Genomic DNA, 54,920 nt, shown 5'->3' with positions numbered 1-54,920 from the left:
CGAAGGCCGTTGAACACCTCCCGCAGGTCATGCTCCCGCTGCCCGGCATCCTCGCGTTGCAGCAGCAGGTACGGTGCAACCAGCAACCATTCCTCGTCGCTCACGTCAGATGGATACGGCTTGCGGCAAATGCTCATCCCACCTTGGATGAAGCAGCAAACCTCTCAAGTCCATAACAGCCTCTAGCGGCAGCGCGCTATGGATCCGCAACCGGCGGCGGGCGAGTATAGCCGCTCAGAGATTGCGGTCTAGCGGCAGCTCAATGGCGCCTGGACCAAATGCGCTCGGAAGTATAGCCGCTCAGAGATTGCGGTCTAGCGGCAGCATGCCAAGGCACGCTTCATCGCGCAGGCGGAGTATAGCCGCTCAGAGATTGCGGTCTAGCGGCAGCCCTCTGAAGCGTGAGCCGACGTGGCGCGTGAGTATAGCCGCTCAGAGATTGCGGTCTAGCGGCAGCAGAAAATGACGACCAGCGCATGGGAGGCATAGTATAGCCGCTCAGAGATTGCGGTCCAACTGCAGACTGCCTTCTCCGGACACAGTAAACGCAATAATTTGCAGAATACAACTGCCGCCCCACAGCGCGCCCCTCCCGCAGAAGAACGATCAGGACCATCGCATTCATCGAAACGTGACAAAAAAAGGGGCAGACACCCCCGGTGTCCGCCCCCTACATTATCCGCTCGAAAGCCGATCAGATATGGATCGGCTTGCCCTGCACCGCCATGGCGGCTTCCTTGAGCGCCTCGGCATGGGTCGGGTGTGCGTGGCAGGTGTACGCGATGTCCTCGGACGTCGCGCCGAATTCCATCGCCTGGGCGGCCTGGGCGATCATCGTGCCGGCGAGCGACGAGATGATCCACACACCCAGCACGCGGTCGGTCTTGGCGTCGGCGATGACCTTCACGAAGCCGTCGGTGTCGCGGTTGGTCTTGGCACGGCTGTTCGCCATGAAGGGGAACTTGCCGACCTTGACCTCGCCGCGCGCCTTGGCGGCTTCTTCCGACAGGCCGACACCGGCGATTTCGGGCATGGTGTAGACGACGCTGGGGATGACGTCGTGGTTCACGATGCCGGTCTGGCCCGCGATGTTCTCGGCCACCGCAACGCCTTCGTCCTCGGCCTTGTGCGCGAGCATCAGGCCCGGCGCCACGTCGCCGATCGCCCAGACGCCGTCGACATTGGTCGCGAAGTCATGATCGATCTCGACCTGGCCACGCCCATTGAGCTTCACGCCCGCCGCTTCGAGGTTCAGCCCGTCAGTGTTCGGCTTGCGGCCGATCGCGACCAGTACGGCGTCGGCCGACAGCGTTTCCGCCGCGCCGCCAGCCGCCGGTTCGACCGACACGGTCGCGCGGTCGCCCTCGACGGTGACGCCGGTCACCTTGGTCGAGGTCTTCAGCTCCATGCCCTGCTTCTTGAACAGCTTGGCCGATTCCTTGCGGACCTCGCCGTCGAAGCCGGGGAGAATCTGATCGAGATATTCGACGACCGTGACCTTGGCCCCCAGACGACGCCAGACCGAGCCCAGCTCCAGCCCGATCACGCCGCCGCCGATGACGACCAGATGCTCCGGCACCTTGGGCAGTGCCAGCGCGCCGGTCGAGTCGACCACGACCTTCTGGTCGATAGTGACGCCCGGCAGCGGGGTCACGACCGAGCCGGTCGCGATCACGATGTCGCGCGCGGTGACGGTCTGGTCGCCGACCGTGACCGTGCTCGAATCCTGGAACGCGGCCTTGCCCTTCAGCCAGGTGACCTTGTTCTTCTTGAACAGATATTCGATGCCGCCGGTCAGCTCGCCGACCGCCTTGGCCTTTTCGGCGTGCATCTGGTCGAGGTTGAGCTTCGCGCCCGCGATCTCGACGCCGAACTTGGCGAAGGTGCCGTGGCTCGCTTCCTCGAACAGTTCGGAGGCGTGCAGCAGCGCCTTGGACGGGATGCAGCCGACATTGAGGCAGGTGCCGCCCAGCGTCTCGCGCGCCTCGGCGCACGCGGTCTTCAGGCCCAGCTGCGCCGCGCGGATCGCCGCGACATAGCCGCCGGGGCCAGCGCCGATCACCAGGACGTCATAGTCATACTCAGCCATTTGTCTCTCCCGTTCCCCGGCGTTCGGGGTCCAGCCTGCGGGCGCACCCGCCTATCACAGCAATAACGGACCCTCGCCGGTGCAAGGGTCCGTATAGATCACGAAACGATCAGAGGTCGATCAGGATGCGGGTCGGGTCCTGGATCGCATTCTTCAGCGCGACGAGGAAGGTCACCGCCTCGCGGCCGTCGATGATGCGGTGGTCATAGGACAGCGCCAGGTACATCATCGGGCGGATGACGATCTGGCCGTCGACGACGACCGGACGCTCCTCGATACGGTGGAGGCCCAGAACCGCCGACTGGGGTGGGTTGATGATCGGAGTCGACATCAGCGAACCGAACACGCCGCCGTTGGAGATGGTGAAGGTGCCGCCCTTCATCTCTTCCATCTTCAGCGTGCCGTCCTTGGCGCGCTTGCCGAAGTCGCCGATCGTCTTTTCGATGCCGGCAACCGTCAGGTCCTGCGCATCGCGGATGACCGGCACGACCAGGCCATTCGGGGCCGAGACGGCGACCGAGATGTCGGCATAGTCGTGATAGACGATCTCATCGCCCTCGATCGAGGCATTGACCGACGGAATGTCCTTCAGCGCCATCGTCGCGGCCTTCACGAAGAAGCCCATGAAGCCCAGGCGAACGCCATGCTTCTTCTCGAACAGATCCTTATACTTGGCGCGCGCTTCGATCACCGCGGTCATGTCGACGTCGTTGAACGTCGTCAGCATCGCGGCGGTGTTCTGCGCTTCCTTCAGGCGCTTGGCGATCGTCTGACGCAGGCGCGTCATCTTCACGCGCTCTTCCTTGCGCGCCGAACCGGCGGGGGCAGCGGCCGGAGCAGCGGCGGCCGGAGCCGGGGCGCTCGACTTGTTGGCGGCGGCGGCGGCAACGTCTTCCTTGGTGATGCGGCCGTCCTTGCCGGTGCCCTTGATCGTCGCGGGGTCGAGGCCATGCTCGAGCACCGCACGGCGGACCGACGGCGAGAGTGCTGCGGGCGAGTCGCTCGACTCGTCAGCGACCGGAGCCGCCGCAGGTGCCGGAGCAGCGGCCGGGGTCGCGGCAACGGCCGGGGTTGCCGCTTCAGTCTTGGCCGGCGCCGAGCCACCCGCATCGACGGTCGCCAGCAGCGCGCCGACCTGCACCGTGTCGCCGACCTTCACGGCATGCTCACCCATGACACCCGCCACCGGCGAGGGCACTTCGACCGAGACCTTGTCGGTCTCCAGGCTCGCGATCGGCTCGTCGACCGCCACCGCGTCACCCGGCTGCTTCAGCCATTCGCCCAGCGTCGCCTCGGAGATCGATTCGCCCAGCACCGGGACCAGAACTTCAGTCGCCATTTCCATTTCCTCCGCCCGGTCCACCGACCGGGGCTCTTACGCGGGCGGGCAAAGCGCCCGCGCCAGATTTCATCCCTCCCCGGCCCATCCAAGAGCCGGGGAACTCGGTTAAGATCAGTCCGCTGCCGCCGTGGTCGGCTTGGCGGTGGTGTTGCTGCCCTCGGCGCGCGTCCGGCGGATTTCCTCGCGGACATTGTGGCCCAGCGCATCGGCGACCAGCGCGCCCTGCTCGGCGGTGTGGCGCTTCATCAGGCCGGTGGCGGGCGATGCCGCCGCCGCACGACCCGCATAGCGCGCCCGCTTCACCGACGCCCCGGCCTCGGCCAGCGCTTCCTCGATCAGCGGCTCGACGAAGAACCAGTAACCATTGTTCTTCGGCTCTTCCTGCGCCCAGACCACGTCCTGCAGGTTCGGCATCCGAGCGATCCGCTTGGCGAGCGCATCGCTCGGGAACGGATAGAGCTGCTCGACACGCACGATCTGGGTCGTGGTATCGCCCGCCGCATCGCGTGCCTCGATCAGGTCATAGGCGACCTTGCCGGTGCACAGGACCAGCCGCGTCGTCGCCTCGTCGGCGGCACCGTTGGTGTCCGACAGCAGGCGGCGGAAGTGGCTCTCGCCCTGGAAATCCTCGGCCTTCGACACCGCCAGCTTGTGACGCAGCAGCGACTTGGGCGTGAAGATGATGAGGGGCTTGCGGAAATTGCGGTGCATCTGGCGGCGCAACAGGTGGAAATAGTTGGCCGGGGTGGTGCAGTTCGCAACCTGGATATTGTCGCCCGCGCAGGACTGGAGGAAGCGCTCGGGACGCGCGGAGGAGTGCTCCGGCCCCTGCCCTTCATAGCCATGCGGCAGCAGCATCACGAGGCCGTTGGCGCGCAGCCACTTGGACTCTCCGCTCGTGATGAACTGGTCGATCATGATCTGTGCGCCGTTGACGAAGTCGCCGAACTGCGCCTCCCACAGCACCAAAGTCTTCGGATCGGCCAGCGCATAGCCATATTCGAAGCCGAGTACGCCATACTCGGACAGCGGGCTGTCCAGCACCTCGAAGCTGCCATGCTCGACGGTCTTGAGCGGCACATATTTATGCTCGTCGGTCTGGTCGACCCAGACCGCGTGACGCTGCGAGAAGGTGCCGCGACCCGAATCCTGACCCGACAGGCGGACTCCGTAACCTTCCGACAGCAGCGAACCGAAGGCCAGCGCCTCGCCGGTCGCCCAGTCGAAATTCTCGCCGGTCGTGAACATCTGGCGCTTGGCATCGAGCACGCGGTTGAGCGTCTTGTGGACCTGCAACCCTTCTGGGATCGTGGTCAGCGTGCGGCCGATCGCGTCGAACAGCTTCTTGTCGAGGCCGGTCTCCACGTTGCGGCGGCCTTGATCGGTCTCCTTCGGCGCCGACAGGCCCGACCAGCGACCGGCGAACCAGTCGGCCTTGTTGGGCTTATAGCTCTGGCCCGCCTCGAACTCGCCTTCACAGCGCGTGGTGTACTGCTTGATGTTCTCGTCGACCCAGGCCTGGTCGACCACGCCCTCGGACACGAGGCGCTTCGAGTAGATCTCGCTGACACCGGGGTGCGAGCGGATCTTGTTATACATCAGCGGCTGGGTGAAGCCCGGCTCGTCGCCTTCGTTATGACCGAAGCGGCGATAGCACCACATGTCGATCACGATGTCGCGGTGAAACTTCTGGCGGAACTCGATCGCCATCTTGGTGGCGAAGGTCACCGCCTCGGGATCGTCGCCATTGACGTGGAAGACCGGCGCCTGGACGCCCTTGGCCACGTCCGACGGATAGGGCGAGGAGCGCGCGAACTGCGGCGAGGTGGTGAAGCCCACCTGGTTGTTGATGATGAAGTGGACGCAGCCGCCGGTGTTATAGCCACGGATGCCGGAGAAGCCGAGGCACTCCCACACGATGCCCTGGCCAGCGAACGCCGCGTCGCCATGGATCAGCACCGGCACCGAGGCGGCGTGATCGGTCAGGTCGCCCGCGATCGTCTGGATCGCGCGGGTCTTGCCCAGCACGACCGGGTTCACCGCCTCGAGGTGCGAGGGGTTGGCGACCAGCGACATATGGACCTTGTGGCCGTCGAACTCACGGTCGGTCGAGGTGCCGAGGTGGTACTTCACGTCGCCCGAACCGCCGATGTCATCAGGGTTGGCCGAGCCACCGGCGAATTCGTGGAAGATCACGCGCAACGGCTTGGCCATCACATTGGCCAGCACGTTCAGACGGCCGCGATGCGCCATGCCGAACACGATCTCGCGCACGCCCATCTGGCCACCGTACTTGATGACCGATTCCAGCGCGGGGATCATCGATTCGCCGCCGTCCAGGCCGAAGCGCTTGGTGCCGACGTACTTCTTGCCGAGGAACTTTTCCCACTGCTCAGCCTCGATGACCTTGTTCAGGATCGCCTTCTTGCCATCGACGGTGAAGTCGATCGCCTTGTTCTGGCCCTCCATCCGGTCCTGGAGGAAGCGACGCTCCTCCACGTCCGCGATGTGCATATATTCCAGGCCGATATTGCCGCAATAATTCTTGCGCAGCGTGTCGACCAGCTCGCGAACGGTCGCCCATTCGAAGCCCATCGTGCCGCCCAGATAGACCTTGCGGTCGAGATCGGCGTCGGTGAAGCCGTGATATTCGGTCTTCAAGTCCTCGGGCAACTCACGCAGGCCCGACAGGCCCAGCGGGTCGAGGTTCGCCGCCAGGTGACCGCGCACCCGGTAGGTGCGGATCAGCATCTGCGCGCGAATCGCGTCGCCCGCCGCCTTGACGATGTCGGCGGTCGAGGGCGCTGCGGCGGCCGCTGCCGCCGGGGCGGGCTTGCCACCCTTGGCGGGCTTGGGCGCGGGTTCCATCTGCGTCGGGTCGAGGCCCGCCGTCAGATCGTCGGTCGAGGTCAGCGGCCAGCGCTTGTTCTGCCAGCTGGGGGCGCCGACGCCCTGCTCCAGACCGTCGAAGAAGGTCCGCCAGCCCGCATCGACCGACGCGGAGTCGGCCTGATATTTGGCATAGAGCGCTTCGATGAAGGCGGGGCTGACGCCCGCCGCGATATCGCTGAAATCCTGGCCTTCGTAGCCCATGAGACGCTTCCTCGACCGCTCGACTTCTTCATGATCGCCACCCCGGCACATCCGCCTGGGGTCCGCAGCCGCGAGCGGCCCGCCTGCCGCCACGGACCCCGGCGGGTGTGCCGGGGTGACGCGATACGCCTTACTTGTTCAGCACCGACAGCAGGGTCGAGCCGAGTTCCGACGGGCTGGCCGCGACCTTGATCCCGGCCGCTTCCATCGCCGCGATCTTGTCCTCGGCGCCGCCCTGGCCGCCCGACACGATCGCACCGGCATGGCCCATGCGACGGCCCGGAGGCGCGGTGCGGCCCGCGATGAAGCCGGCCATCGGCTTCGAACGGCCGCGCTTGGCTTCGTCACGCAGGAACTGCGCGGCTTCCTCTTCCGCCGAGCCGCCGATCTCGCCGATCATGATGATCGACTGGGTCTCGTCATCGGCCAGGAACAACTCGAGCACGTCGATGAAGTTGGTGCCGTTGACGGGATCGCCGCCGATGCCGACCGCGGTCGTCTGACCGAGCCCTGCGTTCGAGGTCTGGAACACCGCCTCATAGGTCAGGGTTCCCGAACGCGACACGACGCCGACCGAGCCCTTCTTGAAGATCGAACCCGGCATGATGCCGATCTTGCACTCGCCCGGCGTCAGCACGCCCGGGCAGTTCGGACCGATCAGGCGCGACTTCGAACCCGACAGGGCACGCTTCACCTTGACCATGTCGAGGACCGGAATGCCCTCGGTGATCGCGACGATCAGCGGAATCTCCGCGTCGATCGCTTCCAGGATCGAGTCGGCCGCGAAGGGCGGCGGCACATAGATGACCGACGCATCGGCGCCCGTCTTCGACTTGGCTTCGGCGACGGTGTTGAAGACCGGCAGGCCGATATGCTCGGTGCCGCCCTTGCCCGGCGTCACGCCGCCGACCATCTGCGTGCCATACGCCAGCGCCTGCTGGGTGTGGAACGTGCCGGTTTCACCCGTCATGCCCTGGGTGATGACCTTGGTGTTCTTGTTGACGAGGATGCTCATCTAACTTCTCTTCCTCTTGTTCCCCGGCGAAGGCCGGGGCCCAGTTGGGGAAACGATCATGGCAGTGCGATCCGGTCGTAAAGATCATCCCAGTCGGGATTGAGCCCTTCGATTTCCCGCAGCTTCCAGGCCCGCTTCCATTCTTTCATCCGCAGCTCGCGCTGCCGTGCTGATTCGATGCTCTCATGCGCCTCGAACCAGACGAGGCGATGACAGCGATGTTTTCGCGTGAACCCGGCAACCACCCCGTCGCGATGCTGAAGCACGCGCCGGGCAAGGTTGCTGGTCACACCGAGATAGAGCGTCCCGTTGCGATCGCTGGCCATGATATAGACATAGCCCGGTCGCTCCATCTCAAACGCCTTCCCAACTGGGCCCCGGCCTTCGCCGGGGCACAAGGGAATGGATCAGGCCAGGCTCTCGTCGATGCCCTTGCAGGCCACGAGCAGTTCCTTGACCGCGTCGACCGAGACCTGAAGGTTGGCCTTCGCCTCGTCCGACAGCTTGACCTCGACGACCTTCTCGACGCCACCGGCGCCGATCACGACGGGCACGCCGACATAGAGGTTGTCGATACCATACTCACCCGACAGGTGCGCGGCGGCCGGCAGGATGCGCTTCTGGTCGTACAGATACGCCTCGGCCATCGCGATGCCGCTGGTGGCGGGCGCATAGTAAGCCGAGCCGGTCTTCAGCAGCGCGACGATCTCGCCGCCGCCGCCACGGGTGCGCTTGATGATCTCGTCGACCTTTTCCTTGGTCGAGAAGCCCATCTCGATCAGGTCGCTGACCGGGATGCCGCTGACGGTCGAATATTCCAGGACCGGGACCATCGTGTCGCCGTGCCCGCCGAGCACGAAGGTGTTCACGTCCTTCACCGACACGCCGAACTCTTCCGCAAGGAAGTGCGAGAAGCGCGCCGAGTCGAGCACGCCCGCCATGCCGACGACCTTGTTCGCGGGCAGACCCGAGAATTCGCGCAGCGCCCAGACCATCGCGTCGAGCGGGTTGGTGATGCAGATGACGAACGCGTCGGGGGCGTTGTCGCGGATGCCTTCGCCGACCGCCTTCATCACCTTCAGGTTGATGCCGAGCAGGTCGTCGCGGCTCATGCCGGGCTTGCGCGCGACACCGGCGGTGACGATGATGACATCGGCGCCCGCGATGTCGGCATAGTCGTTGGAGCCCTTGATATTCGCGTCGAAGCCTTCGACCGGGCCGCACTGCGACAGGTCGAGCGCCTTGCCCTGGGGCACGCCCTCGACGACGTCGAACAGGACGATATCGCCCAGCCCCTTGAGCGCGGCGAGGTGCGCGAGCGTGCCGCCGATGTTGCCGGCGCCGATCAGCGCGATCTTCTTGCGAGCCATTCCAATCCTACTCCGTAGTGGACGTACGTGATTGGTCACGCGGCCTACGCCTATTGGGGCGTCGGGGCAACCGTTATTCCACAGAGTTTAAGATTTTAAAAGATAATGGTTCGCAACTGCATTAAGGCGTCATTACCCCGTCATCGGAGCCGTGACCCTGGGCCAGATACTCCTCTGAGCGCATCTCTTCCAACCGGCTGATCGTGCGCTCGAACTCGAAGCGACCGTCCCCGGTTTCATAGAGTTCGGCGGGCTGCGCGTCCGCTGCGGCGAGCAGCTTGACCTTGTGTTCGTAGAGCGCGTCGATCAACTGGACGAAGCGCGCCGCCTCGTTGCGATTCTCCGGCCCCAGCTTGGGGATGCCGACCAAGATGACGGTGTGGAAACGCCGTGCCACCGCCAGATAATCCGCCGCCCCCCGCGCCTCGCCGCACAGCCGCTTGAAGGAGAAGACCGCGACGCCCTTCAGCGCCTTGGGGACATGCAGCACGCGCCCGCCGACCTTCAGGTCCTCGCTGGGCACATGCGCGGCATCCTCGACCGGATAGTCGGTCAGGCGGAAGAAGGCCGCCGACAGCGTCATCGTAGCCTTCGGCCCATTGGGCACCAGCCAGGTGTCGAGCCGCCCCAGCCGGTCGCGCCGGTAATCGGTCGGGCCGTTCAGGGCCAGCACGTCCAGCCGCTCCTCGATCAGCGCGATGAACGGCAGGAAATGCTCGCGGTTGAGCCCGTTCTTGTAGAGGTCCCTGGGCGGCCGGTTGGAGGTGGTGACGATCGTCACCCCCGCCTCGATCAACGCGGTGAACAGCCGCGACAGAATCATCGCATCGGGGCTGTTCGTCACCATCATCTCGTCGAACGCCAGCAGCCGGACTTCCTCGGCCAGCGCGGCGGCGACGGGCGCGATCGGGTCCCCCGCCTGCTTGGCGCGCTCGGTGGCGATGCGGGCGTGGACCTCCAGCATGAACTCGGCGAAATGGACGCGGCGCTTGGCCTCGACCGCGACATGGTCGAAGAACAGGTCCATCAGCATCGACTTGCCGCGCCCGACATCACCCCAGAGATAGACGCCCTTGGGCGCGGGCGTGCCCTTGCCGGTCAGGCGGGCGAGAAAGCCGGTCTTGCGCGGGGTTTCGAGTTCGGTCGCGAGTTGCTCGAGTCGGGCGGCGGCAGCGGCCTGTTCGGGATCGGGGCGAAGCTCTTCGGCGGAGACCAGGCGATGATAGGCGTTGAGGATGTCGGGCATGTTGGGGGCGATGTCTGCCCCGAGCCTGGTTCCGTCAACCCCATTCCTCCCCTGCAAGGGGAGGTGGCAGCCCGCAGGGCTGACGGAGGGGTGTCACCGCTTCGTTGAGGATACTGCCCCTCCACCATCGCTAACGCGTGTGCGAGCTTTGGCTTGCCCCCGGCAAGCCAAGATTGTGCCGGGGGCACAATTTCGCCCGCACACCCCCTCCCCAAGCTGTGCTTGGGGAGGAATGAAAAAAGGGGCCGTTTCCGACCCCCTTCCTGTTTCCATCGAACCCCGGCGGATCAGATGATCCGCTCGGCCTCCATCTTCTTGATTTCCGCGATCGCCTTGGCCGGGTTCAGACCCTTGGGGCAGACATTCGCGCAGTTCATGATCGTGTGGCAACGATACAGGCGGAAGGGATCTTCCAGCTCGTCCAGGCGCTCGCCGGTCATCTCGTCACGGCTGTCGGCCAGCCAGCGATAGGCCTGGAGCAGGATCGCTGGGCCCAGAAACTTGTCGCTGTTCCACCAATAGCTGGGGCACGAGGTCGAGCAGCAGGCGCACAGGATGCACTCGTACAGGCCGTCCAGCTTGGAGCGATCCTCCGGCGACTGGAGCCGCTCCTTGCCCGAGGGGGCGGGCGACACGGTCTGGAGCCACGGCTTGATCGACGCATACTGCGCGTAGAAATGGGTGAAATCGGGGACCAGGTCCTTGACCACGTCCATATGCGGCAGCGGGGTGATCTGGACCGTGCCCTTCACATCCTCGATCGCGGTGGTGCAGGCCAGGCCGTTGCGGCCGTCGATGTTCATCGCGCACGATCCGCAAATGCCCTCGCGGCACGAGCGGCGGAAGGTCAGCGAGCTGTCCTGCTCCGCCTTCATCTTGATCAGCGCGTCGAGCACCATCGGACCGCATTCGTCCAGATCGACCTCAAACGTGTCGTAGCGCGGGTTCTGGCCCGAGTCGGGGTCGTAGCGATAGACCTTGAACTTTTTCAGGCGGCCGCCGGTGGTCGCCTTGTGCGTTTCGCCCTTCTTGATGACGCTGTTCTTCGGCAGGGCAAATTCGGCCATGGTCACAAACCCGCTGGATGGGCCGACAGGCGTGTCGGCAAAGGATCGCTCCCGCCGATACATGACAGGGGCGCATGTCGCAAATGTCTTGACCGATTTAGGCGCTGCTTCAGATCACATCAAGGACGAGGCCCAGGTCGCGGGCCTCTTCGGCGTCGATGTACCAGTTGCTGCGCGCCTTTTCCTGCAGCGTCTCGAACGTCACCTGCGATCCGTTGACGATGGCGCGGAAGCCCTCCTCCTGGATCAGGACAGACTGCTCGATCTCGTGCAGCTTGGCCTTCAGCACCACCGGCAGGTTGGTCAGCGGGCCCGACAGGTCGATGCTGCCGCTCATCTGCCGCTCGTGCAGCATCAGCCGGGTGCCGCGCGTCAGGAAGCGATACTCGACCGGAAAGGCGGACATGAAGGTCGCCCCCGCCGAATAGACCGCGACCTTGCCCAGGAACAGCGTCTCGCGCCCCGTATAGTCGCGCAGCAGCCGGATCGAGTCGCCCATCGCCCGCGCCATCTCCGGGTCGCCGCCCAACGTGGTGATCGACACGACCAGCGGCCCGTCGGTCGGCGCGGCGGCGAGCTGGTCCTTGAACCCGGCATACATCATCTCGTCCACGGTGCCGTAGAGCTGGATATGGGGCTGAGCGAGCAGCGGGTATTTCACCGCTCTGTTGGGCTGGTCGTGCATGGGGGTGCGAACCGGGGTTGGGGGATAAGGTTCCGGTTCTGCGGTTCGGGCGTGGCCTTCGACTTCGCTCAGGCTGAACGGATGCTGATATTAGCCCCCCGTTCAGGCTGAGCGAAGTCGAAGCCCAAGGGAAACCCTATCCCAGCTTACCCCTCGCATAATCTTGCGTCCCGTGCGTCACCACGTCATCGCCGTCCACAAACTCCGCTACCGGAATATCCGGCAGAGCCTTGATCTCTGCATAAAGCGGCGCGAAATCCGTCTCCAGCGTGCTGCGGAGCAATTCCTCATAGCTCGGGATCACGAAGTAATTCTGCTGGAAATCGTCGATCCGGTATTCGGTGCGCATCACCCGCTTCAGGTCGAAGCCGATCCGGTTGGGGCTCGGGTCCTCCAGCGCGAAACGGCTTTCGGCATAGCTCGACACGATCCCCGCGCCATAGATGCGCAAGTTCCCATCCTCGCGCACCAGCCCGAACTCGACCGTATACCAGTAAAGCCGCCCGAGATATTTCAGCGCGTCCATGCCCAGCGCCCGCTGTCCGCCGCGCCCATAGGCGGCGAGATAATCGGCGAAGACCGGATCGGCGAGCATCGGCACATGGCCGAACACGTCGTGGAAGACGTCCGGCTCCTGCAGGTAATCGAGCTGATCGGGCCGCCGGATGAAATTGCCCGCGACGAAACGGCGATTGGCCATATGGTCGAAGAACACATCGTCAGGCACCAGCCCTGGCACCGCCACCACCTGCCACCCGGTGAGTTTCATCAGCCGGTCGGACAATTCCTCAAAATCGGGAATGCCCGGCCGCGACAGCTTCAGCACGTCGAGGCCGCGCAGATACGCCTCCGATGCGCGCCCCGGCAGCAGTTTCGATTGGCGCGCGAACAGCGTATCCCAGGTCGCATGGTCCTCCGCCGTGTAATGGTCCCACCCTTGCGGGATCGTCCAGTCGGCGGCAGCCCCTTCGGGCGGAGCGGCGAGAACATGGGTATCCTGTGCCATTCGCGGAGCCTATCATGAGGGTGGTGACAAATGAAACCATATCGTGGCGACGGCTGGGGCGCGTTGCAAGGGAGGCGCTGGCCGCTATCGGCCTGATGCTGCTGGCCTATCTGGCCGCTGGGCTGGCCCTGGGGGCGATCCCGCGCGCGACCGTGCCGATGCCGGAGGCGGGCGCGGATGCCGTCACCATCTTTGTCGAGTCGAGCGCGATCCACACCGCGATCATCCTGCCCAAACAGGCGGCGGGCATCGACTGGCGCGACTGGGCGCCGGGACAGGATTTGCGCGATCCGCGCTATGCGGGCTTTCCCTTCCTCGCCATCGGCTGGGGCGAGGCGGGTTTCTTCCGCGAAACGCCGCATTGGCGCGACGTGAAGCCGGGAACGATCCTGCGCGCCGCGCTGGGCAGCGACCGGACGCTGATCCATGTCGATCACCTGCCCCTGCCCCGTGCCAATGGCAAGGATGTGCGGATGCTGCGCCTGTCGCCGGACGCCTATCGCCGCCTCGTCGGCTTCGTCCAATCGAGCTGGCGGCGTGGCGGGTCGCATTATCCGGGCTATGACGTGTATGATGCCTTTTACGACGCGAACGGGCGATACAGCGCCGCACATACCTGCAACAGCTGGACCGGCGATGCGCTGGCGGCGGCGGGGGTGCGGATGGGGTGGTGGACGCCCTTTCCGTGGACGGTGATGGGGTGGCTGTGATCCCGCCACCGTCGAAGGCGCTCTGGGCCGCCGAGCTGCCGCGTGCGCTGTGGATGGGCGTGACCTGGTGGCGGCACCGCGCACTACTCGCCGCCGCGCCGGAAGGAGACGGGCGGACGGTGATGGTGCTGCCCGGCCTGGTCAATACCGACAAGGCCACGGTCGTCCTGCGCCGGTACCTGACCGGCAAGGGCTATCGCGTCCATGACTGGGGGCTGGGCCGAAATCTGGGTATCCGTAGCGTCGGGCCGGATGCCGGGCGGCTGATCGCGCGCCTGGAATCGCTGGCCGACAACGGCCCGGTCACGCTGATCGGCATCAGCCTGGGCGGGATCATCGCACGGATGGTGGCGCAGGCCCGCCCGGATCTGGTCGCGGGGGTCATCACCATCGCCTCGCCCTATGCGGGCCCGGCGCGGGCGACCAATGTCTGGCGCGCCTTCGAGCATCTGACCGGCGAGCGGGTGGACGATCCCGCCGTCCTGGCCCGCTCGGCCGCGATCGCAGGGCCGCTGCCCTGTCCATCGGCGGCGATCTGGAGCCGTAGCGACGGGCTGGTCGCAGGCAATATCTGCCGCGACGACACGACCCCGGCGGTCGAGGTCACGTCCAGCCATTTATGGGTCCAGCACCGGCCGCAGGTGCTGGCGGCGGTGGCGACCATCCTCGCAGGATGGCCGCCGCCCGTCAGCGGTCAGTAACCGGCGCGATAGCCGTCATAGCCCTGCTGGCCTTGCTGACCCTGCTGCTGGCATTGCTCGGGGTGCTTGCGGCACTGCTTTTCATATTCGCGGCGCTCACGGCCTTCCTTGGCTTCCTGCTTGCGCATCTTGCGGCCATAATTGCGGTCCGCCTCCGACTGGCTGGTCGTCGTCCAGTCGACCACCTGCCCCGCCGCCTGGAACGGCGCCTTCACGACGCTGGCGACCGTCTTGACGCAACCTCCCAGGCTGAGCGGCAGGGTCAGGACGGCGAGTTTCAGGGCAAGATCACGCATGGTCGTTCGGTCTTTCAGCGGGCGCGCAAAAAAGCGTTGCGCGTTTCTACGCCGATTTGCGGGAAATCGGTGAAGAAACCGTCGATGCCCTGGCCCAGCGCGGCGCGAATCTCGCCCGCGACGTCGCCATGCGCCTTGGGATCGGTGCCCTTGCGGAAAGCCGGACGCACGAAAGCATTCTCCGCGCGATAGGTCCAGGGATGAACGCGCAGCCCCGCCTTATGGGCGTCCGCCACCAGCGTGGTGGGCGCATCGCCTTTCCACAGCATCGCCTTGTCGGGCCCGATGCCCCAGGCATAGGTCGCGACCTGTTTCAGCCCCTCGGGCGTCATCATCGCGGCATAGCTGGGCGCGGCCTTGTCCGCCGGGCCGTCCTCGCCCGCGACCAGCTGGATCAGGCGGATGCCGGTCATGGTCTTCAGGTGCTTCAGATTGTTCACCTCGAACGACTGGATGAACACCGGCGCATCCGCCGTCGTCCAGCCCGCCTTTTCTAGCGCGGCGACCAAAGGCGCATCGGTGCCCTTGCCGATCGACGCGAAATAGGTCGGGTGCTTGGTCTCGGGATAGATGGAGATGGTGCGCCCGGTCTCCTTCGTCCGCTGCTTGGCGAGCGCGATGATCTCCTCCAGCGTCGGAATCTGGAACTGGCCGTCATAGGCGGTCGAGCGCAGCTGCGGCAGGCGTTCGCGGGCGCGTAGGGTTTTCAGCTCGGCCAGCGTGAAATCCTCGGTGAACCAACCGGTTTCGGCCTGACCGTCGATCGTGTTGGTCGTCTTGCGATCGGCGAACTCCGGGTGTGACGCGACGTCGGTGGTGCCCGAAATCTCGTTCTCATGCCGCGCGACCAGATGGCCGTCCTTGGTCGGCACCAGATCGGGCTCGATCACGTCGGCGCCCTCACGGATGGCGAGGTCATAGGCGGCCAGCGTGTGCTCGGGGCGCTCTCCGCTGGCGCCGCGATGGGCGATGACGATGGGAGAGGAGAGCGGCTTGGGGGCGTCGGCGGACATGGCCTCACCCTGCCCCATGACGAGGACCGCGGCAATGAGAGTGGTTCGCAACGGGAAACGCAACAGATTCATGGCGTTGTTTCATCCAATTCTAATCCCAGAGGGGATGCGCCCATGCATTTCACAATCAATGGTCAATCGCATGACATCGACGTCGATGTCCGAACCTCGCTGCTCGACCTCTGCCGCGAGCATCTGGGGCTGACGGGCTCCAAAAAAGGCTGCGACCATGGCCAGTGCGGCGCCTGCACCATGCTGGTCAATGGCCGCCGGATCAACAGCTGCCTGACGCTGGCCGTGATGCATCAGGATGACGAGATCACCACCATCGAGGGGCTGGGCCAGCCGGGCAACCTCCATCCGCTCCAGGACGCATTCGTGCGACACGACGGCTTCCAGTGCGGCTATTGCACGCCGGGCCAGATCTGTTCGGCAGTCGGCATGATGGACGAAGTGGAGAAGGGCTGGCCCAGCCATGTCACCGAAGACCTTGGGCAGGCCGAGCTGACGCCAGAGGAAATCTCTGAGCGGATGAGCGGCAATCTGTGCCGCTGTGCCGCCTATCCCAATATCGTCGATGCGATCCGCGAGGTGGCGGGGCTGGGCGACCGCAACCCCAATGAGGATGTGGGTCGGGAGGTCGCGGCATGAAGCTGTTCGACTATGCCCGCGCCGACTCGGTCGAAACCGCCACCCGCGACGGCGCGGTGCCGGGTGCGCGCTTTATCGCAGGCGGCACCAACCTGCTCGACCTGATGAAATTGCAGGTCGAGACGCCCGACACGCTGATCGACATCACCCGCCTGGACTTGGGCGGAATCGAGGAGCGCGAGGATGGCGGGCTGACCATCGGCGCGCTGGTGCCCAATAGCGACCTCGCTGCCGACCCGCGCGTGATCGAGCATTACCCGATCCTCTCCCGTGCGCTGCTCGCAGGCGCCTCGGGACAGCTTCGAAACAAGGCCTCGACCGGGGGCAATCTGCTCCAGCGGACGCGCTGCTATTATTTCTACGACCCCGCTTGCGCCTGCAACAAGCGCGAGCCGGGCAGCGGCTGTTCGGCGATTAGCGGCGAGAACCGCATCCTCGCGATCCTCGGCACCTCCGACCAGTGTATCGCCACGCATCCCAGCGACATGGCCGTCGCCATGCGCGCGTTGGAGGCGGTGATCGTCACGCAAAAGCCAGACGGCGACCGCCGCCGCATCGCGATCGGCGACTTCTATCGCCTGCCCGGCGCCACGCCCGAGATCGAGAATGTGCTGGAGCCGGGCGAGCTCATCACCCATGTCGAACTGCCGCCTGCCCCGGAAGGCCGCCAGACCTATCGCAAGGTGCGCGACCGCGCCTCCTACGCCTTTGCGCTGGTCTCGGTCGCCGGGATCGTCGCGGTCGAGGGTGGCAAGATCGCCTCGGCGCGTCTAGCATTCGGCGGACTTGGTCCGATGCCCTGGCGCAATGAGGCGGTGGAGACCACGCTCGTCGGGCAGGCACCAACCGATGCGGTATTCAACGCCGCCGCCGATGCGCTGCTGGCCGATGCCAGGGGCTATGGCTCGAACGACTTCAAGATTCCGCTGACGCGCCGCACGCTGGTCGCGACGCTCCGCGAACTGACTCAGGAGGGCTGATCCCATGTTCGGACTCGGCAAGGACGACACGAACGCGCTGACCATGGATCGGCCGCATCCCGACAGCCTGCTCGATACGGGCGTGCAAGGGGTGATTTCCAAACCGCTCGACCGGGTGGACGGCCCGAAAAAGGTGACGGGCACCGCCACCTATGCCGCCGAATATGCGATCGAGAATATCGCGCACGGCGTCCTCGTCAGCGCGACCAAGGGCCATGCGAAGATCAAGGCGATCGACGCCGATGCGGCGAAGGCCATCCCCGGCGTCATCGACGTCATCACCGATTACGACACCTTCATCCGCAACTCGCAGCAGGGCGGGGAGACCGAGGCGCCAACCCAGGGCGTCCGCACCATCGACTATTTCGGCGAGATCATCGCGATCGTCGTCGCCGAGAGCTTCGAGGTCGCACGCGACGCCGCTAAGCGCCTGAAGGTCGAGTATGAACCGCTCGACGACGGCGCGTTCGATTACGAGGCGAACAAGGACAAGGCCGAACCCGCCCCCGATGGCCTGATCAAGGGCCATTACGACCAGGGCGATTTCGACCAGGCGTTCGAGAATGCCGCGGTCAAGGTCGACGTCACCTACACCACCCCCAGCCAGAACTCGGCGGCGATGGAGCCGCACGCCTCGATCGCGGTGTGGGAGGACGGCGCACTGACGCTCTACGGCGCATACCAGATGCCGACCTCCGACGCGCAGCAGCTGGCCAAGGCGCTGGGCGTATCGGAATCCAAGGTGCGGATCATCTCGCGCTATATCGGTGGCGGCTTCGGGTCGAAGCTGGGCATCGCGCCCGAAAGCGTCGCCGCCGCCATCGCCGCCAAGCGGCTGGGTCGCCCGGTCAAGGCGGTGATGCTGCGCCAGCAGGTGTTCGACGCGACCGTCCGCCGCTCCAACACCGAACAGCGGATGCGCCTAGGTGCCGAAGCAGGCGGCCGGCTCGTCGCGCTGGGGCATGAGGCGATCACCTCCAACCTGCCCGACGAGGATTTCTTCGAGCCCGTCGGGATCGGCACCCACTTCCTCTATGCGGGTGAAAATCGGCGGATCAATCATGACGTGGTCCGGCTGAACTGGACGCTGTCGGGCTCGATGCGTGCGCCGGGCGAGGCGGTCGGCATGGTCGGCATGGAATGCGCAATGGACGAGCTGGCCGAGGCGATCGGCATGGACCCGATCGCGCTGCGCAAGGTCAACGATCCCGAACAGGACCCGGAACTCAAGGTTCCCTATTCCTCGCGCAACCTGACCCGTTCGCTAGAGGAGGGCGCGAAGCATTTCGGCTGGGACTGGCGTCAGGCACCGGGCACGCGGCGCGAGGGCGAGTGGCTGATCGGCATGGGTGTCGCCGCTGCCTGCCGCTCCAACCAGTTGCAGCAGTCCGCCGCCAAGGTCGAACTCCATGCCGACGGGACCGCGACCGTGTCCTCGGCGATGACCGATATCGGCACGGGCAGCTATACGATCATGGCGCAGATCGCCGCCGAGATCCTGGGCCTGCCGGTCGAGAAGGTCAGCATGTCGCTGGGCGACACCAATGATCCCCCCGCCGCCGGTTCGGGTGGCTCCTGGGGCGCGGCTTCCGCCGGGTCGGCGGTGTACCTCGCCGCCGAGCGGGTGCGCGAGAAGCTGGCCAAGGCGATGGGTGTCGAGGCAGATGGCCTGACCCTGAAGGACGGCATGGCGATCGGCGACAACCGCTCGGTGCCGCTCAGCGAACTGGTCGGCCAGGACGGCCTGTCCGCGATCGGCGAGATCAAGCCGGGGCAGCAGGAAAAGCAGTTCCAGCAGGCCAGCTATGGCGCGCATTTCGCCGAGGTCGGCGTGAATGTCGTCACCGGCGAAGTGCGCGTGCGGCGGATGCTGGGCGTGTTCGCGGCGGGGCGCGTGCTCAACGCCAAAACGGCGCGCTCGCAGTGCCTGGGCGGCATGACCTTCGGCATCGGCACCGCGCTGACCGAGGAGCTGATCCACGATCCGCGCACTGGCAAGCTGGTCAATCACGACTTGGCCGAATATCATGTACCGGTGAATGCCGATGTGCCCCAGCTGGAAGTCCATTTCCTCGACGAGCGGGACATCCATGCCAATCCGATCCACGCCAAGGGGATCGGCGAGTTGGGCATTTCCGGCGCGGCGCCCGCCGTCGTCAACGCCATCTACAACGCGACCGGCATCCGGGTGCGCGAGATGCCGGTGACGCTCGACAAGCTGCTCGATCATCTCCCGGCGCTTTGATGAGCGAGAATGACAGCGTCCTCGCCGCCGCACGCGAATGGCGGGGCGAGAAGATGGCGATAGCGACGGTGGTGTCGACCTGGGGCTCAGCCCCGCGTCCGCGCGGCAGCCATATGCTGGTCCACGCCGACGGCCGGTTCGAGGGGTCGGTTTCGGGCGGCTGTGTCGAGAACGACATCCTGCACACCGCCGCCGAGGTGATCGCGGGCGCGCCGTTCCAGGTAAAGCGCTACGGCGTGGCGGACGCCTCCGCCTGGGAAGTCGGCCTGCCCTGTGGCGGCGAAATCGCGGTGATGGTGCAGCCGGTGTCGGCGGACGGCTTCGACCCCGAACTCTTCGACCGCATCGCCGAAGCGCGCGCGGCGGGCCGGTCGCTGACCGTCACCACCGACCTGGCGACCGGCCATGCGGACCTGCGCCCGGTCGAGACCGGCGAGGTCTTCGCCAATCGCTACGACCCGCCGCGTCGCTTGCTGATCGTCGGCGCGGTGCAGATCGCGCAGAGCCTGGCGCAACTCGCGCAGACGCTGGGTATCGCCACCACCGTCATCGACCCGCGCGCCCGCTTCCTGACCGAGGAGCGCTTTCCCGGCATCACGCTCGACGATCGCTGGCCGGACGAGGCGGTCGCCGCCTATGCCCCCGGCCCCGCCACCGCCGTGGTGACGCTGAGCCATGACACCAAGATCGACGATCCCGCCCTGGTCGCCGCCCTCGCCCACGACACCGCCTATGTCGGCGCGCTGGGCAGTCGTCGCAGCCATGCCGCGCGGCGGGAGCGTCTGGCGGCGATGGGCGTTCCCCTGGCAGCGATCGACCGGATCGACGGCCCGGTCGGGCTGGACATCGGGGCGATCGGTCCCTCCGAGATCGCCCTGTCGATCGCGGCGGCGATGATAGGAGCCTTTCATGATCGACGCTGAGGATGTGGTGCTGGTCCTGCTGGCGGCGGGACAGTCGAGCCGCTTCGGGATGGCGAACAAGCTGGAGGCCGAGTTCCTCGGCAAGCCGGTCGGCTTGCACGTCACCACCGCGCTGGAGAGCATTCCCTTTGCCGACCGGATCGTCGTGACGGACGGCTGCCAGCTCGACTTCGCCGCGCGCGGCTACCGCGTGATCCACAATGATGACATCGCCAAGGGCATGTCCTTCTCGCTGCATCTGGGAGTGCGAGAGGCGATGAAGGCCGGCCCCAAGGCGATATTGGTTGCGCTGGCCGATATGCCGCGCGTGACGGCGGCGCATATCTATCGCCTGTTCGACGCCTTTGACGGACCCGACGCGGTCGTCGTGTCGAGCAATGGCGAACACCCCACCCCGCCCGGCGTCTTCGGATCAGGCCGGTTCGACGCCCTGCTGCAACTGAAGGGCGACGAGGGCGCCCGCCAGTTGGTCGCCGGCGGACGCCATGTCGTCACTGCGCCCGCCGAGCTGATCGACATCGACACGCCCGAGGATCTGGAGCGCCTGCGCCAGCTCGTCCACGCGCCCGAGCGGATCACTCGTGCCGTAGAGCATCGATCGGATTGAGCGCCGCCGCCCGCCGCGCCGGGAAATAGCCGAAGACCACCCCGATCACCGCCGAGATCGCAAAGGCGACGACGTTGATCTGCAGGTCGAAGGTCCACGGCACCTGCATCAACGGCACCAGCGCGGCGATGATCGCCTGCGCCAGGATCAGGCCGATGATCCCGCCCAGGCAAGACAGCACCACCGCCTCGACCAGGAATTGCATCAGCACCTCGCGCGCGACCGCACCGATGGCCAGGCGGATGCCGATCTCGCGCGTCCGCTCGGTGACCGACACCAGCATGATGTTCATGATGCCGATGCCGCCCACCACCAGGCTGATCGCCGCCACCGCCGCGACGATGCGGGTCAGCATCGTCGTCGTGCTGGTCAGCGTGTCGCTGATCTGCTTGGTATCGAAGATGTTGAAATCCTCGGCCTTGTCGCCGGTGATGTTGCGCCGCTCGCGCAGCAGCGAGGTCAGCGAGGCCTGGACCGCGCTGGTCGAATAGGCCTGATCGACGCCGACCAGCATCAGGCGAATATCGCGACTGCCGGTGAAGCGCCGCTGCACCGCCTTGATCGGCATCAGGACGACATCGTCCTGGTCGCCGAAGCCCCCCTGCCCGCGCGTCGTCAGCACACCGACCACGTCGCAACTGATCGCGCCGATGCGGAAGCGCTTGCCGACCGCATCGGTGCTGGGGAACAGGTTCTTGCGCACCGTATTGCCGATGATGCACACCGCCTTGCCCGACGCCTGCTCGGCCGGGGTCCAGAGCCGCCTCGAGGCCAGCGGCCAGGGCTGGACGGTGAAATAGGCCAAGGTCGTGCCGGTGACGGTCGTCGACCAGTTCGCGCCCTCATAGATGGCGGTCGCGCTGGTCTGCGCCTGCGGGGCGACCGCCGTTACGCCCGCAATCTGATCGGCGATGGCCGAGACATCCTCGGGCTTGAAGTCGGGCGGGCGCGGGCCGCCGCCGCCGCGCCCGAAGCCCTGGCCGGGGCGGACCTGCAGGATGTTGGTGCCCAGCGACGAGATGGACTGCTGCACGGCGGCCGTGGTGGCCTTGCCCAGCGTCACCATGGTCACCACCGCGCCGACGCCGATAATGATGCCCAGCGTCGTCAGGAACGAGCGTAGAACGTGTCGCCGGATCGACCGGATCGCGAGAATGAGCGTGGTGCCGAACATCAGTGCCCATCCATTTCCGGTACGACACCTGGCCGGTGCTGTGCCTCAACACGATCGACCAGCCCGTCCTTGAAGTGGATGACGGTGCGCGCAAAGGCCGCCATATCGGGCTCGTGCGTGACCATCAGGACGGTGATGCCGCTGTCCCGGTTGAGCCCGGTCAGCAACTCCATGATCTCCACCGAACGTTCGGAATCGAGATTGCCGGTCGGCTCGTCAGCGAGCAGCACGTCGGGGCTGGTGACGATGGCGCGCGCGATCGCCACGCGCTGCTGCTGCCCGCCCGACAGTTCGGCGGGGGTATGGTCCCACCATTGGTCGAGCCCGACCTTCTCCAGCGCCGCCATGCCCAGGTCACGCCGGGTCTTCTTGTCCTCACCGCGATAGAGCAAGGGCAGCTCCACATTCTCCAGCGCGGTGGTGCGCGAGAGCAGGTTGAACCCCTGGAATACGAAGCCCAGATAGCGCCGCCGCAGCATCGCCCGCTGGTCGCGGTCCAGCGTCTCGACATGATGGCCGCGGAACAGGAAATTGCCGCCGCTGGGCACGTCGAGACAGCCCAGGATGTTCATCGTGGTCGACTTGCCCGATCCCGAGGGACCCATCACCGCGACGAAGTCCCCGGCGGCGATGTCCAGGTCGACGCCCTTCAGCGCCTGGAACTGGGTGGCCCCCATTCCATAGGTCTTGGTGACGCCGCGAAGCTGGATGAGCGGGGCGTCAGCGGCCACCACCGCCCCCGCCGCCCTGCTGGCCGCCACCCTGGCGCCGCTGGCCGCCGCCGCCACGCGGGGCGCTCTCGCCGCCCGCCAACTGGCTCGTGATGACTTGCATACCGGGTTTCAGATCCCCCGACAGCACTTCGGTCATCATGCCATTGGAGTCGCCGGTGACGATCTGCACCGGCTGCGGCTTGCCGTCCGCGCCCTGGACATAGACGGTCTGGGTCGCGCCGCGCTGCACGGTCGCGGTGCGGGCGGCCCGGTCGCGACGCGGGCGGAAGGTCAGCGAACCGGCGATGCCGCCGCCGCCCTGGCCCGCGCCGTCCGACGGCTGGAAGCGCAGAGCGGCGTTCGGGATCAGCATCACGTTCCGCTTGTCCGACGTCACGATATCGGCGGTCGCGGTCATGCCCGGCCGCAATTGCAGGTCGGGATTGGCCACCGTCAGGTCGGCGGCATAGCTGACCACCTGTCCGGTGGTCGACGTCGCCCCGCTGGTCGAGGACGAGGCGGACGAACTCGCCGCGCTGACCGTCAGGTTCGATCCCAGGTCGACCCGCGTGATGGTGGCGGGGAAGGTGCGCCCCGGAAAGGCGTCGACGGTGAAATTGGCCTTTTGCCCCATCTTCACCTGACCGACATCGGCCTCGTCGATCGCGACCTCCAGCTTCATCTTGGTCAGGTCTTCGGCGATGACGAACAGGGTCGGCGTATTGAACGACGCCGCGACCGTCTGGCCCGGATCGACCTGCCGCGCCAGCACCACGCCGGACACGGGCGAGCGGATGATCGCACGCTGGCGCTGCGTCTGCGACTGGGCCAGCTGCGCGCGGGCGGCGGCGACATTGGCCTCGGCCACCCGGAGCGCCGCGACCGCACGCTGCGCATCCGCGCGGCCCGCCTGGAGTTCGGTGGCGGAGGGCACGCGGCCGTTGGACAGCTTGTAGACCTGCTCCAGCCGCGCGAGTTGCGCCTGCGATTCCGCGACGGTCGCGCGGGCCTGTGCCACCTGCGCGACATTGGCGTTCAGCGTCGCCTGTCCGGCACGGATCTGGTCGTCAATCTGTTCGGGGTCGATCAGCGCCAGTGCCTCGCCCGCCTTTACCCGGTCGTTCACGTCCACCACGACCTTCGTCACCAGGCCGGACAGCTGCGAGCCCACCGTCACCTGGCTGGTCGGGGCGAGCTTGCCGGTGGCGGAGACGGTGACGGTCAGGTTGCCGCGCGTGACCGACGCGGTGGCATAGCCCGCATCCTTATTGCCGCCGAAACAGCTTTTCAGCGCCAGCGCCAGCAGCACGACGCCGATGACGACGACGCCCCACTGCACCCATTTGCGCCAGCGCGGCTGCGGCTTCACGCCCAGGAAATCGTCGAGAGTCTGGTCGGCCATCAGCGGTTGTCCGGGGTTGGCGCGCGCAGGGGCGCTTCGGGTGTGGTGGTCGCGTCCCAGCCGCCGCCGAGCGCGGCGAACAGCTGGACCTGCGCGGTCGCGGCGTCGGAGCGGGCCTGCACCAGCCCGTTTTGTGCGCTCAGCAGCGCCGCCTCCTGCTGCGACAGGGTGGTGAAGTCGGTCAGGCCGGTGCGATACTGGCTGCGCGCCAGGATCGCCGAGTTGCGCGCCGCATCCAGCTGGATCGCGAATTGCCGTTCCCGCTCCCGCGCGGTGTTGAGCGCGACGATCGCATTCTCGACATCCTCCAGCGCCAGCAGGACGGTGCCCTGATAGGCGGCATAGGCCTGGTCGGCGAGTGCCTGGGCGTTCCGCACCTGGCTGCGCAGTCGGCCGCCATTGAAGATCGCCTGGGTCAGGCCCGCAAACAGGCTGCCGGTGATCGCGTCGCCCAGCGAGCCGATGCTGGTCGCCGCGGTGTTGAGATTTCCCGAAATGGCGAGCGCAGGATAGAGCGCGGCCTGCGCCACGCCGATCCGCGCGGTCGCGGCGGCCAGGTTGCGCTCGGCCGCGCGGACATCGGGACGGCGGCGCAGCACATCGGCCGGGATGCCGACGCCGATCACGGCGGGGCCGTTCGGAATGGGCCGCACCGCCTCCAGCCGCGCCTTCAGCGCACCGGGGGCCTGTGCGGTCAGCACGCCCAGGCGCGAGACGGCGGCGTTATATTGCTGCTCGATGCTGGGGATCGTAGCAGCGGTCTGCGCCCGCTGGCTGCGCGCCTGTTCCGCATCGAGCGAGGAGACGAGGCCCGCCTGCACGCGGAACCCCGCAATCTCCAGATTGTCGTCCTGCAGCGCCAGGCTGGCCCGCGCATTGGCCAACTGCGCCTGATAGGCCCGCGCGAGCACATAGTTGCGCGCCAGTTCGCTTTCCACGGTCAGCAACGTGGCGGCATAGGTGAACCCGGCACCTTCATAGGTCGCCCGGCTGGCCTCGACCGTACGGCGGATCTCACCGAACAGGCCGACCTGATAGCTGGCCGACAAGCCCAGGGTGAAGCTGTTGCTGCCACCCCCGCCGGTATCGACCACCGTACCGTCGGGCAAAGTGAAGCTGCGCCCGCCGCCGCGCAGATTTTCGTTGCGCTGATAGCCGGTCGAACCCGAGACGTTGGGAAGCAACGTCGCGCGGCTCTGGACCAGGCTTTCGCGCGCCTGACGCAGCCGGGCGATGGCCTGCACCACATCGGTATTGGCGACCACCGCCCGCTCGACCAGTTCGGCGAGCAGCGGATCGTTGAACGAGCGCCACCAGCGGCTCAGATCCTGCGCCTGGGCATTGGCGGCGGGCACCGACCAGCTGGCGGGCACGCCCAGCGCATCCGGTGCGGCTGGGCGATAATCGGGACCGACCGTACAGGCCGACAGGGCCGCCAGCGTGATGGCTGGGGCCAAAAGAAGGACGCAGTTGCGAGGCTTCATGGGCGCGAACGTGCCGCGCGCTTACCGCCCCGTCCAGTGTGATTATGTCGCAAATTGTGACGGATGCGATAGATTTCCGTCATTTCGGCGAGCACGTTTTCAGAGCGATTTGGTTCCCGCCGCCGCCAGAAAATTCCTCCCCTGCAAGGGGAGGGGGACCATGCGCAGCATGGTGGAGGGGTGTCCCGCTCTCGATAGGGGGGACACCCCTCCGTCAGGCCTCCGGCCTGCCACCTCCCCTTACAGGGGAGGATCAACCTGTCTTACCGCCCCACCCAGTCCGCAACCTGCTGCGCGACCTGGTTGGCCGCCTGGTTCAGCGCCGGGCCGACGCTGTCGGCGTCGATGCGGCCGACCGGCACGCGGGCCTCGAAGCGGCGCTTTTCGATCCCGGTCTGGCCATTGCGCTGCAGCGCGGCGTCGAACATCACGATGGCCTCGCGCCGGGTCGCGTCCATGCCGAACTGGCGCAGCTCGCCGCCCAGCCGGTCGCCCGGATCGCCGATCGAGTCGCGCGCCGAGAGGACCACCCGGCCGACCCGCGCGGTCATGGTATCGGCCACCAGCCGCGCGAACAGCCGCGTCGGCGGCTCGGCCCATTGCGCGTTCTTCACATAGGCGATGCTGGTCGGCGTCTCCTGCACCGGCACGCGCGCGGTCGCCAGTTCCTGCGGCGACGACGGCACCTGGATCGTGATCGACTTGCCGGGCCCCGAATCCTGGGTCTGGCCCACCATGGGTGCCGACTGCGCCTGAAGCGTCAGCAGCGAGGGCGGCGGCTTGGCACCGAAGCTGATGCAGCCGGCGAGCGGAAGCGATGCGAGCATCACGATCAGCGGAGTCTTCATGACGGTCCTCATCGGCTTCCTCACTTGCCCTTATAGTCCGGCAGCTTCTGCTGCCCGATCAGCGACCCTGCACCCTGCTGGTCGACCTTTTCGGCGACTGCCGACAGCGACTGGGTCATCACGCGCAGGTCCTTCACCAGACGATCCACCTCCGGCACGGTCTGCTTCGAGAAGGTCTGCAGGCCCGGCCGCGCATCGCCGATCGCCGCATTCAGCGTGTCCGCGCTCTTCTGCGCCGAGGCGATCGTACGGTTCAGATTGGCGATCGTCGGCTTCACATCCTCGGCCAGGATGCCGTTGGTGGTCGCCGCCAGCTGGCCGATCGACTGCGCCGCGTCGCCCGCCTGCTGGATCGCCACGCGGGTCTGGGCCAGCGTCGCCGCGATCTCGGGCCCGCGATCGGCCAGCGCATCGGTCAGGCGGTTGGTATTGTCGAGGATACCCGCGATCGACGCTTGGTTACGATCCGAGAGCAGGCCGGTCAGCCGCTCGGTCAGGGTCGACAACCGCTCCAGCAGCTGCGGCGCGGAGTTCAGGATCGCGCCGATGCCGCCCTGCTTGGTCGGGATGACCGGCACGCCATAGGGGCAGACGGTCCGGTTCTCGGGCGTCGGGCAGGTGATCGGCGGTGCACCCTTGCGTGCGCCGTCCAGCGAGATGGTGCTGGTACCCGTGAAGCTGGCCGAGATGGACGCGGTCGTGCCCTGCAGGATCGGCGTCTGGTCGTTGACTGCGACGCGCACCCGCACGAACTGCGGATCGGGGCGCCACAGCGCGATTTCCTTCACCTGGCCCGAGGGCACACCCGAATAGGTGACCGCCGAGCCCTTGGCCAAGCCATCCACCGACTGGCGGAAGAAGATGTCATATTCCTTCTCCGACGTGCCGCCCAGACGGGCGATCCAGACGGTGAAGATGGCCAGCACTGCGAGCAGGATCAGCACGACAGAGCCGACTAGGACGTGGTTCGAACGGGTTTCCATCAGCGTGTCCCTGCTTCGCCTCTCGCATGGGCATCGGCCGCACTCCCCTGGCTATGCTGGCCGGTGGCGTGGGTTTCGACTTCGGTGGGGTGGCGCGCGGCGTCGGCATCGGCCGAACGGGGCCGGATATCGGCGACCTCGTCCTTCGCGGCGATGGCGGCGCGGCCGCGCGGGCCCTTGAAATATTCCTCGATCCACGGATGGTCGAGCGCGATCAGCTCGTCGATCGTGCCGACCGCGATCACCTTCTTGTCGGCCAGCACCGCCACCCGGTCACAGATCGCATAGAGCGTATCGAGGTCATGGGTGATCAGGAAGACGGTCAGCCCCAGCGTCTTCTGGAGCGAGGCGATCAACTGGTCGAACGCCGCCGCGCCGATCGGATCGAGGCCCGCGGTCGGCTCGTCGAGGAACAGGAGTTCCGGGTCGAGCGCCAGCGCACGCGCCAGCCCTGCCCGCTTCTTCATGCCCCCCGAAAGCTCGGCCGGATATTTGGGCCCCGCATCGGCAGGCAGGCCGGTCATCACGACCTTGTAGGACGCGATCTCGTCCATCAGCGCCTGGGGCAGCTCGCGGTAGAATTCGCGCAACGGGACCGCGACATTCTCGGCAACGGTCAGCGTCGAAAACAGCGCCCCGCCCTGGAACAGCACGCCCCAGCGCTTGCGCACATCGACCGCCTCGGTCGCGTCGCGGCCGATGGTCGGTTCACCGAACACGGTGATGTCGCCCGCGTCAGGCGTCTGCAGGCCGATGATCGTGCGCATCAGCACCGACTTGCCGGTGCCCGACCCGCCGACCACGCCCAGAATCTCACCGCGATGCACGTCGAGGTCGAGGCCGTCATGGATGACCTGCTCGCCGAAGCTGTTGCGCAGGCCCCGGATGTGGATGAGGATATCCTCCTGCTCGGCCATCAATCCCATCCGATCCAGGTAAAGAAGACCGCGAAGAACGCGTCGAGCACGATCACCAGGAAGATCGCCTGCACCACTGCGGCGGTGGTGCGCAGGCCGACCTGTTCGGCGTCGGACTTGACCTGCATCCCCTGGAAGCAGCCCGCGATCGCGATGATCGCGCCGAAGACGGGCGCCTTGATCAGGCCGACATACAGGTCGGTGATCGGCACGACTTCGCGGATGCGCGAGACGAAGGTGACGGGCGGAATGCCCAGCGACACCGCCGCCAGAAAGCCGCCGCCGATGATGGCGATCAGCGAGGAATAAAAGCCGAGCAGCGGCATCAGCGTCACCGCCGCCAAGGTGCGCGGCACGACCAGCGCCTCCATCGGCGACACGCCGATGACGCGCATCGCGTCGATTTCTTCCGTCAGCTTCATCGTGCCGAGCTGCGCCGCAAAGGCCGAGCCCGACCGCCCCGCGACCATGATCGCGGTCATCAGCACGCCCAGCTCGCGCAGCGTCAGGCGGCCGACCAGGTTGATGGTGAAGACCTCCGCACCGAACTGGCGAAGCTGCACCGCGCCCTGTTGCGCGATCACGATGCCGATCAGGAAGCTCATCAGACCGATGATGCCCAGCGCGGAGACGCCGACCGTCTCGAACTCATGCACCACCGCGTTGAAGCGGAAACGGCGCGGGTGCCGGATCACGGCCAGCCCGGCAAGCGTGGTGGCGCCGAGAAAGCCGAGCAGACCGTAGAGCGTCTGGAAAGCGGTGACGACCGCGTCGCCGACCTCGCCTGCCACGCGCGAAAAGGGGCTGATCGCCTTGGGCCGCATGGCGACCGGCTGGTCCGCCTCCGTGACCTTGGAGAACAGATGCCGCTGGTCGTCGTCCAGCCCCTCGATCTCGGCCTGGTTGCGCGCGGCGAAACGGTGGATCAGCCAGGCGCCGACCGTGTCGATCCGCTCGACCTGCGACAGGTCGATCCGCCGGACGGCCGCATCCTCGCGATCCAGCCGCTCGGGCAGGTCGCCCAGCGTCGCCAGCGACAGGCTGCCGGTGAAGCGCAGGGCCCCACCGTCTGCCGCATCGTGCTGATAATCGGCCTTGGCGTTCATCACCTGCCTCTTTGCGGGAAAGCGGGGGCATCGACAAGGCGCTTCCTATCCGCGACGAATCGACTGACCGCATTAATTAGACGAACAAGTGACGTTTTCATAGCAGACGATCCAGCAGATGCAGGATCAGGCCGACGCTGCCGCCGACCAGCGTCCCGTTGATCCGGATATATTGCAGGTCGCGACCCACCGCATTCTCCAGCCGCGCCGTCACGGTATCGGCGTCCCAGCCGCGCACCGTTTCCGACACCAGCCGGACGATGCCATCGCCATAATCCGCCGCGATCCCGGCGACGGCACGACGCACGAAGCGGTTGATCGTCGCGGCCAGCCGGGGATTGTCCTGAAGCGTCTGGCCCAGCTGGCGCAGCGTCTCGCCCAGCCGTCCGGCGGTCACCGCCTGCGGATCTCGGGCCATGCGCAGCAGCGCCTCACGCGCCTGTTCCCACAGGCCGTCCAGCCAGCGCTGCATCGCCGGGTTGGCGATCAGCTCGGCCTTCATCGCCTCCACCCGCTCGCGGGTCCGGCGGTCATATTGCAGGTCCCAGGCGAGGCGATCGAGCCCCTCCTCGATCTTCTGGCGCAGCGGATGCTCGCGATCCTCGGCGACATCGTGGAGCAGCTTGTGCAGCCCGTCGATCAGCTTGTCGGCCAGCGTCTCGTCCAGCCCGGTCCAGCGCAGGATCGCCCCGGCCCGCTCATGCACCATGTTGCGCACGATCGCCTCATTGGCATCCAGCGCCGACGCCGCCCAGCGCAGGACGGAGTCGAGCAGCGGCAGGTGCCGTCCCTGCGCGATGCTGGCCTTGAGCAACTGGCCCAGGATCGGCGACACCTCGGTCGCGCGCAGCCGCCCGGCGATCCCCGCCTTGACCATGCCGCCCAGCCGCTGCGGATCGAAGGCGGTCAGCATCTCGGCAAACAGGCGCGAGGCCCCCCGACGGATTCGCCCACCCTCCTGCGGCGGCTGCGCCAGCCAGCGGCCGGCGGCACCCGCCACGTCCAGCCGGTGCATCCGACGCGCCACGACGCGCGGGATCAGGAAATTGGTGCGCAGGAAATTGGCCAGCGTGTCGCCGATCCGGTCCTTGTTGCGCGGCACGATCGCGGTGTGCGGGATCGGCAGGCCCAGCGGATGGCGGAACAGCGCGGTGACGGCGAACCAGTCGGCCAGTCCACCGACCATCGCCGCCTCGGCAAAGGATCGGACATAACCCCATGCGGGATGGACCGGCTGCATCGTGCGCGACACCAGATACAGCGCCGCCATGCTGACCAACAGCCCGGTCGCCACCGCCCGCATCTTTCGCAGGGCGGCTGGAACGGGCTGGCTACCCCCCAATCGCATTGCGAGTTCCATCACCCATGACAATTCGCGGGACGCGACTTTGTTCAAGAAGAATCTTTCCCGAGCGTAACGAAACGGGGCGCTTTCCATTCCTCCCCTGCAAGGGGAGGTGGCAGGGCGCAAGCCCTGACGGAGGGGGGCATCCCCATTGGGCACCCCTTGCGGCTATCCCCCTCCACCACCGCTTTGCGGCGGTCCCCCTCCCCGTTCCGGGGAGGATTTCACTCCGCCGGATCGTAGCCCAGCTTGCCGGTCGCGGGCGGCAAGGCCGGCCCACCGGCCGGCCCCTCGATCACCGGCCCGCCGCCGAGCTCGTCGCCGGGCTTGTAGGTCAGCAGTCGCTTGCCCAGGCGCGGGCCGATCCAGCGCTCGACGCCCACCGCCAGGCTGAACGCGGCAGGCACGATCAACAGGGTCAGCACCGTCGACAGGGTCAGGCCGCCGATCACGGTCACGCCCATCGGGCTACGCCACGATCCGTCGCCGCCCAGCGACAATGCGGTCGGGATCATGCCCGCGACCATCGCGACCGTGGTCATCACGATCGGCTGGGCGCGCTTGTGACCCGCATCCAGCACCGCTTCGCGGATCGGCACACCCTTCGCGATCTCCTCCAGCGCGAAGTCGATCAGAAGGATCGAGTTCTTGGCGACGATGCCGAGCAGCATCAGCAACCCGATATAGACCGGCAGCGACAGCGGATTGCCGCTGAAATACAGCGCCAGCAACCCGCCCAGCGGCGCGAGCAGCAGCGAGGCCATGTTGACGAAGGGCGGCAGGAAGCGGCGATAGAGCAGCACCAGCACCGCAAAGACCAGAAACACCGCCGAGATGATGGCGGTGAAGAAGTTCTTCATCATCTCCGCCTGCATCTTGGCCTGACCCAGCACCATCTCGCTGACGCCCATGGGGAGGTTCTTCATGATCGGCAGGTCATGAACCTTCTTCATCGCATCGCCGCTGATGACGCCCTTGGCCAGGTCGGCGCCGACCGTCACCTGCCGCCGCTGGTTCACGCGGTCGATCTGGGTCGGGCCTGCACCCAGCCCGATGTCCGCCACGACGCTCAAGGGCACCGAGCCGCCGGTCTGGGTCTGCACCGGCAGGTTCTGGATCGTCGACATGCGCGCGCGGGCATTCTGGTCCAGCGCGACGCGAATCGGCACCTGACGGTCGGACAGCGAGAAGCGCGCCGAGTTCTGGTCGATATCGCCCAGCGTCGCGATGCGGATCGCGCTCGACAGCGCCTGGGTCGTCACGCCCAGATTGGCGGCGAGGTCGAGGCGCGGACGGATGACGATTTCCGGCCGATCGACATTGCCGACGATACGCGGCGCGATCAGGCCGGGCAGCGTGCCCATCTGCTGCACGATCTTGTTCGCGGTGTCGCGCAGCACGGCCGGATCGTCACCGCCCAGCGTGATGGTCAGGTCGCGCCCGCTCGAGCCCCAGCCGAATTGCGACTGAAAAGTCACGCGCGCATCGGGGATCGCGGCCAGTTCCGGCGCCAGCGAGCGTTCGAAGTCGGTGCTCTTCATCGAGCGATCCTCCTTCAGCGTCGCGACCACGCGGCCATTGCCGACCCCGGTGCGCGAATAGACCGATTCGACGTCCGGCTGCTTCTTCAGGAAGGCCGCGACCTGGCGCACGACCTGATCGGTCTGGCCCAGGGTCGTGCCCGGCACCATCTCGATCTTGGCGACCGCCTGGTCATTGTCCTGCGGCGGCTGGAAGGTCTTGGGGATGATCGCGAACATCGCCACGGTCAGGGCGAAGGCGCCGAAGCCGATGCCGATCACCCACAGGCGATGGTCGCGGAACCGGCCGAAGAAGCGCCGCACGACGCCGCGCCGCACCCCATCGGTCGGCCGGTCATAGCGCAACGACCAGCGCAGCGTCGCCATATAGGCGTCCATCAGACGCCCCTCGCCATGGCTGGCGTGACCCGCCGACTTCAGGAAATAGGCGGCGATCATCGGCGTGATGAGACGCGCGACGGCAAGGCTCATCAGCACCGAGACGACGACGGTCAGACCGAAATTCTTGAAATACTGGCCCGGCACGCCCGGCATCAGCGCGACGGGCAGGAACACCGCGACGATCGCCATGGTGGTGGCCAGCACCGCCAGCCCGATCTCGTCCGCCGCGTCGATCGACGCCTGATAGGCGGATTTGCCCATGCGCATATGGCGCACGATATTCTCGATCTCCACGATCGCATCGTCGACCAGCACGCCCGCCACCAGGCTGAGCGCCAGCAGCGTCATCTGGTTCAGTGTGAAGCCCAGCAGGTCCATGAACCAGAAGGCCGGGATCGCAGACAGCGGGATGGCCAGCGCCGAGATCACCGTCGCGCGCCAGTCGCGCAGGAAGATGAAGACGACGATGACGGCCAGCACCGCGCCCTCGATCATCGCATGGATGGCGCTTTCATATTGCGCCTCGGTATATTTCACGCTGTTCGAGCGGAGGACGAAGTGCACCTCCGGATTGCGCTTTTCCAGCGCCTTCAGCTTCTCGACCGCGCCGTTATAGACGCTGACGTCCGAGGCGCCCTTCGCGCGCTGGAAGTCGAAGCTGATGACCTGCTGCCCATTGACCGCCGCCTGCGAGCGCCGCTCGGCATAGAGGTCGCGCACGGTGGCGATGTCGGCCAGCCGCACGGTACGGCCGCCGCGCACGTTGATCTGGGTCTGGCCCAGGTCATAGGCATTGCGCGCATTGCCCAGCACGCGGACCGCCTGTTCGGTGCCGGCGATCTCGGCACGGCCACCGGCGGCGTTCAGGTTGGTCATGCGCAGCTGCGCATTGACCTCGCTGGCGGTCAGCCCTTGCGCCTGCAGCTTCAGCGGGTCGAGGATCACGCGGATCTCGCGCGTTACGCCGCCATTGCGGATGACCTTGGACAGCCCCGGAACCGACAACAGCTCCTTGGTGACATTGTTGTCGATATACCAGCTGAGCTGTTCGGGCGTCATGTTGGACGCGACCGCCGAATAGCTGGCCAGGTCGTTATCGGTCGAATCGACGCGAATGACCTGCGGCTCGAGAATGCCGTCGGGCAGCATCGAGCGGATCTGGGTGATCGCGTCGCGCGCATCGCTGACCGCGCGGTCGATCGGCGTGCCGATATCGAGCTGGACCAGGGTCTGCGACTGGCCCTCGGTCACGGTCGAGGTGATCTGGTCGACGCCCTGCAAGTTCCTGAGCGCCGCCTCGACCCGCTGGGTGACTTGCGTCTCCAGTTCGGTCGGCGCCGCGCCCGGCTGGCTGACGACGACGACGACGATCGGGAAGTCGATATCGGGGTCGTTGTTCACGTCCATCCGCATGAAGCTGACGATCCCCGCCAGCGTCAGCGCGACGAACAGGACGATCGGCGGAACGGGGTTCCGGATCGCCCAGGCCGAGATGTTGCGGAAACTCATCTTACTTGGCCTCCGAGCCAGCCAGGATGGGACGAACCAGCTGGCCCGCCGCCAGGAAGCCGCCCGCCGAGCGCACCACCCGCTCGTTGCCGGTCAGGCCGGAGGCGATGGTCACGCCACTATCCGACACCTGCCCGATCTTGATGTCGCGACGCGCCACCTTGTTGTCGGGGCCCACGATATAGACGAAGCTGCCCTTGTCGTCGCTCTGGATCGCCGAGTCCGGCAGGACCGGCGCATGGCCCGCACCGCCACGGATCGTCGCCGCCGCAAAGCCGCCCGGGCGCAGCGCCGGGTCATAGGACAGGGCGATGCGTGCCACGCCCTGCCGTGTCTGCGGGTCGATGACCGGCGACACCTGCCACACCTGCCCCTGGAAGCTCTTGTCGCCGCCGACCGGCGTCACGGTCGCGGGCGAACCCACGGCCAGGCCGACCAGATCGGTTTCGGCCAGCTGCGCGCGCAGCTCCATCTGGCCGCCCATCGCCATGCGGAACAGCACGCCCGAGCCCGAGCTGACGATCTGGCCCGGCTCGGCCGCACGGGTCAGGATCAGGCCTTCGGCGGGCGCGCGGATGTCGAGGCGACCGTTACGGGCCAGCGCTTCCTTATAGGAGGCCTGGGCCTGGCGGACGCGCGCGGCGGCGGCATCGCGGGTCGCCGCGCGACGCTGAAGATCGGCCTTCGAGATGAAGCCGCGATCAACCAGCTGCTGGGCGCGATCGAGTTCGGCCTGCGCGATCCGCTGGTCCGACTGCGCCACCGCGATCTGGGCGTTCAGCGCGGACGCGGTCTGGGTCTGGACCGACCGGTCGACGGTGGCCAGCACCTGCCCGGCGCGGACCCACTGGCCCGGCTCGACCAGGACGCGGGTGATCATCCCGCCCTCGCCCGCCACGCCGACCGGCATTTCGCGGCGCGCGGCCAGGGTGCCGGTGGCCGAGATCACACGGCTGACCGCCTGCTGGCCCGGCACGACGACGGTGATGTTGGGCACCTGCGTCCCCGCACCGGCGCCTTGCCCCGCGTCATGCTTCTTGGGGGCGAAGAACATCCAGCCGAGCACGGCCACCACGATGACTGCGACGACCACGCCGATCCAGCGGCGCCGCCGCTGGGGCACGGGGCCTTCCAGACCCAGCTGATGCCCGCCACCGATCGCGCCCGTCTCGTAATTCATGTTCGTCACCGATCCCCGTCCCGCATTCCCATTGCGCGAAATAGCGCACAGGATGCACCCATCGCCGCTGTGTTATAGAAATATATCACTAGGTACAAGTATCTTTGCCTACGCCCGAATTGAGGCGGCTCTAAGATGATTCCGGCGCGTTCATCGCACGTTTTGCCGAGGCTCGCCAAAGCATTGGCCTCATCGAAGGGAGAAGATGATGAACAAGTTCCTGCTCGCCGTCACGCTGGCACCGGCGGCGCTGCTGCCCGGCGCGGCACTGGCCCAGGCGGCGCCCACGCCGACCACCGTCGAGCCGCTGATCCCCGCTACGGGCACGATCCTCGACATCTCGGCCGAGGGGCGCACGACCCGCGTGCCCGACCTGGCGACGATTCGCGCCGGGGTGGTCAGCCAGGCGACGACCGCCGCCGCCGCGCTGAGCGACAATGCCCAGCGCATGGCGCGCGTCCTGGCGGCGGTGAAGCGCGCCGGGGTTGCCGACCGCGACCTGCAGACCGCGACCGTCCAACTCCAGCCGCAATATCGCTATGGAGAGAATGTCCCGCCGACGATCACCGGCTATCAGGCGACCAACACGCTCAGCATCCGATTCCGCGACGTCGCCAAGTCGGGCAGCATCCTGGATGCGCTGGTCGCGCAGGGGGCGAACCAGATCGACGGCCCCAATCTGTCGATCGACAAGCCCGACGCCGCGCTGGACGAGGCCCGGACCGACGCCATCCAGCGCGCCCGCGCCCGGGCCGAACTCTATGCCAAGGCGGCGGGGATGCGGGTCGTGCGGATCGTGTCGATCACCGAGAATGGCGCCGATGCCGGCGGCCCGGAACGCCCGATGATGATCCGCGCGATGGCGGCCCGTAGCGACGCCATGGAAAAGACCAGCATCGCGCCGGGCGAACGCGACGTGACCGTCAACGTCTCGGTCCGCTTCCTGCTGGGCTGATACGGATCGGGGCCGCGCCGCTATGTGTGCGGCCCCTTTCACCATACCCGAAACAGCAAAAAGGCCGCCCGGTTTCCCGGACGGCCCTTTCTGGCTCCGCTCTGAGCGTGTGAGTGCTTAGCGCACCCGACCGCGACGAACGAGGTTCACGATCGCCAGCAGGACGACGGCGCCCAGCAGCGAAACGAGGAACGAGGTCAGCGTCAGACCAGCGTTGTTGATCGAACCACCGGCGAAGATGAGGCCGCCGATGAATGCGCCGACCACGCCGACGACGATGTTCAGGAAGATGCCCTGCTGAGCATCAGTACGCATGATGATGCTGGCCAGCCAGCCAATGACACCACCGACGATAAGCCACAGGATAATACCCATTGTCTTTCCCTCCGTTGGGCCCGCGAGCGGGACACGGGGGAAAGACGTGCGAATACCGGTTATTGTTCCGTCCCCGTACCGTCGATTCGATGAACCGTTTTCACAAAGTCAATGATGCGATCGTTTTTATCGGGCCTTCAGTATTTTTGCTGGCGTTCGTAGAGCGAGCGATAATGCTGGATGCGGGTGACGCGCAGGCCGGGCATGCCCGACCGGTCGATCGCGCGTTGCCACCCGGCGAATTCCTCGACGGTCAGGCCATAGCGCTCGCACACCTCGTCCACCGACAGCAGGCCGCCATTGACGGCCGCGACCACCTCCGCCTTGCGACGGACGACCCAGCGGGTGGTGCTGGGCGGGGGCAGGCTTTCGAGCGTCAGCGGTTCGCCGAGTGGCCCGATAACCTTTGTTGGACGGATCTTCTGGTTCTCGATCATCATGCAACCTCACTGGGGCTCCCTACCCCATGTCGTCTGTTGGCCCTTCATATCACGGGCCCTTGAACATCGCCTAAAATCGAAAGGTTAACGCGTCATTCATGCCTGCCCCACCGTGCGAGGGCCCGTGCCATAGGCCCGTTGAACGCCCCGTCGATCGGGGCGAACAGGCTGGTGGCAGGGGCATCGCGGGTAAATCCGGCCTGGACCGCGGCGGTCCGGCTGGCGGCCTGCCGCGCGGTCGCGACGACCATCAGCACCGCCAGGTCGAGCGGCAACACCGTGAGTTCGGTATCCCGATCAAACCGGTTGAAGCTGAGGTCCAAAAGCGCGATCCAATCCCGACTGGTGAGCCCCCCTGTTATCGGTCGGATATGAAAGCCGGGTAAAGGCCGGAAAGCAGGTCGCCTTTTTTCCACACACCTGTCACGCCGCTGCATCGGTCGCCCCGCCCGTTTCCGGCTCCGCTTCTTTGCAAGCGCGGGCGGAAAGGCGTATGGAGCGCCCCATGGAGCAGATGGTGGATTTTCAGCTTGGGGGCGATCCCCGGGCGCGGCGCATCGTGGTGGCGATGTCGGGCGGCGTCGACAGTTCGGTGGTGGCCGCGCTCGCCCATGCCACCGGGGCCGAGACGATCGGCGTCACGCTGCAACTCTATGACCATGGCGAGGCGGTGGGCCGCGCCGGGGCCTGTTGCGCGGGCCGCGACATTCGCGACGCGCGCGCGGTCTGCGACCGGCTGGGCATCGCGCATTATGTCTTCGACCATGAGGACAGTTTCCGCACCCAGGTGGTCGATCGCTTCGCCGACGAATATCTGGCCGGGCGCACCCCCATCCCTTGCGTCCAGTGCAATATGGGGCCGAAATTCACCGACCTGCTGAAGCTCGCCCGCGACCTGGGTGCGGATTGCCTGGCGACCGGCCATTATGTCCGCCGGGTCGAGGGCATGAGCGGCGGCGGGGGCGGGGGCGGCGCGCAGCTGCATCGCGGGGCCGATCCGGCGCGCGACCAGAGCTATTTCCTGTTCGCGACGACGCAAGGCCAGCTCGACTTCCTGCGCTTCCCGCTCGGCGCGCTGCCGAAGTCGCGGGTGCGCGAGATCGCCGCCGAGCTGGGGCTTGGCGTCGCGGCCAAGCCGGACAGCCAGGACATCTGCTTCGTGCCGGACGGCGACTATGCCGGGCTGGTCAAGAAATTGCGTCCGGAATCGGATACGCGCGGCGATATCGTCGATCTGTCCGGCGTGAAGCTGGGCGAGCATCGCGGGCTGATCCATTACACGGTCGGCCAGCGGCGCGGGCTGGAGATCGGCGGCAGCCCCGAGCCGCTCTATGTCGTGCGGCTGGAGCCCGAGACGAAACGCGTCGTCGTCGGCCCGCGCACCGCGCTGGCGGTGGAGGCGGCGCGGCTGACCGGCATGAACGTGCTGGGGCCGCTGGACGGTCCGCTCTTCGCCAAGGTCCGCTCGATGGCCAAGCCCGTGCCCGCGCACATGGTCGGCGATCGGCTGGTCTTCGACGCACCCGAATATGGCGTGTCGCCGGGCCAGGCGGCCGTGCTGTACGATGGCGACCGGGTGCTGGGCGGCGGCTGGATCGCCGAGACCGAGGCGGCACGCATCGCCGCCTGAGGCGTTGACCGGTCCATGACCGGCCCGAATATCGAAGAGCTGCGCCGCCAGATGGAAGCGGCCGCCGAGCGCCTGGACTTCGAGGAAGCACGGGCCTTGCGCGACCGCATCACCCTGCTGCGCGGCGGGGCGGCGGATGCGGACGTCGACACCAGCGGCCTCACCCGCCAGCAACCGGGCGCCATGGGGCTGGGCACCAGCCAGTCCCGCCCCGAGCGGCCCGAAGGCTGGGTGCCGCCCAAAAAGCCCGACCCGATGACCAAGGGGCGCGGGCGGCGTCAAAAATGACGCTTCAGAAGCCTGCCCAATCCATTGCTCCTTATAGAAGGGGGAGTGAAAGGGCAGGCTTATAGATGCCAGTCCGCCCTACAACGCCGTTCCCGCCAGATGCCCGATCGCCGCCGTCGCCGACATGGCCAGCGCGCCCCAGATCAGGACGCGCACCGCGCCGCTCGTCTTGCTCGCCCCGCCCGCCGTCGCGCTGACCGCGCCCAGCACTGCGAGGCAGACCAGTACGCCCGCCACGGTCCCCGGCAGCGCTGCATCGTGCGGGACCAGGATGGCCAGCAACAGCGGCACCGCCGCCCCCACCGAGAAGGACGCGGCCGACGCCAGCGCCGCCTGGACCGGGCGCGCGGCGCCTTCATCGGTGATGCCCAGTTCGTCGCGGGCATGGGCGGCAAGCGCATCGCCCGCCATCAATTCCCGCGCGACGGCCCGCGCGGTCGGCTCGCTCAAACCCCGCGCGTGGTAGATCGCTGCCAGTTCCGCTTCCTCCGCAGCCGGATCGTCCGCCAGTTCGGCCTTTTCCCGCGCCAGATCGGCCGCTTCCAGATCGGCCTGCGAGCTGACCGAGACATATTCGCCCGCCGCCATCGAAAAGGCGCCCGCGACCAGCCCGGCCAGCCCCGCCACCAGGATCGCCGAGCGATCCGCGCCGCTGGCGGTCACGCCGACGACCAGGCTGGCGGTCGATAACAGACCGTCATTGGCCCCCAGCACCGACGCGCGCAGCCATCCGGCCCGGTCGATCCGATGCCGTTCGCGGTGCGGCCCGGTCACCGCTGCACCGCAAAGGCCGTGCGATAGGCAGGCTTCACCGCCGCGAGGATCGCACGCGTCACCGGCAACGTCACCTCATAGGCCCCCTCGGCATAGGAGCCCGCGACATAAGGGTCGGCGATCAGCCCGATCCGGTTGATCGCCCGGCCATCGGTGGAGCCCAGCAACAGGGTCAAATCCTTGACCGGCGGACAGATGTTCATGTCCGACACGCTCCCCTGGTTACGCCGCCGCTGCTCGGCCTTCAACCGCGCGCAATAGTCGGTCCGCGTCGCCGCCTGAAGCGCCGCGACCGAGGTGAACAGCGCCTTGGGCGCCAGCCGCTGCCCCGCCGCCTTGTCCCAGACCAGGCCGTAGGAGGCGGGCGCCCCATGCGCACCGCCGGTATAGTCATAGCTGTCGCCCGACAGGCTGACGAAGCGTGGCGTCTGCGTCACCAGCTTCCAGGTCTGGTCATAGGAGTAGCGGCGATAGGGGAAGCCCGACTTCGCCGCATCGCGCCGCGCCGCCGTGCCGTCGCGGGCGGTCTTGGCGCGAAGCCGGGCACGGTCGGCGTCCAGCCATGCCTTCAACCCCGGCACCCGCGCGGCGGCCGCCGGATAGGCATAGCCGAATTCGTAATCGGCGGTCGTCGCCTTGCTCGCCACGTCCTGCGCCCAAGTCGGGGCGGCGGTGCCCAGCAACGCCAGTGCGATCATCATCTTGCCCATCACCGATTTCCCCACGCTACCACGCTCGCTCGCCTGTACGGACGATAAGCCGGCCGGTGGAGCGGTTTTTTGAGATTGGCACTAACGATTGCGGTGAGGAAACCTCAAATTTTCAGAAAAACCGCGCAAATCCGCCATCCTAAGAGGGTATCGGTGCCAATCTCTATGTAATTGGGTTTCGCAATCAAAAGCCGCTGAAATGCGCGGTTTTTCCTTAAAGTTCGCCAGATTGCGAAACCTCTTGCGAAACCGATGTATGAAACATCATTCGGGGAGCAATCGACCGCGCGATAGCCCCCAAGGTATCAATTGTTGGCTGCTCGGGATCGTCGGTATCCGACACACCTAACCGCCACGCAACGAACAACCCAAGGCGGGCAAGCCCCCCCAAATACGCAGCGCAAATATCCGCCGCCTCTGAGTCGGACAGCCCCCGCAAACCGAACGGGTTGAAGGCGGATTGCTGAATCAGCCGGATAGCAATTCGAACGCCAGCATGTCGTAAATCGAACTGGGGGGCTGGTGGGGCAGTCAGTACGGCGTAAGCAAACTCGTTGCTGAACCAGTCGAGGTGCGTCGGAGGGATGGCACCCCGTGCCTTCCAACTCGAAACCGTTGCACGGGAAACCCTCAACGTTCGCGCTAAATCAGCCTCCCTCTGAGCGAGGGCAACGCCTGCTGCATATAGGAAGTCAGCTACGTCATCGGCAGATTTGGGCAACAGCCTTGCAAACGATGTTGACAAATCGCTTGCAAAGTTCGCATACACTGAAGCATCGGTTTTATGAGGCTTTGCCATGGCGCGGGGTATGCAACCACTGCCAAACATTCTGCAAGCTGTTCGAGCAGCTTTCATTCTGAACGGTGGGACACTTGGAGGGTGGTGCCGGTCTAACGGCGTAGAGCCCGGTCGGGCTTGGAAGGTTCTGCAAGGCAAAAATCCCGGCCCTAAAGCGATCGAGTTGCGCGCTCGCATCGTTGCCGCCAGTTCGAAAAGTGCCGCCTAATATGAGTGGCGCTGAACACTGGTTGACCATCAGCGAGTTGGCGCAACTCGCAGGCATCAGCGAACAGGCTGCAAGGAAGCGTGCTCGGAGAGCAATGCTTGACGCTACCGGAATGCGGGTCCGTCATGTTGAGGGGCGCGGCGGAAAGGCCGGAAAGCGGCATGAGATTGCTCTATCCAGCCTGCCACTGCCGATACAGGAAGCTTATTGGGGCGATGACCTGCCGCTGCCCGCGATCGGTTGCGGCTATCGTCCAGCGCCGAATCAAGGCGAGCGCGCGAACTATCGCTATCGGGTCATCCAAGAGGCGATCGAAGCGCCCCGCGGATCGCCGGAGCGCAAGGCGGAAGTCCTTCGCGCCTCGACCAAGTGGAACGAGCCGGTCCGCACCATCTACCGTTGGATAGAGCGGCTGGAACGGTCGGGCGGCGATAGCAACGCCCTGGCGCGCAAGCTGCCGTCTGACGCGGGCGTTCGTCGCGTGTGGGTGTCGCGGCAATTCGATGCGGCGTGGATCGCGTCGAAGCGGCCCACCGATGAACTGGCGGCGATCAGCGACGAAATCGACCTGCTGATACGTCGCGTATGGGCTTCCCCGGCGCAACGCGCCGGATGGGAACAGGTCCGCCGCGACACGCTGACGCTGTTCAAGCGCGACCTGAGGTTGCGGGGCATCGAACTGCCCGCACCGGCCTTCTACGTCTCGCAACGTCGCATCATGGAGGCGCAATCCGCCCGGTTGCTCGACGTGCGGGAGAACGACCGCAAGCGCTGGGACGATATGAAGCCGCGTATCACCCGCGATGCGTCTGGCCTCGCACCCATGGAAATCGTCGTGATGGACGTGAAGCCGCTCGACTGCATCGTGCGGCGCGCGGACGGCTCGACGACGTGGCCTAAAATGATCGCCTTCATGGACTGGGGGACGCATCGCGTGTTCCGCTACTTCGTCCTCTTGGCTCCGGGTGAAGGTGTCCGACAGGAACATGTAATCGAAGCCTTCAAGGCCATGGTGTCGCATCCCGAATGGGGCTTTCCGCAAAAGCTGTACCGCGACAACGGCACCGAATTTGCGATGTTCGACAAGATCAGGGCGGCTCTGGAACTTATCAACGATCCCGGCGCGCGAACGATCATCAGCGCAAAGCCCTATTCAGGCGCGTCGAAGCCGATCGAAAGCAAGTTCGCGACACTCGACCGCTTCGTATTTTCGCAGATGTTGGGTTGGGCTGGCGGCAACCGCATGGACAAAAAGACCCAGAACGTGGGCAAGCCTCCCAAGCCTTATCACGGTACGTTCGAGCAATTCTGTGTCGAGGCGAACGAGCGGATCGAAGTATTCGAGACGATCGCCATCAAGTCGGGCTATTTCAAGGGCCGCAGTCCAGCCGACTGGTACGCCGCTAAGGTCGAAGCCGGTTGGCGTCCGGTTCGCGTTGATCCGCTGGCGCTAGAGGCGGCGTTCGCTCGCCATGACACGCGTCGGGTGGATCGCGGGGCGGTATCGATCGGCGGTAAGCTGTATCGGCATCCCGAACTGCCCAATGGGGAAACCGTCTCGATCGCGTTCCCCTACCAGCGGGACGCGCTGCCGATGGTGGACCTTCCCGACTTCGGTTGGGCGGTTCTGCAACTCGATATGCCGTACCTGCCGATGGAACTGGCGGGGGCTGTCGCATCCGGCCGCGATCAGCGGGACAATGAGCGCGCGGCTCGCCAGCGCCGCCGCCAGTTGCGGCCGATCGCGCCCACCGAGGTTCACGCCGCCAACGTCACACAGTTGCCCACGCGTGCCGCGCCAGCGCCGCTTATCGACCTCGACATGTCCAGCGAAGCGAGCCGCTTTGCCGGGGCAAGGATCGAAGGCGCGAAAGATCAACCACCCGCGATGACAGAGAGCGAGCGCGCCAAGCGCCGTCGTCGCCTTATCGTAGAAGCAGAGGAGAAGCGCCTTGCAGCAAACAGTTAAGTTCGTGCCTACCTCCGTAGGCACCTCCATGCTTACGATGCTTCGTAAGGTCCATGAGCAGCGGCGTATCGCGATCTTTTCCGGTCCTCCGGGCATCGGAAAGACGACGGCTATCAACACCTTTTCAGAAGAGCAGAAGGGGAATGTTGTTGTCATTAAGCTGAACCGCACCGGAAAAACCGGCATGGGTGCCCGTATGGTCATGCAAAAGATCATTATGGCAATCCGGGAGATCACGACGGATTACAACAACTATGTGTACCATGACACATATCAGGTGCAGCGTCAGCTATCCCAATTGATCGGCCTTTGGGCTGAACAAATGGGTGCCAGCAACCTGCCGCATCGGACTATCATATTTGATGAAGCCCAATGCCTGTCGCGTGATGCTATCGAAACCCTGCGCTACTGGAACGACGTGGATCGCTGCTACGGCCCCGTTCCGATAGGCTTGGTCTTCGTCGGCAACAACGAATTTGCGCTGTCATCTTCCAAAGGCAAGAAGTCGGTTATCTCGGACGCGGTTGCGGATCGTGCCCGCTATATCGAAGAGTTCGATTATAGCTGTGTTGAAAATGACGACATAAAGATGATACTTGAAGCGCACGGCATTGCGGATAGTCGCGCAATTTCGGCTGTCATAAAGCATTACTCTTCGTCACGGACGAGCAGGAGTCTGCGTAGTCTGGTAGACTATAAAATTCCACTCATGCGCGATCTATCGGGCGGCGGCGTCATTGATGCCTCGATAGTTGCGGAGGCTCTGGCGGCTTAATTATATATTGGGAGAGAGTGACATGGCATTCGCAGATTATACGCTGGATAACACGTTCAAGTCTTACGAGAGCCCGTACAACGCGCTCAATGATGTAGACTTGCTGGTTTCGCAAGCCGCTGACCTTCTTGTCCAGGCGCATGAGCTTGCGGACAATGACGGAGGAAAGAAAGCCGTCGATACGCTGCAAGCCCTGCTGAAAGCCACTCTGGCGTTGCTGGGCATGACCGGCCCGAACATCGATCGGCTGTACGAGTTGGTCAAGGATGGCGAGCTATCGGCCCAGTCTCGGACTTCCACCGGGCAACAGGCCGCCACGATGCAACGGCAGTGATTGCCGTTGCATGTTCCACACCCATTCTCTGACTCGGACTGGCGGCATTCGTCATGACTGAACGACACAGGGTCGCGGGCCAAGACGCCATGGACGAAATCGCCGATGCGATTGGCGAGGCGGCGGCCCGTGACCTTGCCCGCCAGTTCGGCGGTACTGGCCTGTACGTGCCGCGTACCATCGGCTCGCATCATCCGATTTGCGTCGCGATCGGGCGGGACGCCGCCGATCGCCTTGCCGCATGGGCTGGCGGCAGCGCAATTTCGATCCCTAAACAAGCGGAACTCAGGGCGCGCGTTCTGGAGATGAGAAAGCGGTCATTGACAATCGTACAGATTGCGCGCGAAACGGGTTATTCGGAACGCCATGTATATCGCCTCTTGCGTGAAGAGGATGATTATAGGCAGCCACAGTTGTTTGACTGAAAATCATTTCCTGACAGGTGTCAGGTCCTAACGTATCCTATCCCTCTCCATAGATCAGACAGAGCCATCATCCTTTCGGCTTTGCACCTATGGAGATTTCCGAATGTCTCATCAGACGGCTATCGCATCGTTCGCTAGCACGATCGAAAGCATCCGCAACGAAATCACGACCGTCGAAGGACAGATTACGACGCTCGAATATGAGCGTAATGACGTTGCGGCAGCGCCACCTCATACAGACGACATCATCGCCGTCTATATCCGTGGTCTTGCGGAAAGTGCTCGCACTTTCAAAACCCAACTGACCGCACAGTTGCGGGCTCGCTACGGCAGGCACGAGAAATACAGCAATCTCGATGCGCCGAACAACGCCAAAGGCAGTCTCCAGATTCTGACACTGGAGAAGCAGCAGCAGCAGCCCGGTTTCGGTGCGGGGCGGCAGATATCGACCGAGCTTAACATCGCGGCGCTGACCTGCCTGTTGGCGGATCGAATTGAGGTCATGATCCCCGACCTGGTGCGCGAGCTTTTCCCGGAGGCCGACGCCGGTATGCGGCAAGCCGACCGTGATGCCGCCCTCGCCAAGATCGATCGCGAGTTGGCGGAGCTCAAGCAGCGCAAGAGCCAATTGGTCGAAGACATCAACGCGGCCCGTCGCGCCGTGAACGGGCAGGGCTGATCTATGGCATCGCCCCCGGCTCTGATCCGGCTGGACGGCACGCCGATGCGTGCCGCCACACTGACTCAGGAAATCGCCGCGCCACAGACGATGGGCTTGCGTTCCATCTTGTCGGGGCATCCCGCGCAAGGGTTGACGCCCCGCCGCTTGGCTGGGCTTTTGCTGGCGGCAGAGCAGGGCGATGCCATCGGTTATCTCGAACTGGCAGAGGAGATGGAGGAAAAGGACCTCCATTATCTATCGGTCTTGGGAACGCGAAAGCGGCAGGTCGCACAGTTGCCAATCGAAGTCGTGGCGGCGGGCGATAGCGAGGAAGACAAGGCCGATGCCCAGTTGGTCCGCGACTGGATGACCCGCGACCTGATCCAGACTGAGATTTTCAATATCCTCGACGCGATCGGCAAGGGCTTCAGCGTCACGGAAATCATATGGGAGTTCACCGACGCCACGTGGTTGCCCGCTAAACTCATCTGGCGCGATCCCCGATTTTTCGAGTTCGATCGTGTGGACGGCACCACCCTTTGCCTGCGGGATATCAATGGCCCGCAACCCATGCCGCCGTGCAAGTTCATTACCCATTATCATCAAGCAAAGTCGGGCCTGCCGATCCGTGGCGGCATCGCGCGCGCGGCGGCATGGTCGTACATGTTCAAGAATTACGCGATCAAGGATTGGGTCGCGTTCCTCGAAAACTACGGAACGCCTCTCCGTATCGGCAAATACGATAATGGCGAAACCGAAACCAACATCAATGTCCTTTTGGACGCGCTGGCGACCTTGGGCAGCGACGCGGCGGCCGCCTTTCCCAAAACGATGGACGTCGAGTTCATTGACCCCAAGGTCGGGACGGCTCCGAATGACCTGTGGCGGTCCAAGGCGGAATATTGCGATGGGCAATTGTCCAAGGTCGTACTCGGTCAGACCGGCACCACCGATGGCAAGCAGGGCGGCTTGGGTGACGGCGGCAACAAGGTGCATGACGGGGTAAGAGAGGACATTGAGAGGGCGGACGCGGGACTGGTTGCCGCGACGCTCAATGACCAGCTCGTCAAGCCGATCGTGATGTTCAACCGGGGCGTGCGGCGGCGCTATCCGCGCTTGCGCATCGGGCGTCCTACCGCCGTGGACGTGAAGGCGCTGACGGAGGCCGCAACGGCGCTGGCGGCGCTTGGCGTCGAGATCGATGCGGATGAGGTGCGCGACCGTGCGGGCCTGCCCGCACCCAAGCCCGGTGGGCGCAAGCTGACCGTGGGCGGTGCCAGTGTGGGCCAGCCCGCTTTGCTGACCGGCTCACAACTGGCGTCGCTGAGCGAAATGGCTGCGGCCGTCGAGGCTGGCACCATGCCTATGGATCGCGCGCGGGCGTTGATGGCGGTCGCGTTCCCCATGCTTTCGGATGCGCAAGCCGATCGCCTGCTAGGCGGCGCTCAGGAGCGCGTCGGGGCGCCTCCAGCCCCCACCGGGGCGGAAAACGGTCGGGTGGCCTTCTTAGACCTTCTGAAACCTTCTGAATCGGCAATTCGGACTCGGGGCGGCGGTGCCGCTGTCGCAGATGCGGCACCCGTCGCGATCCGCGATAGCGTCGATAATGCGGTGGGACAGGCGCTCGACGGGTGGGAGCAACTGATGGAACCGGTACTCGACCCGGTGCGGCAGATCGTCGCGCAAGCGTCGAGCTTGGAGGAAATCAAGGCGACCTTGATCGATGCGATTGAGCGGATGGACCCTGCCGCACTGACCGAACGGCTGGCACGGGCGGGCTTTGGCGCTCGGCTGGCGGGTGACATCGATGTGCGGGGGCAGTCGTGAGTTTTGCGGCCCTTTTCGCGTTCCAGCGGCCTTCCGTTGCGCCCTATCGAAAATCGGACGGCACGCTTTCTGTCGCGCCCGCCGATGTTCCCCGGTTCGACCATGACGCGGGCGGTAGTCCACTGGGGTTGCTGGTCGAAGCGGGCGCGGAAATGGGACAGCATGATAGCATCGCCTTGCGAGCCCCTGTCCCGATCGAGGGGGCGGCAACGGTGTTTCATGAGGTCGCGAACGCTGACGGCATCCAGCGCCGGGCGCATTACACGCTCAATGCCACCGCCACCGTGAACGCTTGCCTAGCCCAAGTCTGCCATCATCGGGCGATCGGGGCGGTTGCTGGCTTTGTCGCGATCCGATCGGGCGTTGTGGCCTATCAAGGCAAGCGGTGGACGCCACCGGCGATCGTCACACTGGCGGACGGCAAAGCCATCACCCTCGCCAATGGCTTTCGGCTGCTGGCGTCCTGACCATGGCCGATCAGTCGATACCAGTCGCGCCGCCACGGGAAGCGGTAGACCGTTTCCAATCCAAAGGTTTCACCTTCGGCTATTCGTGGCAGGACGTTTGGCATGAGGAACATGGGCGGTCGTTCACCGTCGCAAAGGCCATGACGCGCGACGTGCTGGAGACGATCCGGGCGGAGGTGGATTCCGCGATCGTCAATGGCACGACCTTGGAGACGTTCCAGGCGAACTTGACCCCGACGCTACAGAAGCTGGGTTGGTGGGGTCGTCAGGAAATGGCGGACCCGCTGACTGGGGAGGTCAAGGAAGTCCAACTGGGGAGCCCGGCCCGGCTCGATACCATCTTTTCAGTCAATACCCGCGCATCCTATCAGGCGGGGCGGTGGGACCGCATAGAGCGGCAGAAAAAGGCATTTCCATACCTTCGATATGTGTCGGTCATGGATGGTCGGGAACGGCCGCAGCATCACGCATGGCATGGGACGATCAAGCCTGTGGATGATCCGTGGTGGGATACCCACTATGGACCATGCGGCTGGCGATGCCGCTGCACCGCCGTTGCCTATAGCGCCCGCCAGTTGGCGCAAAAGGGCTGGGAGGTCACGGAATCGCCGCCGTACTTTCCCGCTAAGGCGTGGGTGAACAACAGGACCGGGGAAGTCTCGGAACTGGAAGAGGGGATAGACGCCGGCTGGTCATACAATGTCGGCAAATCCCGTCTGAGCGGGCTGGCACCCGCCCCGTTGCCGCCAGCGCCCGGCGACCGAAAGCCGCCTGTCGCACGCCCTATGCGTGCAAATGGGGCTGCCGAATTAAAGGCGTTCTTCAAACCGTTCGGTATGGAAGCTGGCGACGTTCGCAAGGGGAAGGTGTTCACCGATCGCGGCGGATGGCCGCTCGCAATGTCCTTCGACTGGTTCAAACGGAATGGCGAAACCGTCATGCCGCAAGGCGATGTTGGCGGCGCTGGCGAGACGATCGCACACCCGCGCGAAATATGGTGGAGTTGGGGACGTGCGGCAAATGGCGCTGCCGTTCTTGTGCGGCGCTACGTCACGGTAGACAGCGAAGGTCGTGCGAGCCGCGTCGTGGACGTAGGTCGTGACGGCTGGACCGTGGATCACGGCGATATCGACCTAGATACGCTCCGTGTCGGCAAGCTGGCCTGGCAGGACGGTGCGCAGGGCTCGGGCTTAGCCGGAGGCGACGGAGAGAGCGAGCAGGAGGAATTTGCGGCGTTTGGCCTTCCAATGCCGATCAACCTGCAATCTCTGCCAGTGCATAGTCATGTTGGTTCTGAGGCACGAGGGAAAGGCCTGACCGCAGTCGGCTGCTGGTTCGACCTTAATGGCGGTGCGGGTTTGAGCGCCACAGGGTCAAATTTCGGGGGCATCGCCAGTGACAATGCACCGGAGTCTGTATGAGCACAGCGAAAAGCGGTTGCGCTGTCTTATGCACGAGGCCTAGACCGAACGCCCGAAACGGCGCGCAACGCCTGGTCTACATAGACCCCGGCGACGTCGTTCTCAATAGACGGGCAGTGGGCGCCGGTGTGTGGCGATACCTTCCCGCCCTTTCATACAGTCGCCTGACGTGCGTCATGTATATCGACAGCGCCGATACAGTGCATTCCGCCTGAAATAGTTCTGATGAGCGGTGGCATGGATGACGCGATTGACGATTACTGGGACGGTCGGCTGGACCTTCTGGAAGTCACCGAAAGACTGTTCGGGGCTGAGTGCCGTGATAGCGCGTGGGCGCGCTTTGGTGGACGCTCCATCTACATCCCGATCCACCCTCGACCGGATCACCCTCTCAGTGAAGCAATCGGCCATGACAGGGCAAAGGCCGTGGCCGGTGAATTGGGGGGTGTCGTCGTTCAACTCCCTCTCTGCCCATCGTCCGGCTGGAGAGGCCGTCGAGAGGTCATCCTTTCAGATGCGCTTCGAGGGGTGGCGGTCGTGGCGACAGCGCGGCGGCTCGGGTGCACTGAGCGGACAGTTTACCTCATCAGGCGATCCTTAAAGGAAAACGGGGAACTGCCTGAGAAGGTACAAAAGCGGGCCGGGGCCAATCGGGCATCACTCCAGGCATCGGTTTTACAGCGCCTGCAAGAAGGCGCTCCCGTCTCGAACATCGCCGCAGCGGTGAAGGTGTCCAAATCACGAATCTGGAAAATCCGGCGGGAATTGATCGCCGCCGGTCAACTTAACGAAGCGGAGAAAGCAGTATGAGCCAGCCCTATACCCTCCTCCATCCCCTTACACTCGACGCCAAAGGCGCGGCGTTGGTGGGGCTCCAGCAAGACGACAGAATTACCGAAGTTACGCTTCGTCGCGCGATCGGGAGTGACCTCAAGCTGATCGATCGGTTCCGTGACAAGCCGATTGAGTTGACGCTGAACATGATCGCAAAGCTTTCAGGTATCGACCTCTATGTCGTCGAGAAGTTCGACGCGGAGGATATCGGCCCTTTGGGGGACTTGGCCATGGCATCGTCACCGAATGGCCAATCAATTGGCGCGACTGCCTAGGCGAACTCGCACGCGCCTTCCGCTGGTCCCCGGCTGAACTCATGGCGCTCGAATGGTCTGACGTGGAAATGTGGCTCGATCAAAGGCCGGAGGTAATCGAAGCGTGAAACTGTCGCTGATCTTGGAGGCTGTGGACCGATGGAGCGCGCCAGCTCGTCGCGCTCAGCAGTCTACGCAGCGGCTGACCTCTGGTTTGGGTGGGCTGGCATCGCAATCGATGCGGGCGCGGAGCCAAAGCACGCAACTCGACCGTGTAGCGGGTCGCCTTCCGTCGATACTCACGCGAGCAAATGCCGCCGCCACCCGGTTCGCGCGTGCAGGGCTGACCGGCATCGAGCGGGGCGCAAGTCACGCAAGCCGCGCGATCGATGCGGTTGCATTACGAGCGGGGCGCTTCGCGATCGGCGGCGCTGGTCTGTTGGCCGCTGGCGGCGTTGCTGCGACGGGCATGTTCGCGCGCGGCGTCATCAGCAACGGCGCTCAGTTCGAGCAATACCGCGTGCAGTTGGAAACCGCGCTGCATTCCGCCAAAGCGGCGCAGGACGCTATCCGGTTTATCCAAAAGTTCGCGGCCGATACGCCTTACGAAATTGGCGAGGTCATGACGGCGTTCATTACCGCCAAGAATCAGGGCATCGATCCGTTCAATGGCGCGATGACCGATATCGGCGATAAGGCGTCATCCGTTGGTCGCAGCTTTGAGGACGTGGCCTTGGCGGTTGGCGACGCCATGCGCGCTCAGTGGGAGCGGTTGCTTGACCTGGGCATCGTGGGTTCGACCCATGGCAGCAAGGTCGCGCTTCAATATTTCGACCGCAACGGCAAGCAGGTTTCCAAATCGGTCGCCAAGGACGCGACCAAAATCCGGGATACTTTGCTGGGGATATTCCGTGAGTCCAGCGGTGGCGGCATGGCGCGGCAGTCCAAAACGCTGCTGGGTATATGGAGCAACCTGACGGACAAGGTGACGAACTTTGAGGTTTCCGTCGCCAACAAGGGCATTTTTGATCGCGTCAAAGGCCGGTTGCAGGAAGTCTTGGACTGGGCTGATCGTCTGGAAAAGGAAGGCAAGCTGGACGCATGGGCACAGCGCGCCTCGGACGAAATGACCAAGCTTTTCGACCGCGCCGATCGCTTTGTTCGGGAGGTCGATTGGAAGGCCGTTGCCGATGGTGTCGGTTCCATCACAAGCGCTCTTGTCACCACGGTCGAATGGATCGGCAAAGCGACGAAGGCTTGGGGCGAATTGAACCGTATCGGCGCTGGCATCGATAAGCGAGCGGGCTTCGATAACACCGGCAACAGCATCGAAAGCAAGATTTGGTCCGCGCTGACTTGGGACCCGTTCGACGCGATGATGAGTGGTCCGTCAAAGTCTACGCCTGCCCCGCAACCGGCAAAGCCGCGACCGGCTATCCCCAATCGTCGTGGCGTCTGGGAACGTGCATTGCAGAACGCCCCCAGTGCTTCGAGCCCGCTGATGAAACCGGCGCGGATGCAGGTCGATATCCATTTGAAGGGTGACGGTGCCAAGGGTGCGCAGGTTCAGAAAATCAGCACACCCGGTCACGTCACAGCAAGCGTGTCCCGTTCCGTCTCGCGCGGTCCTGCCATGGGAGGCGCGGCATAGTTTCGTCCTGGCGGTGCAAGCCGCTCAACGTCACCTCGACCGATGATTATCCATTCGGGTCGGTTCGGGGAACGAAGGACGATACGGCGGGGTCGGTGGCTTTCTCCTCCACCGGCCCCGCCCATCGTTCGGTCTATTTCCAGAAGGTTCTAAGACGTGTCTCAGCAGCTTCTTTTCACCCTCTCAGAACCTGTCACGATCGTCCTGAGTGGCGCGCATGGCCCGAAGCGTGAAAAGCAGATTGTCGACATCTCGCTACGCGGACTGGAACCGGGCGATATCCTGTTGCTCGACCGTTTCCGTCACCAACCGGCAACGCTCGGCTTGCAACTGGTTGCGACGTTGAGCGGCCTCACGGTGCCACAGGTAAAGCGCCTCGCCATGACGGACTTTGCGAAGATCGCGGACGCGGCATTAGCACGTTTGGCGGCGGCGGCGCGGCGCATGGGCATCCCGACCGAATGGTTTCGCGAACAGCCCGCCACGTGAACGGCCTATCTCGCTTTGTCTCATTTTGTCTCGGTTTATCCCGCCAGTGCCATTCTCTATGTCTCTCTCTACCGGTTCCTCTTGAGAGCCGAAATCAAAGAACGTATATCGAACAAATGGCGCAACTCGATACCCGTGAGAAGCTCGCGATCCTGGCGGATGCGGCGAAATATGACGCCTCCTGCGCCTCTTCGGGCACGTCGAAACGCAACAGCCGCGACGGCAAGGGGATCGGCTCGACCGAGGGCATGGGCATCTGCCACGCTTATGCGCCGGACGGTCGCTGCATCTCGCTGTTGAAGATCCTGCTGACCAATAGCTGCATCTTCGACTGCCATTATTGCATCAACCGCAAGTCGTCGAACGTCCGCCGCGCGCGCTTCACCGCGCAGGAGGTGGTGAACCTGACGCTGGCCTTCTATCGGCGCAATTATATCGAGGGGCTGTTCCTCTCCTCCGGCATCATCAAGTCCTCCAACTATACGATGGAGCAGATCGTCGAGGTCGCGCGGTCCCTGCGCGAGGATCACGGCTTTCGCGGTTATATCCATCTGAAGACCATCCCCGATGCCGATCCCGAGCTGGTGCGTCTGGCCGGGGTCCATGCCGACCGCGTGTCGATCAATGTCGAGCTGCCCACGGTCGGCGGCCTGCGGCGGCTCGCGCCCGAAAAGGATGCGGCCCGGATCGAAGGCGCGATGGCCGATGTGAAGACCGCCATCGAGGATCGGACGGACGCGGCGAAGAAGTACAAGTCCGCCCCCGGCTTCGCGCCCGCCGGCCAGTCGACCCAGATGATCGTCGGCGCCGATGCCGCGACCGACCGCGACATCGTCGGGCGCGCGGCGGCGCTGTACGACCGGTTCTCCTTGCGCCGCGTCTATTATTCGGCGTTCAGCCCGATCCCCGATGCGTCGGCCGTCCTGCCGCTGCAACGCCCGCCGCTGATGCGGGAGCACCGGCTATACCAGTCCGACTGGCTGATGCGCTTCTACGACTATCGCCCGAACGAAGTGGCGGCGGCGGCGGACGAGGCGACGGGGATGCTGCCGCTCGACATCGACCCCAAGCTCGCCTGGGCATTGAAATTCCGCCAGCATTTCCCGGTCGACGTGAACCGCGCGCCGCGCGAGATGCTGCTGCGCGTACCGGGGCTGGGGGTGAAGGCGGTGGACCGGATCATCGCCACCCGCAAATGGCGCAAGCTGCGGCTGGAGGATGTCGGGCGGCTGACCGTCTCGATCACCAAGCTGCGCCCCTTCCTGATCGCCGAGGACTGGCGGCCGGTGGCCTTGGCGGAGCGGGCCGACCTGAAGCCGCTGGTCCAGCCAAAAGGCAAACAGCTCGAACTCTTTGGCTGAGTGAGAGTGATTCGCGGGTGAAACGGGCGTCATGTTGCGCCGTTGGACCCCACGAAGGAGACGATCATGGCCACCGCCGACATCTATGCCGATCTGAAGCGGGATCACGACAAGCAGCGCGTGATGCTGAAGGAGCTTGCCGAGCTGAAGGGCGATGGCGCCAAGCGCAAGAAGCTGTTCGAGGCATTCCGCATCGAGATCCAGAGCCATGCCGCCGCCGAAGAAGAATCGCTCTACGCCACGATGCTCGCCGAACCGGACCTGCGCGACGATGCCCGCCATTCGGTGTCGGAGCATAAGGAGATCGACGATCTGCTCGGCGAGATGATGGACCTCGATTTCGCATCGGACGAGTGGGAATCCAAATTCTTCCACATGCGCCATCGCTATGAGCATCATATCGACGAGGAAGAGGAAGAGATGTTCCCCGCCGCCGAGAAGGAACTCGACGACGCGACCGAGGAAAAGCTGGCGGCCATCTATGAAGAGCGCAAGCCGATCGAGGAAAAGGAGGCCAAGGCCAACCCGCCCGGCGGAGACGAGCGCGATTGATCTTCGGGCGTAAGCTATCCCTGCCCTACAAGGGGAGGTGGCAGGGCGAAGCCCTGACGGAGGGGTGTCACCGGTCGCGAGCGAAACCGCCCTCGCGGC

The 54,920-nt window shown here is 65.3% G+C and carries 53 protein-coding genes and 1 CRISPR repeat array; of the genes, 24 read left to right on the top strand and 29 right to left on the bottom strand.

Annotation, left to right across the window (positions count from 1 at the left end; all coding sequences use genetic code 11):
- The 11 genes from QZ546_RS10110 to phhA all read right to left on the bottom strand — a co-directional run.
- Positions 1 to 137 (bottom strand): transposase (locus QZ546_RS10110; RefSeq protein ID WP_367113524.1); only part of this gene is annotated, 137 nt, incomplete at its 3' end.
- A gap of 86 nt (positions 138 to 223) precedes the next feature.
- Positions 224 to 523: direct repeats of the CRISPR family, unit length 36 nt; unit sequence AGTATAGCCGCTCAGAGATTGCGGTCTAGCGGCAGC.
- A gap of 171 nt (positions 524 to 694) precedes the next feature.
- A complete protein-coding gene (gene lpdA, locus QZ546_RS10105) occupies positions 695 to 2,089 on the bottom strand; it encodes a dihydrolipoyl dehydrogenase (protein ID WP_294236706.1) in 1,395 nt (464 codons plus the stop codon).
- A 109-nt stretch (positions 2,090 to 2,198) separates the two neighbouring features.
- Entirely contained in the window at positions 2,199 to 3,428 is a 1,230-nt protein-coding gene (gene odhB, locus QZ546_RS10100; RefSeq protein WP_294236705.1) for a 2-oxoglutarate dehydrogenase complex dihydrolipoyllysine-residue succinyltransferase, read from the bottom strand.
- Positions 3,429 to 3,542: 114 nt separating this feature from the next.
- Positions 3,543 to 6,524 (bottom strand): 2-oxoglutarate dehydrogenase E1 component, encoded by a 2,982-nt coding sequence (locus QZ546_RS10095; protein WP_294236703.1) that lies wholly within the window; start codon positions 6,522 to 6,524, stop codon positions 3,543 to 3,545.
- 130 nt (positions 6,525 to 6,654) lie between these two features.
- Positions 6,655 to 7,539 carry a succinate--CoA ligase subunit alpha gene (sucD, locus tag QZ546_RS10090; protein WP_042484035.1) on the bottom strand — a complete coding sequence of 295 codons (885 nt, stop codon included), beginning with the start codon at positions 7,537 to 7,539 and terminating at the stop codon, positions 6,655 to 6,657.
- A 56-nt stretch (positions 7,540 to 7,595) separates the two neighbouring features.
- On the bottom strand, positions 7,596 to 7,892 hold the full coding sequence (locus tag QZ546_RS10085) for a GIY-YIG nuclease family protein (RefSeq protein ID WP_056436998.1): 297 nt from the start codon (positions 7,890 to 7,892) through the stop codon (positions 7,596 to 7,598).
- A gap of 54 nt (positions 7,893 to 7,946) precedes the next feature.
- Positions 7,947 to 8,909 (bottom strand): malate dehydrogenase, encoded by a 963-nt coding sequence (gene mdh, locus QZ546_RS10080; RefSeq protein WP_058715168.1) that lies wholly within the window; start codon positions 8,907 to 8,909, stop codon positions 7,947 to 7,949.
- 121 nt (positions 8,910 to 9,030) lie between these two features.
- The gene (zapE, locus tag QZ546_RS10075; RefSeq protein ID WP_294236698.1) at positions 9,031 to 10,155 is read right to left on the bottom strand and encodes a cell division protein ZapE; all 1,125 of its coding nucleotides are present in this window, start codon (positions 10,153 to 10,155) and stop codon (positions 9,031 to 9,033) included.
- Between the two features lie 287 nt (positions 10,156 to 10,442).
- Positions 10,443 to 11,222, bottom strand: a complete 780-nt coding sequence (locus tag QZ546_RS10070) for a succinate dehydrogenase iron-sulfur subunit (protein WP_294236697.1) — start codon at positions 11,220 to 11,222, stop codon at positions 10,443 to 10,445.
- Between the two features lie 109 nt (positions 11,223 to 11,331).
- Positions 11,332 to 11,907, bottom strand: coding sequence for an ATP-dependent Clp protease proteolytic subunit (locus QZ546_RS10065; RefSeq protein ID WP_294236695.1), 576 nt, complete (start codon positions 11,905 to 11,907; stop codon positions 11,332 to 11,334).
- Positions 11,908 to 12,043: 136 nt separating this feature from the next.
- Positions 12,044 to 12,913, bottom strand: a complete 870-nt coding sequence (phhA, locus tag QZ546_RS10060) for a phenylalanine 4-monooxygenase (protein ID WP_294236693.1) — start codon at positions 12,911 to 12,913, stop codon at positions 12,044 to 12,046.
- A gap of 14 nt (positions 12,914 to 12,927) precedes the next feature.
- Between phhA and QZ546_RS10055 the strand changes: the two genes are divergently transcribed.
- Both QZ546_RS10055 and QZ546_RS10050 read left to right on the top strand, forming a co-directional pair.
- Positions 12,928 to 13,623 (top strand): TIGR02117 family protein, encoded by a 696-nt coding sequence (locus tag QZ546_RS10055; RefSeq protein WP_294236691.1) that lies wholly within the window; start codon positions 12,928 to 12,930, stop codon positions 13,621 to 13,623.
- A complete protein-coding gene (locus tag QZ546_RS10050) occupies positions 13,620 to 14,324 on the top strand; it encodes an alpha/beta fold hydrolase (protein WP_294236689.1) in 705 nt (234 codons plus the stop codon). The genes QZ546_RS10055 and QZ546_RS10050 overlap by 4 nt, the downstream gene beginning before the upstream one ends.
- Here QZ546_RS10050 and QZ546_RS10045 read toward each other — a convergent pair.
- Together QZ546_RS10045 and QZ546_RS10040 are read right to left on the bottom strand one after the other, a co-directional pair.
- Entirely contained in the window at positions 14,318 to 14,620 is a 303-nt protein-coding gene (locus QZ546_RS10045) for a hypothetical protein (RefSeq protein WP_294236687.1), read from the bottom strand. The two genes, QZ546_RS10050 and QZ546_RS10045, sit on opposite strands and share 7 nt — an antisense overlap.
- Positions 14,621 to 14,634: 14 nt before the next feature.
- A complete protein-coding gene (locus QZ546_RS10040; RefSeq protein ID WP_294236686.1) occupies positions 14,635 to 15,633 on the bottom strand; it encodes a glycerophosphodiester phosphodiesterase in 999 nt (332 codons plus the stop codon).
- 114 nt (positions 15,634 to 15,747) lie between these two features.
- Between QZ546_RS10040 and QZ546_RS10035 the strand changes: the two genes are divergently transcribed.
- Genes QZ546_RS10035 through QZ546_RS10015 form a run of 5 tightly spaced genes read left to right on the top strand, consistent with a single transcriptional unit; the run spans position 15,748 to position 21,039 of the window.
- Complete coding sequence (locus tag QZ546_RS10035; protein ID WP_294236684.1) at positions 15,748 to 16,284, top strand: 2Fe-2S iron-sulfur cluster-binding protein; 537 nt, start codon at positions 15,748 to 15,750, stop codon at positions 16,282 to 16,284.
- Positions 16,281 to 17,264, top strand: coding sequence for a xanthine dehydrogenase family protein subunit M (locus tag QZ546_RS10030; protein ID WP_294236682.1), 984 nt, complete (start codon positions 16,281 to 16,283; stop codon positions 17,262 to 17,264). Before QZ546_RS10035 ends, QZ546_RS10030 begins: the two co-directional genes overlap by 4 nt.
- Before the next feature lie 4 nt (positions 17,265 to 17,268).
- Complete coding sequence (locus QZ546_RS10025; protein WP_294236680.1) at positions 17,269 to 19,509, top strand: xanthine dehydrogenase family protein molybdopterin-binding subunit; 2,241 nt, start codon at positions 17,269 to 17,271, stop codon at positions 19,507 to 19,509.
- The gene (locus QZ546_RS10020) at positions 19,509 to 20,432 is read left to right on the top strand and encodes an XdhC family protein (protein WP_294236678.1); all 924 of its coding nucleotides are present in this window, start codon (positions 19,509 to 19,511) and stop codon (positions 20,430 to 20,432) included. The genes QZ546_RS10025 and QZ546_RS10020 overlap by 1 nt, the downstream gene beginning before the upstream one ends.
- Entirely contained in the window at positions 20,419 to 21,039 is a 621-nt protein-coding gene (locus QZ546_RS10015; RefSeq protein WP_294236676.1) for a nucleotidyltransferase family protein, read from the top strand. The genes QZ546_RS10020 and QZ546_RS10015 overlap by 14 nt, the downstream gene beginning before the upstream one ends.
- Here QZ546_RS10015 and QZ546_RS10010 read toward each other — a convergent pair.
- The 11 genes from QZ546_RS10010 to QZ546_RS09960 form a co-directional block, all read right to left on the bottom strand.
- The gene (locus tag QZ546_RS10010; RefSeq protein ID WP_294236674.1) at positions 21,008 to 22,213 is read right to left on the bottom strand and encodes an ABC transporter permease; all 1,206 of its coding nucleotides are present in this window, start codon (positions 22,211 to 22,213) and stop codon (positions 21,008 to 21,010) included. The two genes, QZ546_RS10015 and QZ546_RS10010, sit on opposite strands and share 32 nt — an antisense overlap.
- On the bottom strand, positions 22,213 to 22,944 hold the full coding sequence (locus QZ546_RS10005) for an ABC transporter ATP-binding protein (protein ID WP_294236671.1): 732 nt from the start codon (positions 22,942 to 22,944) through the stop codon (positions 22,213 to 22,215). The genes QZ546_RS10010 and QZ546_RS10005 overlap by 1 nt, the downstream gene beginning before the upstream one ends.
- Positions 22,934 to 24,328, bottom strand: coding sequence for an efflux RND transporter periplasmic adaptor subunit (locus QZ546_RS10000; protein ID WP_294236669.1), 1,395 nt, complete (start codon positions 24,326 to 24,328; stop codon positions 22,934 to 22,936). Before QZ546_RS10000 ends, QZ546_RS10005 begins: the two co-directional genes overlap by 11 nt.
- A complete protein-coding gene (locus QZ546_RS09995; RefSeq protein WP_294236667.1) occupies positions 24,328 to 25,812 on the bottom strand; it encodes an efflux transporter outer membrane subunit in 1,485 nt (494 codons plus the stop codon). The genes QZ546_RS10000 and QZ546_RS09995 overlap by 1 nt, the downstream gene beginning before the upstream one ends.
- A gap of 263 nt (positions 25,813 to 26,075) precedes the next feature.
- Positions 26,076 to 26,660: an ABC-type transport auxiliary lipoprotein family protein gene (locus QZ546_RS09990; protein WP_294236665.1), complete on the bottom strand. Its 585-nt coding sequence runs from the start codon at positions 26,658 to 26,660 to the stop codon at positions 26,076 to 26,078.
- 20 nt (positions 26,661 to 26,680) lie between these two features.
- Positions 26,681 to 27,643 carry an MlaD family protein gene (locus tag QZ546_RS09985; protein WP_294236663.1) on the bottom strand — a complete coding sequence of 321 codons (963 nt, stop codon included), beginning with the start codon at positions 27,641 to 27,643 and terminating at the stop codon, positions 26,681 to 26,683.
- Positions 27,643 to 28,560 carry an ABC transporter ATP-binding protein gene (locus tag QZ546_RS09980; RefSeq protein WP_294236661.1) on the bottom strand — a complete coding sequence of 306 codons (918 nt, stop codon included), beginning with the start codon at positions 28,558 to 28,560 and terminating at the stop codon, positions 27,643 to 27,645. Before QZ546_RS09980 ends, QZ546_RS09985 begins: the two co-directional genes overlap by 1 nt.
- Positions 28,560 to 29,666 carry an ABC transporter permease gene (locus QZ546_RS09975; protein WP_294236659.1) on the bottom strand — a complete coding sequence of 369 codons (1,107 nt, stop codon included), beginning with the start codon at positions 29,664 to 29,666 and terminating at the stop codon, positions 28,560 to 28,562. Before QZ546_RS09975 ends, QZ546_RS09980 begins: the two co-directional genes overlap by 1 nt.
- A gap of 97 nt (positions 29,667 to 29,763) precedes the next feature.
- Positions 29,764 to 30,969 carry a DUF445 domain-containing protein gene (locus QZ546_RS09970; protein ID WP_294236721.1) on the bottom strand — a complete coding sequence of 402 codons (1,206 nt, stop codon included), beginning with the start codon at positions 30,967 to 30,969 and terminating at the stop codon, positions 29,764 to 29,766.
- Positions 30,970 to 31,235: 266 nt separating this feature from the next.
- Complete coding sequence (locus QZ546_RS09965; protein WP_294236657.1) at positions 31,236 to 34,442, bottom strand: efflux RND transporter permease subunit; 3,207 nt, start codon at positions 34,440 to 34,442, stop codon at positions 31,236 to 31,238.
- A gap of 1 nt (position 34,443) precedes the next feature.
- A complete protein-coding gene (locus tag QZ546_RS09960) occupies positions 34,444 to 35,622 on the bottom strand; it encodes an efflux RND transporter periplasmic adaptor subunit (RefSeq protein ID WP_294236719.1) in 1,179 nt (392 codons plus the stop codon).
- A 205-nt stretch (positions 35,623 to 35,827) separates the two neighbouring features.
- On the opposite strand from QZ546_RS09960, the gene QZ546_RS09955 reads away from it, so the two are divergent.
- A complete protein-coding gene (locus QZ546_RS09955; protein ID WP_294236655.1) occupies positions 35,828 to 36,577 on the top strand; it encodes an SIMPL domain-containing protein in 750 nt (249 codons plus the stop codon).
- Between the two features lie 117 nt (positions 36,578 to 36,694).
- Here the strand turns inward: QZ546_RS09955 and QZ546_RS09950 are convergent, their stop codons facing one another.
- The 3 genes from QZ546_RS09950 to QZ546_RS09940 all read right to left on the bottom strand — a co-directional run bounded on the left by QZ546_RS09950 (position 36,695) and on the right by QZ546_RS09940 (position 37,715).
- The gene (locus tag QZ546_RS09950) at positions 36,695 to 36,952 is read right to left on the bottom strand and encodes a GlsB/YeaQ/YmgE family stress response membrane protein (protein ID WP_042483991.1); all 258 of its coding nucleotides are present in this window, start codon (positions 36,950 to 36,952) and stop codon (positions 36,695 to 36,697) included.
- A gap of 137 nt (positions 36,953 to 37,089) precedes the next feature.
- On the bottom strand, positions 37,090 to 37,389 hold the full coding sequence (locus QZ546_RS09945; RefSeq protein WP_294236717.1) for a DUF1153 domain-containing protein: 300 nt from the start codon (positions 37,387 to 37,389) through the stop codon (positions 37,090 to 37,092).
- 95 nt (positions 37,390 to 37,484) lie between these two features.
- Positions 37,485 to 37,715, bottom strand: a complete 231-nt coding sequence (locus tag QZ546_RS09940) for a hypothetical protein (RefSeq protein WP_294236653.1) — start codon at positions 37,713 to 37,715, stop codon at positions 37,485 to 37,487.
- 170 nt (positions 37,716 to 37,885) lie between these two features.
- On the opposite strand from QZ546_RS09940, the gene mnmA reads away from it, so the two are divergent.
- Positions 37,886 to 39,022, top strand: coding sequence for a tRNA 2-thiouridine(34) synthase MnmA (mnmA, locus tag QZ546_RS09935; RefSeq protein WP_294236651.1), 1,137 nt, complete (start codon positions 37,886 to 37,888; stop codon positions 39,020 to 39,022).
- A gap of 15 nt (positions 39,023 to 39,037) precedes the next feature.
- The gene (locus QZ546_RS09930) at positions 39,038 to 39,310 is read left to right on the top strand and encodes a UvrB/UvrC motif-containing protein (RefSeq protein WP_294236649.1); all 273 of its coding nucleotides are present in this window, start codon (positions 39,038 to 39,040) and stop codon (positions 39,308 to 39,310) included.
- Positions 39,311 to 39,388: 78 nt separating this feature from the next.
- Here the strand turns inward: QZ546_RS09930 and QZ546_RS09925 are convergent, their stop codons facing one another.
- On the bottom strand, positions 39,389 to 40,084 hold the full coding sequence (locus tag QZ546_RS09925) for a VIT family protein (RefSeq protein WP_294236648.1): 696 nt from the start codon (positions 40,082 to 40,084) through the stop codon (positions 39,389 to 39,391).
- A complete protein-coding gene (locus QZ546_RS09920) occupies positions 40,081 to 40,794 on the bottom strand; it encodes a DUF4163 domain-containing protein (RefSeq protein ID WP_294236646.1) in 714 nt (237 codons plus the stop codon). The genes QZ546_RS09925 and QZ546_RS09920 overlap by 4 nt, the downstream gene beginning before the upstream one ends.
- Before the next feature lie 1,008 nt (positions 40,795 to 41,802).
- Here QZ546_RS09920 and QZ546_RS09915 point away from each other — a divergent pair.
- The 14 genes from QZ546_RS09915 to QZ546_RS09850 all read left to right on the top strand — a co-directional run bounded on the left by QZ546_RS09915 (position 41,803) and on the right by QZ546_RS09850 (position 54,821).
- A complete protein-coding gene (locus QZ546_RS09915; RefSeq protein WP_294236645.1) occupies positions 41,803 to 43,770 on the top strand; it encodes a hypothetical protein in 1,968 nt (655 codons plus the stop codon).
- Between the two features lie 28 nt (positions 43,771 to 43,798).
- Complete coding sequence (locus QZ546_RS09910; RefSeq protein WP_294236642.1) at positions 43,799 to 44,545, top strand: ATP-binding protein; 747 nt, start codon at positions 43,799 to 43,801, stop codon at positions 44,543 to 44,545.
- 22 nt (positions 44,546 to 44,567) lie between these two features.
- Complete coding sequence (locus QZ546_RS09905) at positions 44,568 to 44,879, top strand: hypothetical protein (protein WP_294236640.1); 312 nt, start codon at positions 44,568 to 44,570, stop codon at positions 44,877 to 44,879.
- Between the two features lie 89 nt (positions 44,880 to 44,968).
- Entirely contained in the window at positions 44,969 to 45,304 is a 336-nt protein-coding gene (locus QZ546_RS09900) for a helix-turn-helix domain-containing protein (protein WP_294236638.1), read from the top strand.
- Positions 45,305 to 45,407: 103 nt separating this feature from the next.
- On the top strand, positions 45,408 to 45,983 hold the full coding sequence (locus tag QZ546_RS09895; protein WP_294236635.1) for a hypothetical protein: 576 nt from the start codon (positions 45,408 to 45,410) through the stop codon (positions 45,981 to 45,983).
- Between the two features lie 3 nt (positions 45,984 to 45,986).
- On the top strand, positions 45,987 to 47,792 hold the full coding sequence (locus QZ546_RS09890) for a DUF935 domain-containing protein (RefSeq protein ID WP_294236633.1): 1,806 nt from the start codon (positions 45,987 to 45,989) through the stop codon (positions 47,790 to 47,792).
- A complete protein-coding gene (locus QZ546_RS09885) occupies positions 47,789 to 48,259 on the top strand; it encodes a hypothetical protein (protein WP_294236631.1) in 471 nt (156 codons plus the stop codon). Before QZ546_RS09890 ends, QZ546_RS09885 begins: the two co-directional genes overlap by 4 nt.
- A gap of 2 nt (positions 48,260 to 48,261) precedes the next feature.
- Entirely contained in the window at positions 48,262 to 49,680 is a 1,419-nt protein-coding gene (locus QZ546_RS09880; RefSeq protein WP_294236629.1) for a phage minor head protein, read from the top strand.
- A gap of 237 nt (positions 49,681 to 49,917) precedes the next feature.
- A complete protein-coding gene (locus tag QZ546_RS09875) occupies positions 49,918 to 50,490 on the top strand; it encodes a hypothetical protein (protein WP_294236627.1) in 573 nt (190 codons plus the stop codon).
- Positions 50,487 to 50,789 carry a phage tail assembly protein gene (locus QZ546_RS09870; protein ID WP_294236625.1) on the top strand — a complete coding sequence of 101 codons (303 nt, stop codon included), beginning with the start codon at positions 50,487 to 50,489 and terminating at the stop codon, positions 50,787 to 50,789. The genes QZ546_RS09875 and QZ546_RS09870 overlap by 4 nt, the downstream gene beginning before the upstream one ends.
- A gap of 103 nt (positions 50,790 to 50,892) precedes the next feature.
- Complete coding sequence (locus QZ546_RS09865; protein ID WP_294236623.1) at positions 50,893 to 52,419, top strand: hypothetical protein; 1,527 nt, start codon at positions 50,893 to 50,895, stop codon at positions 52,417 to 52,419.
- 156 nt (positions 52,420 to 52,575) lie between these two features.
- Positions 52,576 to 52,908 (top strand): hypothetical protein, encoded by a 333-nt coding sequence (locus QZ546_RS09860; RefSeq protein ID WP_294236621.1) that lies wholly within the window; start codon positions 52,576 to 52,578, stop codon positions 52,906 to 52,908.
- A 116-nt stretch (positions 52,909 to 53,024) separates the two neighbouring features.
- On the top strand, positions 53,025 to 54,269 hold the full coding sequence (locus QZ546_RS09855; RefSeq protein ID WP_294236619.1) for a putative DNA modification/repair radical SAM protein: 1,245 nt from the start codon (positions 53,025 to 53,027) through the stop codon (positions 54,267 to 54,269).
- A 66-nt stretch (positions 54,270 to 54,335) separates the two neighbouring features.
- Positions 54,336 to 54,821 carry a hemerythrin domain-containing protein gene (locus tag QZ546_RS09850; protein WP_294236617.1) on the top strand — a complete coding sequence of 162 codons (486 nt, stop codon included), beginning with the start codon at positions 54,336 to 54,338 and terminating at the stop codon, positions 54,819 to 54,821.
- Positions 54,822 to 54,920: the final 99 nt, after the last annotated feature.

The organism is uncultured Sphingomonas sp., assembly GCF_913062585.1.
Classification (GTDB): Bacteria; Pseudomonadota; Alphaproteobacteria; order Sphingomonadales; family Sphingomonadaceae; genus Sphingomonas.
This window is presented reverse-complemented; position numbering and strand designations above follow the sequence as displayed.

Coding starts and splice junctions, on each gene's coding strand:
- QZ546_RS10055 (WP_294236691.1), top strand. CDS start 12,928: ATGAGGGTGGTGACAAATGAAACCATATCGTGGCGACGGCTGGGGCGC.
- QZ546_RS09990 (WP_294236665.1), bottom strand. CDS start 26,660: ATGAAGACTCCGCTGATCGTGATGCTCGCATCGCTTCCGCTCGCCGGC.
- QZ546_RS10000 (WP_294236669.1), bottom strand. CDS start 24,328: ATGGCCGACCAGACTCTCGACGATTTCCTGGGCGTGAAGCCGCAGCCG.
- QZ546_RS09945 (WP_294236717.1), bottom strand. CDS start 37,389: ATGATCGAGAACCAGAAGATCCGTCCAACAAAGGTTATCGGGCCACTC.
- QZ546_RS10085 (WP_056436998.1), bottom strand. CDS start 7,892: ATGGAGCGACCGGGCTATGTCTATATCATGGCCAGCGATCGCAACGGG.
- odhB (WP_294236705.1), bottom strand. CDS start 3,428: ATGGCGACTGAAGTTCTGGTCCCGGTGCTGGGCGAATCGATCTCCGAG.
- QZ546_RS09890 (WP_294236633.1), top strand. CDS start 45,987: ATGGCATCGCCCCCGGCTCTGATCCGGCTGGACGGCACGCCGATGCGT.
- QZ546_RS09905 (WP_294236640.1), top strand. CDS start 44,568: ATGGCATTCGCAGATTATACGCTGGATAACACGTTCAAGTCTTACGAG.
- mnmA (WP_294236651.1), top strand. CDS start 37,886: ATGGAGCGCCCCATGGAGCAGATGGTGGATTTTCAGCTTGGGGGCGAT.
- QZ546_RS09955 (WP_294236655.1), top strand. CDS start 35,828: ATGATGAACAAGTTCCTGCTCGCCGTCACGCTGGCACCGGCGGCGCTG.
- QZ546_RS10030 (WP_294236682.1), top strand. CDS start 16,281: ATGAAGCTGTTCGACTATGCCCGCGCCGACTCGGTCGAAACCGCCACC.
- QZ546_RS09855 (WP_294236619.1), top strand. CDS start 53,025: ATGGCGCAACTCGATACCCGTGAGAAGCTCGCGATCCTGGCGGATGCG.
- QZ546_RS09870 (WP_294236625.1), top strand. CDS start 50,487: ATGAGCCAGCCCTATACCCTCCTCCATCCCCTTACACTCGACGCCAAA.
- QZ546_RS10045 (WP_294236687.1), bottom strand. CDS start 14,620: ATGCGTGATCTTGCCCTGAAACTCGCCGTCCTGACCCTGCCGCTCAGC.
- QZ546_RS09880 (WP_294236629.1), top strand. CDS start 48,262: ATGGCCGATCAGTCGATACCAGTCGCGCCGCCACGGGAAGCGGTAGAC.
- QZ546_RS09965 (WP_294236657.1), bottom strand. CDS start 34,442: ATGAGTTTCCGCAACATCTCGGCCTGGGCGATCCGGAACCCCGTTCCG.
- QZ546_RS10010 (WP_294236674.1), bottom strand. CDS start 22,213: ATGTTCGGCACCACGCTCATTCTCGCGATCCGGTCGATCCGGCGACAC.
- zapE (WP_294236698.1), bottom strand. CDS start 10,155: ATGCCCGACATCCTCAACGCCTATCATCGCCTGGTCTCCGCCGAAGAG.
- QZ546_RS10065 (WP_294236695.1), bottom strand. CDS start 11,907: ATGCACGACCAGCCCAACAGAGCGGTGAAATACCCGCTGCTCGCTCAG.
- QZ546_RS09930 (WP_294236649.1), top strand. CDS start 39,038: ATGACCGGCCCGAATATCGAAGAGCTGCGCCGCCAGATGGAAGCGGCC.
- QZ546_RS09910 (WP_294236642.1), top strand. CDS start 43,799: ATGCTTACGATGCTTCGTAAGGTCCATGAGCAGCGGCGTATCGCGATC.
- QZ546_RS09960 (WP_294236719.1), bottom strand. CDS start 35,622: ATGAATTACGAGACGGGCGCGATCGGTGGCGGGCATCAGCTGGGTCTG.
- QZ546_RS10070 (WP_294236697.1), bottom strand. CDS start 11,222: ATGGCCGAATTTGCCCTGCCGAAGAACAGCGTCATCAAGAAGGGCGAA.
- QZ546_RS10025 (WP_294236680.1), top strand. CDS start 17,269: ATGTTCGGACTCGGCAAGGACGACACGAACGCGCTGACCATGGATCGG.
- sucD (WP_042484035.1), bottom strand. CDS start 7,539: ATGAGCATCCTCGTCAACAAGAACACCAAGGTCATCACCCAGGGCATG.
- mdh (WP_058715168.1), bottom strand. CDS start 8,909: ATGGCTCGCAAGAAGATCGCGCTGATCGGCGCCGGCAACATCGGCGGC.
- QZ546_RS10035 (WP_294236684.1), top strand. CDS start 15,748: ATGCATTTCACAATCAATGGTCAATCGCATGACATCGACGTCGATGTC.
- phhA (WP_294236693.1), bottom strand. CDS start 12,913: ATGGCACAGGATACCCATGTTCTCGCCGCTCCGCCCGAAGGGGCTGCC.
- QZ546_RS09920 (WP_294236646.1), bottom strand. CDS start 40,794: ATGGGCAAGATGATGATCGCACTGGCGTTGCTGGGCACCGCCGCCCCG.
- QZ546_RS10095 (WP_294236703.1), bottom strand. CDS start 6,524: ATGGGCTACGAAGGCCAGGATTTCAGCGATATCGCGGCGGGCGTCAGC.
- QZ546_RS09895 (WP_294236635.1), top strand. CDS start 45,408: ATGTCTCATCAGACGGCTATCGCATCGTTCGCTAGCACGATCGAAAGC.
- QZ546_RS09900 (WP_294236638.1), top strand. CDS start 44,969: ATGGACGAAATCGCCGATGCGATTGGCGAGGCGGCGGCCCGTGACCTT.
- QZ546_RS09980 (WP_294236661.1), bottom strand. CDS start 28,560: ATGGCCGAGCAGGAGGATATCCTCATCCACATCCGGGGCCTGCGCAAC.
- QZ546_RS09985 (WP_294236663.1), bottom strand. CDS start 27,643: ATGGAAACCCGTTCGAACCACGTCCTAGTCGGCTCTGTCGTGCTGATC.
- QZ546_RS09875 (WP_294236627.1), top strand. CDS start 49,918: ATGGATGACGCGATTGACGATTACTGGGACGGTCGGCTGGACCTTCTG.
- QZ546_RS09970 (WP_294236721.1), bottom strand. CDS start 30,969: ATGCGGGCGGTGGCGACCGGGCTGTTGGTCAGCATGGCGGCGCTGTAT.
- QZ546_RS10040 (WP_294236686.1), bottom strand. CDS start 15,633: ATGTCCGCCGACGCCCCCAAGCCGCTCTCCTCTCCCATCGTCATCGCC.
- QZ546_RS09995 (WP_294236667.1), bottom strand. CDS start 25,812: ATGAAGCCTCGCAACTGCGTCCTTCTTTTGGCCCCAGCCATCACGCTG.
- QZ546_RS09915 (WP_294236645.1), top strand. CDS start 41,803: ATGAGTGGCGCTGAACACTGGTTGACCATCAGCGAGTTGGCGCAACTC.
- QZ546_RS10015 (WP_294236676.1), top strand. CDS start 20,419: ATGATCGACGCTGAGGATGTGGTGCTGGTCCTGCTGGCGGCGGGACAG.
- QZ546_RS09950 (WP_042483991.1), bottom strand. CDS start 36,952: ATGGGTATTATCCTGTGGCTTATCGTCGGTGGTGTCATTGGCTGGCTG.
- QZ546_RS10020 (WP_294236678.1), top strand. CDS start 19,509: ATGAGCGAGAATGACAGCGTCCTCGCCGCCGCACGCGAATGGCGGGGC.
- QZ546_RS09850 (WP_294236617.1), top strand. CDS start 54,336: ATGGCCACCGCCGACATCTATGCCGATCTGAAGCGGGATCACGACAAG.
- lpdA (WP_294236706.1), bottom strand. CDS start 2,089: ATGGCTGAGTATGACTATGACGTCCTGGTGATCGGCGCTGGCCCCGGC.
- QZ546_RS09975 (WP_294236659.1), bottom strand. CDS start 29,666: ATGAACGCCAAGGCCGATTATCAGCACGATGCGGCAGACGGTGGGGCC.